This is a genomic window from Kitasatospora sp. NPDC127121 (assembly GCF_042677305.1).
GTDB lineage: Bacteria > Actinomycetota > Actinomycetes > Streptomycetales > Streptomycetaceae > Kitasatospora.
Genome location: NZ_JBHXTQ010000029.1, coordinates 1 through 57671 on the forward strand (window position 1 = coordinate 1; position 57671 = coordinate 57671).

General features: G+C 73.3%; 46 protein-coding genes, 5 tRNA genes, 1 pseudogene and 1 riboswitch. Of the genes and pseudogenes, 29 read left to right on the forward strand and 23 right to left on the reverse strand.

All coding sequences use genetic code 11. The annotated features are described in order from the left end of the window. Positions 1-42 precede the first annotated feature (42 nt). Positions 43-2448, reverse strand: coding sequence for a germacradienol/geosmin synthase (locus ACFVHI_RS16710; RefSeq protein WP_380339878.1), 2406 nt, complete (start codon positions 2446-2448; stop codon positions 43-45). A 344-nt stretch (positions 2449-2792) separates the two neighbouring features. Here ACFVHI_RS16710 and ACFVHI_RS16715 point away from each other — a divergent pair, with 344 nt between their 5' ends. After that, positions 2793-3428 carry an HhH-GPD-type base excision DNA repair protein gene (locus ACFVHI_RS16715; protein ID WP_063348640.1) on the forward strand — a complete coding sequence of 212 codons (636 nt, stop codon included), beginning with the start codon at positions 2793-2795 and terminating at the stop codon, positions 3426-3428. Positions 3429-3565: 137 nt separating this feature from the next. Here the strand turns inward: ACFVHI_RS16715 and ACFVHI_RS16720 are convergent, their stop codons facing one another. Then, positions 3566-5086: an MFS transporter gene (locus ACFVHI_RS16720; RefSeq protein WP_380339881.1), complete on the reverse strand. Its 1521-nt coding sequence runs from the start codon at positions 5084-5086 to the stop codon at positions 3566-3568. Between ACFVHI_RS16720 and ACFVHI_RS16725 the strand changes: the two genes are divergently transcribed. Next, entirely contained in the window at positions 5019-5207 is a 189-nt protein-coding gene (locus ACFVHI_RS16725) for a hypothetical protein (protein ID WP_380339984.1), read from the forward strand. The two genes, ACFVHI_RS16720 and ACFVHI_RS16725, sit on opposite strands and share 68 nt — an antisense overlap. A 38-nt stretch (positions 5208-5245) precedes the next feature. Then, positions 5246-6211 carry a YafY family protein gene (locus tag ACFVHI_RS16730; RefSeq protein ID WP_363370701.1) on the forward strand — a complete coding sequence of 322 codons (966 nt, stop codon included), beginning with the start codon at positions 5246-5248 and terminating at the stop codon, positions 6209-6211. Positions 6212-6298: 87 nt separating this feature from the next. On the opposite strand, the gene ACFVHI_RS16735 is transcribed toward ACFVHI_RS16730, so the two are convergent. Together ACFVHI_RS16735 and ACFVHI_RS16740 are read right to left on the reverse strand one after the other, a co-directional pair. After that, positions 6299-7180, reverse strand: a complete 882-nt coding sequence (locus tag ACFVHI_RS16735; RefSeq protein ID WP_380339884.1) for a hypothetical protein — start codon at positions 7178-7180, stop codon at positions 6299-6301. Between the two features lie 5 nt (positions 7181-7185). Next, complete coding sequence (locus tag ACFVHI_RS16740; RefSeq protein WP_380339886.1) at positions 7186-7704, reverse strand: YbhB/YbcL family Raf kinase inhibitor-like protein; 519 nt, start codon at positions 7702-7704, stop codon at positions 7186-7188. A gap of 255 nt (positions 7705-7959) precedes the next feature. Here ACFVHI_RS16740 and ACFVHI_RS16745 point away from each other — a divergent pair, with 255 nt between their 5' ends. After that, positions 7960-9126 (forward strand): hypothetical protein, encoded by a 1167-nt coding sequence (locus ACFVHI_RS16745; RefSeq protein WP_380339889.1) that lies wholly within the window; start codon positions 7960-7962, stop codon positions 9124-9126. A 26-nt stretch (positions 9127-9152) separates the two neighbouring features. Here the strand turns inward: ACFVHI_RS16745 and ACFVHI_RS16750 are convergent, their stop codons facing one another. After that, complete coding sequence (locus tag ACFVHI_RS16750) at positions 9153-10718, reverse strand: helicase HerA-like domain-containing protein (protein WP_380339892.1); 1566 nt, start codon at positions 10716-10718, stop codon at positions 9153-9155. Between the two features lie 202 nt (positions 10719-10920). On the opposite strand from ACFVHI_RS16750, the gene ACFVHI_RS16755 reads away from it, so the two are divergent. Both ACFVHI_RS16755 and ACFVHI_RS16760 read left to right on the forward strand, forming a co-directional pair. After that, complete coding sequence (locus ACFVHI_RS16755) at positions 10921-11217, forward strand: type II toxin-antitoxin system VapB family antitoxin (protein ID WP_063348635.1); 297 nt, start codon at positions 10921-10923, stop codon at positions 11215-11217. 253 nt (positions 11218-11470) lie between these two features. After that, on the forward strand, positions 11471-12151 hold the full coding sequence (locus ACFVHI_RS16760) for a LytR C-terminal domain-containing protein (RefSeq protein ID WP_208869181.1): 681 nt from the start codon (positions 11471-11473) through the stop codon (positions 12149-12151). A gap of 74 nt (positions 12152-12225) precedes the next feature. Here the strand turns inward: ACFVHI_RS16760 and upp are convergent, their stop codons facing one another. Beyond that, a complete protein-coding gene (gene upp / locus ACFVHI_RS16765) occupies positions 12226-12861 on the reverse strand; it encodes a uracil phosphoribosyltransferase (protein WP_063348633.1) in 636 nt (211 codons plus the stop codon). Positions 12862-13025: 164 nt separating this feature from the next. Between upp and ACFVHI_RS16770 the strand changes: the two genes are divergently transcribed. The 8 genes from ACFVHI_RS16770 to ACFVHI_RS16805 all read left to right on the forward strand — a co-directional run bounded on the left by ACFVHI_RS16770 (position 13026) and on the right by ACFVHI_RS16805 (position 18022). After that, positions 13026-13262 (forward strand): hypothetical protein, encoded by a 237-nt coding sequence (locus tag ACFVHI_RS16770; protein WP_063348632.1) that lies wholly within the window; start codon positions 13026-13028, stop codon positions 13260-13262. Between the two features lie 291 nt (positions 13263-13553). Continuing rightward, positions 13554-14090 (forward strand): tRNA adenosine deaminase-associated protein, encoded by a 537-nt coding sequence (locus ACFVHI_RS16775; RefSeq protein WP_380339896.1) that lies wholly within the window; start codon positions 13554-13556, stop codon positions 14088-14090. Between the two features lie 63 nt (positions 14091-14153). Next, complete coding sequence (gene tadA, locus ACFVHI_RS16780; protein WP_063348631.1) at positions 14154-14681, forward strand: tRNA adenosine(34) deaminase TadA; 528 nt, start codon at positions 14154-14156, stop codon at positions 14679-14681. Between the two features lie 92 nt (positions 14682-14773). Continuing rightward, positions 14774-14860: transfer RNA gene (locus ACFVHI_RS16785), tRNA-Ser, on the forward strand. A 452-nt stretch (positions 14861-15312) separates the two neighbouring features. Beyond that, positions 15313-15477 (forward strand): hypothetical protein, encoded by a 165-nt coding sequence (locus ACFVHI_RS16790; protein WP_167745863.1) that lies wholly within the window; start codon positions 15313-15315, stop codon positions 15475-15477. A gap of 92 nt (positions 15478-15569) precedes the next feature. Beyond that, positions 15570-15863 (forward strand): Dabb family protein, encoded by a 294-nt coding sequence (locus ACFVHI_RS16795; protein WP_063348630.1) that lies wholly within the window; start codon positions 15570-15572, stop codon positions 15861-15863. A 338-nt stretch (positions 15864-16201) separates the two neighbouring features. Continuing rightward, positions 16202-16984 (forward strand): RNA polymerase sigma factor SigF, encoded by a 783-nt coding sequence (locus tag ACFVHI_RS16800; RefSeq protein WP_244293642.1) that lies wholly within the window; start codon positions 16202-16204, stop codon positions 16982-16984. A 144-nt stretch (positions 16985-17128) separates the two neighbouring features. Beyond that, the gene (locus ACFVHI_RS16805; RefSeq protein WP_363370626.1) at positions 17129-18022 is read left to right on the forward strand and encodes an RNA polymerase sigma factor SigF; all 894 of its coding nucleotides are present in this window, start codon (positions 17129-17131) and stop codon (positions 18020-18022) included. A gap of 45 nt (positions 18023-18067) precedes the next feature. Here the strand turns inward: ACFVHI_RS16805 and ACFVHI_RS16810 are convergent, their stop codons facing one another. After that, positions 18068-18262 (reverse strand): hypothetical protein, encoded by a 195-nt coding sequence (locus ACFVHI_RS16810; RefSeq protein WP_380339900.1) that lies wholly within the window; start codon positions 18260-18262, stop codon positions 18068-18070. Positions 18263-18843: 581 nt separating this feature from the next. Between ACFVHI_RS16810 and ACFVHI_RS16815 the strand changes: the two genes are divergently transcribed. The 8 genes and pseudogenes from ACFVHI_RS16815 to ACFVHI_RS16850 all read left to right on the forward strand — a co-directional run bounded on the left by ACFVHI_RS16815 (position 18844) and on the right by ACFVHI_RS16850 (position 29183). Then, positions 18844-21192, forward strand: a complete 2349-nt coding sequence (locus tag ACFVHI_RS16815; protein WP_380339903.1) for a hypothetical protein — start codon at positions 18844-18846, stop codon at positions 21190-21192. A 114-nt stretch (positions 21193-21306) separates the two neighbouring features. Continuing rightward, positions 21307-22821 (forward strand): GT4 family glycosyltransferase PelF, encoded by a 1515-nt coding sequence (pelF, locus tag ACFVHI_RS16820; RefSeq protein WP_079135759.1) that lies wholly within the window; start codon positions 21307-21309, stop codon positions 22819-22821. A 73-nt stretch (positions 22822-22894) separates the two neighbouring features. Continuing rightward, entirely contained in the window at positions 22895-24412 is a 1518-nt protein-coding gene (locus ACFVHI_RS16825) for a hypothetical protein (RefSeq protein WP_063348625.1), read from the forward strand. A gap of 204 nt (positions 24413-24616) precedes the next feature. Beyond that, positions 24617-25609, forward strand: a complete 993-nt coding sequence (locus tag ACFVHI_RS16830) for a GDP-mannose 4,6-dehydratase (RefSeq protein ID WP_063348624.1) — start codon at positions 24617-24619, stop codon at positions 25607-25609. A 74-nt stretch (positions 25610-25683) separates the two neighbouring features. After that, a pseudogene (locus tag ACFVHI_RS16835) lies at positions 25684-26385 on the forward strand (NDP-sugar synthase); the annotation flags it as partial. Positions 26386-26510: 125 nt separating this feature from the next. Then, the gene (locus ACFVHI_RS16840) at positions 26511-27428 is read left to right on the forward strand and encodes an NAD-dependent epimerase/dehydratase family protein (RefSeq protein ID WP_380339908.1); all 918 of its coding nucleotides are present in this window, start codon (positions 26511-26513) and stop codon (positions 27426-27428) included. Then, positions 27425-28120 carry a spherulation-specific family 4 protein gene (locus tag ACFVHI_RS16845; protein WP_063348622.1) on the forward strand — a complete coding sequence of 232 codons (696 nt, stop codon included), beginning with the start codon at positions 27425-27427 and terminating at the stop codon, positions 28118-28120. The genes ACFVHI_RS16840 and ACFVHI_RS16845 overlap by 4 nt, the downstream gene beginning before the upstream one ends. Before the next feature lie 22 nt (positions 28121-28142). After that, positions 28143-29183: an endo alpha-1,4 polygalactosaminidase gene (locus ACFVHI_RS16850; RefSeq protein ID WP_380339910.1), complete on the forward strand. Its 1041-nt coding sequence runs from the start codon at positions 28143-28145 to the stop codon at positions 29181-29183. A gap of 75 nt (positions 29184-29258) precedes the next feature. Here ACFVHI_RS16850 and ACFVHI_RS16855 read toward each other — a convergent pair whose 3' ends face one another. Next, a complete protein-coding gene (locus ACFVHI_RS16855) occupies positions 29259-29468 on the reverse strand; it encodes a hypothetical protein (RefSeq protein ID WP_063348621.1) in 210 nt (69 codons plus the stop codon). Positions 29469-29622: 154 nt separating this feature from the next. On the opposite strand from ACFVHI_RS16855, the gene ACFVHI_RS16860 reads away from it, so the two are divergent. Then, entirely contained in the window at positions 29623-30588 is a 966-nt protein-coding gene (locus ACFVHI_RS16860) for an aldo/keto reductase (protein WP_380339914.1), read from the forward strand. 522 nt (positions 30589-31110) lie between these two features. Here ACFVHI_RS16860 and ACFVHI_RS16865 read toward each other — a convergent pair. From ACFVHI_RS16865 to ACFVHI_RS16890, 6 genes are all read right to left on the reverse strand, one after another. After that, positions 31111-32133: a C40 family peptidase gene (locus tag ACFVHI_RS16865; RefSeq protein WP_380339916.1), complete on the reverse strand. Its 1023-nt coding sequence runs from the start codon at positions 32131-32133 to the stop codon at positions 31111-31113. Beyond that, positions 32130-33341 (reverse strand): SPFH domain-containing protein, encoded by a 1212-nt coding sequence (locus ACFVHI_RS16870; protein ID WP_380339918.1) that lies wholly within the window; start codon positions 33339-33341, stop codon positions 32130-32132. Before ACFVHI_RS16870 ends, ACFVHI_RS16865 begins: the two co-directional genes overlap by 4 nt. 257 nt (positions 33342-33598) lie before the next feature. Further along, entirely contained in the window at positions 33599-36670 is a 3072-nt protein-coding gene (locus ACFVHI_RS16875; protein ID WP_380339920.1) for an Ig-like domain-containing protein, read from the reverse strand. Positions 36671-36948: 278 nt separating this feature from the next. Continuing rightward, positions 36949-37024: transfer RNA gene (locus ACFVHI_RS16880), tRNA-Arg, on the reverse strand. Positions 37025-37055: 31 nt separating this feature from the next. After that, a tRNA-Arg gene (locus ACFVHI_RS16885) sits at positions 37056-37131 on the reverse strand. A gap of 223 nt (positions 37132-37354) precedes the next feature. Next, positions 37355-37445: transfer RNA gene (locus ACFVHI_RS16890), tRNA-Ser, on the reverse strand. Positions 37446-37623: 178 nt separating this feature from the next. Between ACFVHI_RS16890 and ACFVHI_RS16895 the strand changes: the two genes are divergently transcribed. Continuing rightward, positions 37624-41112, forward strand: a complete 3489-nt coding sequence (locus tag ACFVHI_RS16895) for a PAS domain-containing protein (protein WP_380339922.1) — start codon at positions 37624-37626, stop codon at positions 41110-41112. A gap of 136 nt (positions 41113-41248) precedes the next feature. Here the strand turns inward: ACFVHI_RS16895 and ACFVHI_RS16900 are convergent, their stop codons facing one another. Then, the gene (locus ACFVHI_RS16900; protein ID WP_380339924.1) at positions 41249-42910 is read right to left on the reverse strand and encodes a long-chain fatty acid--CoA ligase; all 1662 of its coding nucleotides are present in this window, start codon (positions 42908-42910) and stop codon (positions 41249-41251) included. A gap of 147 nt (positions 42911-43057) precedes the next feature. Continuing rightward, positions 43058-43915 (reverse strand): glycoside hydrolase domain-containing protein, encoded by an 858-nt coding sequence (locus ACFVHI_RS16905; protein ID WP_063348575.1) that lies wholly within the window; start codon positions 43913-43915, stop codon positions 43058-43060. A 152-nt stretch (positions 43916-44067) separates the two neighbouring features. Between ACFVHI_RS16905 and ACFVHI_RS16910 the strand changes: the two genes are divergently transcribed. Next, positions 44068-45132 carry a DMT family transporter gene (locus ACFVHI_RS16910; protein ID WP_208869089.1) on the forward strand — a complete coding sequence of 355 codons (1065 nt, stop codon included), beginning with the start codon at positions 44068-44070 and terminating at the stop codon, positions 45130-45132. Between the two features lie 57 nt (positions 45133-45189). Here the strand turns inward: ACFVHI_RS16910 and ACFVHI_RS16915 are convergent, their stop codons facing one another. The 6 genes from ACFVHI_RS16915 to ACFVHI_RS16940 all read right to left on the reverse strand — a co-directional run bounded on the left by ACFVHI_RS16915 (position 45190) and on the right by ACFVHI_RS16940 (position 51634). Beyond that, the gene (locus ACFVHI_RS16915) at positions 45190-45975 is read right to left on the reverse strand and encodes a pyridoxal 5'-phosphate synthase (protein ID WP_244293416.1); all 786 of its coding nucleotides are present in this window, start codon (positions 45973-45975) and stop codon (positions 45190-45192) included. Between the two features lie 507 nt (positions 45976-46482). Continuing rightward, the gene (locus tag ACFVHI_RS16920; RefSeq protein WP_363370655.1) at positions 46483-46812 is read right to left on the reverse strand and encodes a hypothetical protein; all 330 of its coding nucleotides are present in this window, start codon (positions 46810-46812) and stop codon (positions 46483-46485) included. Positions 46813-47236: 424 nt separating this feature from the next. Next, complete coding sequence (locus tag ACFVHI_RS16925; protein WP_380339928.1) at positions 47237-48601, reverse strand: FAD-binding oxidoreductase; 1365 nt, start codon at positions 48599-48601, stop codon at positions 47237-47239. A gap of 112 nt (positions 48602-48713) precedes the next feature. Then, complete coding sequence (locus tag ACFVHI_RS16930; RefSeq protein ID WP_380339931.1) at positions 48714-49541, reverse strand: MerR family transcriptional regulator; 828 nt, start codon at positions 49539-49541, stop codon at positions 48714-48716. 118 nt (positions 49542-49659) lie between these two features. Then, positions 49660-49747: transfer RNA gene (locus ACFVHI_RS16935), tRNA-Ser, on the reverse strand. A 63-nt stretch (positions 49748-49810) separates the two neighbouring features. Then, positions 49811-51634: a S1C family serine protease gene (locus ACFVHI_RS16940; RefSeq protein ID WP_380339934.1), complete on the reverse strand. Its 1824-nt coding sequence runs from the start codon at positions 51632-51634 to the stop codon at positions 49811-49813. 303 nt (positions 51635-51937) lie between these two features. Continuing rightward, positions 51938-52085, forward strand: a riboswitch (TPP riboswitch). Positions 52086-52209: 124 nt separating this feature from the next. Here ACFVHI_RS16940 and ACFVHI_RS16945 point away from each other — a divergent pair. The 4 genes from ACFVHI_RS16945 (at position 52210) to ACFVHI_RS16960 (ending at position 56386) form a co-directional block, all read left to right on the forward strand. After that, the gene (locus ACFVHI_RS16945; RefSeq protein ID WP_063348570.1) at positions 52210-53544 is read left to right on the forward strand and encodes a cytosine permease; all 1335 of its coding nucleotides are present in this window, start codon (positions 52210-52212) and stop codon (positions 53542-53544) included. Positions 53545-53623: 79 nt separating this feature from the next. Further along, complete coding sequence (locus ACFVHI_RS16950; RefSeq protein ID WP_380339937.1) at positions 53624-54448, forward strand: glycerophosphodiester phosphodiesterase; 825 nt, start codon at positions 53624-53626, stop codon at positions 54446-54448. A gap of 305 nt (positions 54449-54753) precedes the next feature. After that, on the forward strand, positions 54754-55296 hold the full coding sequence (locus ACFVHI_RS16955; RefSeq protein WP_380339940.1) for an ATP-binding protein: 543 nt from the start codon (positions 54754-54756) through the stop codon (positions 55294-55296). Between the two features lie 106 nt (positions 55297-55402). Beyond that, complete coding sequence (locus ACFVHI_RS16960) at positions 55403-56386, forward strand: DUF5926 family protein (protein WP_063348567.1); 984 nt, start codon at positions 55403-55405, stop codon at positions 56384-56386. A gap of 206 nt (positions 56387-56592) precedes the next feature. On the opposite strand, the gene ACFVHI_RS16965 is transcribed toward ACFVHI_RS16960, so the two are convergent. Beyond that, positions 56593-57270 carry a bifunctional DNA primase/polymerase gene (locus ACFVHI_RS16965; RefSeq protein ID WP_380339943.1) on the reverse strand — a complete coding sequence of 226 codons (678 nt, stop codon included), beginning with the start codon at positions 57268-57270 and terminating at the stop codon, positions 56593-56595. Positions 57271-57671: the final 401 nt, after the last annotated feature.

The following is a 57671-nucleotide window of genomic DNA, read 5'->3' on the forward strand; positions in this document are numbered from 1 at the left end:
GTCGGTGGTGCGGGCGGCGCGGTGGTCCACAGCACCCTCCGGTCAGCCCAGGGCCGCCACCCCGGCGGCCGGAGCCGCGCCGGCCAGCGGCGGGCGCAGCGAGGCCGTGCCCAGGCCGGTCGGGCCGAGCGGCACCGCGGCGGGCACGGCGGCGGGCGCGGGCAGTTCCTCGACCGCCGTCCCCGCCCTGAGCTGCCGCTCCGCGCCGAAGTGCCGCAGCAGGTCCTCCTCGCGGTACCGGCGGCAGTCCCGGTGCCAGACCAGGATGCCCGCGAGCCAGTGCTCCAGCTCCTTCACGTACCCGTCCAGCAGCTCCCGCGCTTCCGGCTCCAGCGCGAAGTCGTCGTACAGGACGGGGAGTTCCTTCGCCGCGACGTGCTGGAACTGGTCCAGCCGGGAGTGCATCAGGTCGTCGACGATCCGGACCGCCGACGGGTAGTCGCAGTTGAAGAAGTTCTGCACCACCAGGACGGCGTTGTGCACCTCGCCCTCGTACTCGACCTCCTTCTGGTACGAGAACAGGTCGTTCATCATGCACGCGTAGTCCGCGGCCGAGTTCTCCAGCGAACGCATCGAACCGTGCTCGTGCACCCCGGGCGGCACGGCCTTCCCGTGAGCGAGCCGGCTCAGGCTCATGGTGAGGTCGGAGCCGAAGGTGGCGCGGCGCATCTCCAGGTAGTCCACCGGGTCCGGAATCCGGTTCTGCACCTGGTTGTTGAGCTCCCAGATCCAGCTCGCGGTCATGTCCTCGACGGTCTGGCGGAACTTCCGCCGGGCGTCCGCCGTCATCGGGCCGGCGGTGCGCTCCCAGATGTCGGCGAGGCCGCGTTCCAGGGCGTTGGCGGGCTCGGGTGCGGGGCTGCCGTCCACCGGCATGAACAGCGGGAGCCGCTCGTTGGCGAGCTTGGCGCCGGCCAGGTCGCGGGTGCGTCCGAAGACCACCGGGTAGTAGTCGTCGGCCCAGGTCCCCCAGGCCAACCAGGCTGAGGAGACGTCGAGTTGGTCTGCGGTGGCGTTCGGGTGGATGCCGGCCGCGCAGAGCGGGAGGTCGTAGTCCCGCATGGACGCGGCGTCCCAGATGCCGGATCCGGGGATGCCGGGCTGCTCCGCCAGCAGGCCCATCCGCTCGGCCCACTCGATCACCCGCTCCCGCGCGCCGCCCAGGTGCGGGTTCAGGGTGGCCTCGAACGGCAGCTTGAACTCGGGCAGTCGGGACGGCCCGACGGGCTGGTACGGCAGGTGGCCGTGCGACCGGGCCCGCCGGACGGCCGGTCCGACGCCGCCCGGGCCGACCGGACTGGCCGCAGGTCCACCGCCGCCCATCGCCCCGCTGCGCAGGATGTCCAGCGCCGAGGTGCCCACCCCGCCGATCGCGAACGGGTCCCACCAGTTGCCGGCGCCGGGCAACGCGCCGCCCGTTCCCGCCGCGACGCGGCCGCCCGAACCGGCCGCCGCACCACCGCCGTTCATGTACCGGCTGGAGCGCATGTGCCACTCGTGGCCGCCGGACTGCCAGTCCTGGAGGCCCTTGACGTACGCCAGCACCCGGGCGCGGCCCTCGGGGGCGAGCCCGGTCTCGGCGAACAGCACGGGCAGTTCGGTGAACACGGTGTTCTCGAACTGCTGGAGCCGCGAGGTGAGCAGGTCGTTGACCGCCTCGGCGGCCTCCTGGGTGGAGCACTCCAGGAACTTCTCCAGCACCAGGATGCCGTTGCTCAGCTCGCCCTCGTCCTCCACCTCCCGCTGGTAGGAGAAGATGTCGTTGCGCAGGTGCACGCCGTCCGAGAAGGCGTCCATCAGCACCCGCAGCGCGCGCGAGCCGGAGACCTCCTTCGGGACCTCGGCGCCGGCCGCGTACTCGACCAGTTGGGCGGACCAGGGCGCGCCGCCCACCTTGCGGCGCATCTCGATGTACTCGACCGGGTTGGAGATCCGGCCGGCGTTGATGTTGGCGAGCTCCCAGAGCGACTCGTTGAGCAGGTTGCGGGTGCTCTCGGCGAAGCGGATCCGCCAGTCCTCGCCCATCACCGGCACGGTGCGCCGCCACAGGTCGGCCAGGCCCGCCTCGACCGGGTTCTCCGGCTCCGGCATCGGGGTGGCCGGGTCGGCCGGCATGAACAGCGGCAGCCGGTCGAGGTGCGCCTTGCCGGCCTCGCGGTCGTTGCTGCGCTTGAACATGTCGAGGAAGTGGTCGTCGAAGAAGAAGACCCACACGTACCAGTCGGTGACCAGCGAGAGCGCCTCGGCGGAGGCGTCGGGGTGGGTGTAGGCGCAGAGCAGGCCGTAGTCGTGGGCGTCCAGGTCGGCCTGGTCCCAGATGCCGGAGCCCTCCAGCATGCCCATCTCCCGTGCCCAGACGGAGGAATGGGCCCGGGCCTCGTCCAGATGGGGGTTGAGGCGTGCCGGGTGCGGCAGGTAGAAGGACGGCAGTTCGAACGGCTGGGTCACGGCGGGCGAGCCTTTCTGGACGCGTCGATTGCACCAAGAATGGCCCGCCGACAGGCCGCCGCACCGGCGCAACGGAAACAGTCATACAAGATGACCAGCCGCCTCCAACCCGCCTGCGCCGCCCTCCTCTTCGCCGCCCGACGCGGGCAAAAAGTACTCCGCCGGCTCTCCCGACCTCCGGATCGGGTGTCTCAGGCGGTCGCTCCGCCAACGAACAAGCCAGCTACGCCAAGGCCCTGGAACACCAAGACTTCCCCTGCTACGGGCGTGTTGACCGCCTCCGCCCCCGCCCCGTCCACCAGACTGGGCGCCGACCCGACGTCAACTCCGAGGAGGGCAAGCCCATGAACGTCACCGTCCGGCTCGCACAGCAGCCCGAGGCCGACGAACTGCTCGGACGGAGTGCGCTGGCCGCGCTCGTCGGCATGTTGCTTGACCAACAGGTGCCGATGGAATGGGCGTTCACCGGTCCGCTGACCATCGCCCAGCGGCTCGGACGCAACGACCTGGACGCCCGGGAGATCGCCGTGTACAACCCGGAGGAGTTCGTCGCCCTCCTGTCCGCGAAGCCCGCCGTGCACCGCTACCCGGCCGCGATGGCCAAACGGGTCCAGCAGCTCTGCCAGTTCCTGGTGGCGCAGTACGACGCCGACGCCGCCGCGCTCTGGAAGGACACCCGCACCGGCAAGGAACTGCTCAGCCGCCTCAACGCCCTGCCCGGTTTCGGCAAACAGAAGTCGCAGATCTTCCTGGCCCTGCTCGGCAAGCAGTACGGCGTGCGGCCGGAGGGCTGGCGCGAGGCGGCCGGAGCGTACGGCGAGGAGGGCGCGCACCGCTCGGTCGCCGACATCACCGGGCCCGAATCCCTCGACCTGGTACGGGAGTTCAAGCAGGAGATGAAGCGCGCCGCGAAGGAGGCCAAGTCCGCGGCGAAGACCACGACCCGGACGACGGCGGTGAGCACGGCCGGGGCGCGCTGAAAGCCGGTCGCCCGGCCGGCCCCGCCGGGGGCCGTTGCCGAGCCGCCGAGGAGTCCACCGCCGTACGGTCCATGGCCTCCCAGGATGCGTCGAGGGCCCCGGTCGCGCCGCGCGACCGGGGCCCTCAGCAGTGCCCGTCAGGCCAGGACGGGCTCCCGCTCGTCCGTCGGATCCGCCGCACCCGCCGTCGCCGGCGCGTCCACCGCACCCACCGCATCCGCGCCGGCCGGCGCGACCGCCTTGCGCCGCGGCAGCGCGAACATCAGCAGGAACACCACCAGCAGCGCCCCCGCGACCCACCACATCGCGTGGACGAACGCCCCGCCGAACGCGGTGCCCATCGCCTCCGGCGCGACCACGTCGTCCATCGCCCCGAAGAAGGCCACCGACACCAGCGCGAGCCCCAGCGCGTTCCCCATCTGCTGGACGGTGTTGATCAGCCCCGACGCCGAACCGGCGTGCGCGCGCGGCACCTCCGCCAGGATCGCGTCGGTGATCGGCGCGACGATCAGGCCCATCCCCAGGCCCATCACCACCAGCGGCAGCGCCATCTGCCAGGGCGCGATCGCCGTCCCGTACCGGTCCGCCTCCCAGATGTACGTCAGCACGCCCGCCGCCATCACCAGCGCGCCGGTCTGGAGCACCCGGCGTCCGAACCGGGGCACCAGCTTCTGCACGGACAGCCCGGCCGCGGCCGAGACGGCGAGCGAGAACGGGATGCCGGTGGAGCCGGCCTTGAGCGGGCTCCAGCCGAGGCCCAGCTGCATGTACAGCGTCCAGACCAGGAAGAAGATCCCGCAGACCACGCCGAAGGCCAGCTGCACGCCGATGCCGGCCGCGAAGCTCTTCACCCGGAACAGCGACAGCTCGACCAGCGGCGAGCCGTCCCGCCGCGTCTTGGCCTTCTCGTACGCCACGAACAGCGCGAACACCACCAGGCTGCCGGCCATCGACAGGTAGCCCCAGAGCGGCCAGCCGGCCTCCCGCCCGTGCGTCAGCGGGTAGATCAGCATCAGCAGGCCGACGCTCGCCAGCGCCACCCCGACCAGGTCCAGCTTGAGCGCCCGCTCGGCCTTCGACTCGTCGATGAAGCGGCGCCCGAGCAGCAGCCCGGCGATGCCGACCGGCAGGTTGATCAGGAAGATCGGGCGCCAGGCCAGGCCGAACAGGTCCCACTCGGTGAGCAGCGCGCCGATCAGCGGCCCGGAGACGGCGCCCAGACCGACCACCGCGCCGAACATGCCGAACACCTTGCCGCGCTCCTCCGCCGGGAAGGTCGCGTGGATGATCGACAGCACCTGCGGCACCATCATGGCCGCCGTGCCGCCCTGGAGCACCCGCATCCCGACCAGCATCTCGGGGCCGGAGGCCAGGCCGCACAGCGCGGACGCCACGGTGAACCCGCCGATGCCGATCAGGAACAGCCGCTTGCGGCCGTAGATGTCGCCCAGCCGGCCACCGGTGATCAGCCCGATCGCGAAGGCCAGCGCGTAGCCGCCGGTGACCCACTGGATGGCGCTGAAGGAGGCGCCGGTGTCCTCCTGGATGCTGGGGATGGCGATGTTGACGATGGTGACGTCCACCAGGTCCATGAAGGAGGCGACCATCACGATCGCCAGCGCGATCCACCTCCGTCGGTCCGCGTCCGCGGTCTTCATTCGGTACTCCTCATTCGTCCTGCTCGTCCTGCTCGTCCTGCTCGTCCTGCTCGTCCTGCTCGTCCTGCTCGCGCTGCTCGCACTGCTCGTCGGCACGTCCACGAGGGTACGGGGCATGTAGGTCAGATCCTGTCCCAGTTGTCCGGCATCCTGGACGGCATGACGGACACCCCCGCACGGCTGCTGAACCTGCTGTCCCTGCTGCAGACCCCGCGCGAGTGGCCCGGCAGCGAACTCGCCGAACGGCTCGGCGTCAGCCCCCGGACGATCCGGCGCGACATCGACCGGCTGCGCGACCTCGGCTACCCGGTGCAGGCCACCATGGGCGCGGTCGGCGGCTACCGGCTGGTCGCGGGGACGGCGATGCCGCCACTGCTGCTGGACGACGAGGAGGCCGTCGCCATCGCGGTCGGACTGCGGGCGGCCGCCGGGCACGCGGTGGTCGGCATAGAGGAGGCCTCGGTCCGCGCCCTCGCCAAGCTGCTCCAGGTGCTGCCGGGCCGCCTGCGGCACCGGGTGGGCGCGCTCAACACCGCCACCATGCCACTGCTCACCGGCGACGGCCCGACCGTCGACCCGGACGACCTCACCGTGCTCGCCGGTGCCGTCACCAACCGGGAGCGGCTGCGCTTCGCCTACCGGGCCGGCGACGGCGCCGAGACCAGACGCAACGTCGAACCCGAGCGGCTGGTCTCGGCCGGCCGCCGCTGGTACCTGGTCGGCTACGACCTGGACCGGGACGACTGGCGGCTCTTCCGCGTCGACCGCCTCAGCGAACCCCGCGCCACCGGCGCCCACTTCACCCCGCGCCCGCTCCCGGCCGAGGACGCCGCCGCGTACGTGGCGGGCAAGCTGCGCCGCCAGTCACCGGCCCGCGCCGTGGTCGCCACCGTGCACGCCCCGGCCGCGAACGTCCGGCGGCACTTCGACCGGGGCGACTCCGAGATCGAGCCGATCGACGAGCACCGCTGCCGGCTGCGCTCCCGCACGGACTCCCTGGAGTGGACGGCGGTGCGGCTGCTGACGCTGGACTGCGAGTTCGAGGTGCACGAGCCGCCGGAGCTGATCACCCACCTGCGCACCCTGGCCGCCCGCGCCGACCGGGCCACCCGCGCGGGCGGCTAGGGCGTGTTTCATAATTCCCGCCGGGCGCGCGACGCGAATTATGAAACACGCCCTAGGGCCCGCCCGGCAGGATCCGCCCGGCAGGCCCTAAGCCTCGATCCGGTACCAGCAGTCCCCCGCGCGGAACCACAGCGCGCCGTCCCGGCCGTGCGCCCGCACCCGGTCGAGCGCGCCGGGCACGCTCAGCTGCCGGCGCCGGGTCCGCTTCCACTCCTTGCCGATCAACTGGTACCAGGTCAACTCGCCGCCACTGGACAGGAAGACGCCCTGCCCGCCGCGGATCGCGAAGCCGACCGGCAGCCGGACCGGGCACGGCACGGTGGTCGACGGCCGGTCGACCGCGTCGATCCGGGTGAGGTGGCTGACCGACGGGCTCGGGTACCAGGCCAGCCAGGCGCTCCGGCCGTCGGTCGCGCCGGCCAGGCCCTCCAGCGGGTAGGACGGCAGCTTGTCCGGGCTCCACACCACCCGGCCCCGGGTGTCGGCGGCCCGCAGCCCGGCGGCCGCCATCGGGTGGTCGCCGTAGATGCCCTCGTCCCCGTAGGCCATCCAGATCCGGCCGTCCCGGTCGGTCACCAGCACCCGGACGTCGTCACCGAGGGCGAGCTCCCGTTCGAGCGCCCCGTCCGCGCCGTACACGGCCGCGTTGGGCAGCCACTCCTCCCCGTCCTGCTCGGCCCGGTACCCGGCCAGCAGCACCCGGCCGCCCGGCAGCAGCCCGAGGTGGTCGGGCGAGCAGGAGACACCGGACAGCGGCACCCGCCACTCCCCTTGCGGGGAAACCACGACCACCTCGCCGTCGAACGGCAGCCGGACCGGCGGCCAGGATCCGGCCGGCGCCAGGTACCGCTCCGGCACCACCAGGAGGGCCAGTTCCCCGGCCGGCCCGACCGTCCAGGCCACGGCCCTGCGACCGGCCGACCGGTCCTCCTCGGGCAGCCGCCAGACCTCGACCGGATCGTGGCCCACCGTGCTCAGACCCCGTACTCGGCGGTGAGCAGCGCCCGCCCCAGCGTGTGGAAGGTCAGGTGGAAGCCGATCTGGGCCGCCGGGGTGTCGGCGGAGACGTCCAGCTTCTCGACGTCCAGGGCGTGCACCGCGAAGACGTACCGGTGCGGGGCGCCGGGCGGCGGGGCGGCGCCGTCGTACTGGTGGCCGGGGAAGTCGTTGCGGCCGTGGAAGGAGGCCGCGCCGGGCAGGTCGTCGTCCGAGGAGCCGGCGCCGCGCGGCAGTTCGACCGTGTCGGCGGGCAGGTTGAGGGCGAGCCAGTGCCACCAGCCGGAGCCGGTGGGCGCGTCCGGGTCGTAGCAGGTGACGGCGATGCTCCGGGTGCCCTCGGGCAGCCCCGACCAGGCCAGCTGCGGCGACCGGTTGCCGCCGGCGTGGCTGAACTCCCCGGCCAGTGTGCCGCCGTCGGCGATGTCCTGGCTGGTCAGGGGGAAGGACGGCACCTGCGGCAGGAAGTCGTACGGCAGCGGCGGGCGAACGCTCATGGGGTGGTCACCTCTCAACGGGCCGTGGACGGCCTCGGGCTGAAGGACGCTGAAGAACACGGTCCGACGGGCACGGCCTGTCGGACACGGTCTGTCGGACACGGCTCACTGTAGTGGGGTGCCCGTCCGGTCCGGCCGCCCCGATCCGGTCGCCCCTCATGCGGGCCCGGTCCGCTCAAATCGCCAGGTATAGACCAATCCGGCCCCTGCGGCTAGCGTGGACAGCGCACCCGCCCCCAGCTCCGGAGCCGCACCGTGGAGTCGTCCGTCCTCGCCTTCGCCACCGACCTGCTCGACGAGGGCGCCGACACCTTCTTCGGCAACCTCACCGACCGCGCCGGGGTCGGCGGCGTCACCCTCGCCTCGGTCTACCACGAGGCCCGGGACGTCTTCCCGCACAACCCCCGCCGGGTGATCCGCTACCTGGAGCCCGGCGCGGCCTACTTCCGCCCCGATCCGGCCCGCTGGCGGGGCCGCCGGCTCGCGCCCGCCCCGTCCACCGCGATCGGCGACCGCGACCCCTTCGCCGAGGCCGCCGCCGAGACCCGCCGCCGGGGGCTGAAGCTGCACGCCTGGACGGTGTTCTGCCACAACGACCGGCTCGGCTTCGCCCACCCGGACTGCGCCCCGGCCAACGCCTTCGGCGACCGCCACCTCACCGAGCTCTGCCCGGCCCACCCGGAGGTCCGGGAGTACGCGCGGACCCTGGTCGCCGAGCTGGCCCGGTACGGCGTGGACGCGATCCGGGCCGAGTCCCTGCACTTCCACGGGCTGCGCCACGGCTACCACCACGAGCGCTACTTCGAGGAACTGGGCGCGGGCGCCGAGGCGCTGCTCGGCATCTGCTTCTGCCCGCACTGCCGCGCCGCCGCCACCCGCGCGGGCGTCCCGGCGGAGGAGGTCGCGGAGGCCGTCCGCACCGAGCTGCGCCGCCGGCTGGCCGACGAGGCGGCCGCCGCCGAGCCCGCCGACCTGAGCGCGCTCGCGGACGGCGCCCTGGCCGCCTACCTGGACGCCGCCACCACCACCGTCACCACGCTGGCCGCCGAACTGACCGAGGAGGCCCGGCTCCACGGCATGCGGCTGAGCTTCATGGACGGCGCCGGCCCGGGCAAGGGCTGGCTGTCCGGCATCGACCTGCCCGCGCTCGCCAAGGCGACCGACCAGATCGAGACGCTCGGCTACGCGAAGACCCCGGAGGCCGTCCGGGAGAAGATCGCCGCGTTCGCCCTGCACGGCGTCCGCCCGCAGGACATGGCGGTGATCCTGCGGCCGATGGCCTCGGACTGCGACGGCCCGGCGAACCTCGCCGCCAAGATCGCCACCCTGCGCGAACTGGGCGTCCCCGAGGTCGAGTTCTACAACTACGGCCTGATGCGGCTGTCCTCGCTCGACCGGATCGGCGCCGCCCTGGCCGGGTAAGGCTCCAGTCCTGCGGGGCCCGGCCGCTACCGCCGCCGCTTGGACGTCCCGAACAGGCTGCGCGAGATCTCCTGCCCGAGCTGCTTCCCGGCCGAACGCGCCAGGGACTTCACCGTCGGGTTGCTGAGCAGCGAATCGAGCAGCCCGCCCGCCCCCTTCGGCTCCTCCCGCCGCGGGGCGGGCTCCCGCTCCTTCGGCACCCTGGCCGGTGCGGCGGCCTCCGGCCTGGGCGCCCGCGCTGCCCGCGCCGCCAGCTTCTCGTACGCCGACTCCCGGTCGATCGCGTCCCGGTAGCGCGCCGTCAGCGGCGAGGCGTCGACGACGGCCCGCAGCGCGCCCGCCTCGATCGGCCCCATCAGGGACTGCGGCGCCCGCAGCCGGGTGGCCGCGACCGGCGTCGGCGCGCCCTTCTCGGAGAGCACCGTCACCACGGCCTCGCCGGTGCCGAGCGAGGTGAGCACCGCGCCGAGGTCGTAGGAGGAGCGCGGGAAGGTCGAGACGGTGGCCTTGAGCGCCTTGGCGTCGTCCGGGGTGAAGGCGCGCAGCGCGTGCTGCACCCGGTTGCCCAGCTGCGCGAGCACGTCGGAGGGGACGTCGCGCGGGGATTGGGTGACGAAGAAGATGCCCACGGCCTTCGAGCGGATCAGCCGGACGGTCTGGGTGATGGCCTCCAGGAAGGCCTTGGAGGCGCCCTTGAACAGCAGGTGCGCCTCGTCGAAGAAGAACACCAGCTTGGGCTTGTCCAGGTCGCCGACCTCGGGCAGTTCCTGGTAGAGGTCGGCGAGCAGCCACATCAGGAAGGTGGAGAACAGCCGCGGCCGGTCCTGGACGGCGGGCAGTTCCAGCACCGAGACGACGCCCCGGCCGTCCGGGGCGGTCCGCAGCAGTTCGGCGGTGTCGAACTCGGGCTCGCCGAAGAACGCCCCGGCGCCCTCGTTCTCCAGCAGGGTGAGCGCGCGCAGGATCACCCCGGCGGTGGCCGACGAGAGACCGCCGATGGTCCTCAGCTCCTCCTTGCCCTCGGGCGAGGCGAGGAAGGCGATGACGGCGGTGAGGTCCTTGAGGTCGTACAGCTCCAGGCCCTTGGTGTCGGCGTAGTGGAACACCAGGCTGAGCGAGGACTCCTGGGTCTCGTTCAGGTCGAGCACCTTGGCGAGCAGCAGCGGCCCGAAGCTGGTGACGGTGGCGCGGATCGGGATCCCGGCGCCCTGGCCGCCGAGCGAGTAGAACTCGACCGGGCAGCCCTGCGGGCTCCACTGCTGTCCGACCTCGACCGCGCGGGCGGCGGTGCGCTCGCTCGGCGCGCCGGGCGCGGCGACGCCGGAGACGTCCCCCTTGACGTCGGCGAGGAACACCGGCACGCCCTGGGCGGAGAGCTGTTCGGCGATCAGCTGGAGGGTCTTGGTCTTGCCGGTGCCGGTGGCGCCGGCGACCAGCCCGTGCCGGTTGAGCACCCCGAGCGGGATGCGCACCTGGGCGTCCGGGTAGGCGGTGCCGTCCAGCAGCACCGCGCCGAGGTCGAGGGCGGGCCCGGTGAAGGCGTACCCGTCGGCGATCTCCCGGACGGCCGACGGGGTGAGGGCGGAGGACATCGGGGCACTCTCCTGGGCGGTGCGGGGAGGCGGGGCGGGCCCGGAACCCGGTCCCGGGCGGGCCGTGTCCCGATCGGAACCCGGCGATGTTCGCGACATTTCCCATCAAACAGCCGCAATCGCCCTCCCGCAGCTCACACCCGAGCGCGTGGCGGCGTCGCGGCGGCTGCGCCATCCGCCGCCCAAACGGTAGGCTTTCCGTGTGATCTTCAAGCGCATCGGCAATGGGCGGCCGTACCCGGATCACGGCCGGACGAGCACCCGACAGTGGGCTGACGTCGCCCCACGCCCGGTGCGGCTCGACCAGCTGGTGACCACCAAGGGGCAACTCGACCTCGAAACCCTGCTCGCCGAGGACTCGACCTTCTACGGGGACCTCTTCGCGCACGTGGTGAAGTGGCGCGGCGACCTGTACCTGGAGGACGGACTGCACCGGGCGGTGCGGGCCGCACTGCAGCAGCGCCAGGTGCTGCACGCCCGGGTCCTCGAAATGGAATGACGGACCCTCTGCACGGGCTCCTGGACCGCCCCCTCGCCACCCGGCGGAGGGCGGTCCGCGCGTACCCGGGTACCTCCTTTCGGGTACCGGCGTACTCCAGATGATGATCATTTAGTACCTTCGCAGCCGGACGGCACTACGCTGCTGACTACGGCCGCGACCAGGGGATCCGCCCGCACCACGGGATCCACTCGCACCAGCCGATCCGTCATCCCGACCCCGCCCTGGCACGAGGGGGAGACAAACCGTGAGCATGTTGACTCCCCAAGGCCTCAAGGGGAAGCAGTACCGCGTCACCGGCAACGCCTATCCACGACTCGGCCGGCCCCCGAGGAAGAGCCGCAAGGTGATCTCCGGGCTCGCGAGCCTGCTCGCCCTGGCCCTGATCGGCCTCGGTGGCGTCCAGCTCTACGACATCTTCAGCGGGAAGAACAAGAACTCCTCCGCCCAGGCCTGCGTGACCCCGTCGGGCAAGCCGCTGGCCGCCCCCTCCCCGGGCGCCACGCCCGGTGCGCCCACCGGCTCCGGCGCGCCCGCCGCCCCGGGCGACCCGCACGCGATCCCGCAGCCGGCCGGCGTCACGGTGAACGTCTACAACGCCACCACCAAGGGCGGCCTGGCCGGCCGGACCGCCGAGGAGCTCAAGAAGCGCGGCTTCACCATCGGCAAGGTCGGCAACGCCCCGGCCGAACTGGACAAGAAGGTGCCCGGCACCGCCCAGGTGATCGCCGGCCCGGCCGGCGCCGGCGCCGCCACCCTGCTCGGCTCGCAGATCGCCGGGGCCACCACCACCGCCGACGCCCGCACCGACGGCACCGTGGACTTCGTGGTCGGCGACAGCTACAACGCCCTGCTGGACGAGACCCAGGCGGCCGCCGCCCTCGCCCTCGCGACCAAGCCGTCCCCCACCCCGACCGCCACCGGCAGCTGCTGAGGCCGGTCGTCCCGCGCAACAGGAGAGCCCCCCGGCACCGCGCCGGGGGGCTCTCGTCCGTTCGGGGGATCCGCTCAGCCGGCGGTGCCGTACAGGCGGTCGCCCGCGTCGCCGAGGCCGGGCACGATGTAGCCGTTCTCGTTGAGCCGCTCGTCCAGGGCGGCGGTGACCACGGTGACCGGCAGGCCGGCCAGCTCGCGCTTCATCACCTCGACGCCCTCGGGCGCGGCCAGCAGCACCACGGCGGTGACGTCGGTGGCGCCGCGCTCGATCAGCATCTTGATCGCCACGACGAGGGTGCCGCCGGTGGCCAGCATCGGGTCGAGCACGTAGACCTGGCGGCCGGAGAGGTCGTCCGGCATCCGGGTGGCGTAGGTGGAGGCCTCCAGGGTCTCCTCGTTGCGCACCATGCCGAGGAAGCCGACCTCGGCGGTCGGCAGCAGTCGGGTCATCCCGTCCAGCATGCCGAGACCGGCGCGCAGGATCGGCACGACCAGCGGGCGGGGGTAGCTGAGGCGGGTGCCGAGCGTGACCGCCACGGGGGTGGTGATCTCCACCTCGTCGGTGCGGACGTCCCGGGTGGCCTCGTAGGCGAGGAGGGTCACCAGCTCGTCGGTCAGGCGACGGAAAGTCGGCGAGTCGGTGCGCTCGTCGCGCAGGGTGGAGAGCTTGTGGGCCACCAGGGGGTGGTCGACGACGTGGAGACGCATGTATCGAGGTTAGCCCGGGTCTGCACGCCTGTACGACTCGCCGCGTGCCGACCGCCCCGTCGCCGGGGTGCACCCGGCCGTATCGCGCCGTGACGCCCCGCGAATGTCCGGACGGAAGCGCCTCCTGTGGTATCAACCGGGCTGATCTGGGAATGTCACGTCTTATGACGAGCAACCCGAACGCCGGGGACGGCTCGGCGGACGAGCCCGCAGGCCGGTCGGGCAATCGCCCCGGCCCGCCACAGGACCCCCCGGAGACCGAGGCGGACCGCCGCAGGCGGCGGGCCGTCTTCCTGCGCGAGCTCACCGAGGCCCGCGAACTCCGGGAGCGGGTCCAGCCCCGGCGGACCAAGGAACGGCGGATGCGCGAAGCCATGCGGATGCGAACCTTCCGGATCTGACGAGGATCCGCAGCGGTTCCGGCGCGGCTCCCCCTGCGGCTCCGCCGACCGGCCGGTCCGGATCCGGCGGGCCCCGGGCGGTGGCGCCGGCGCCACACCGGCCGCCGGCCGGCCCTTCCGACACGACCTGCAAAGACGCGCTGCCGAACACCCCCCGCAAGGGCGGGCTTTCTGTCACGATTCCGATGGGACGGTCCGAACGAGCGGACCGCCTCTGGCGCGGGGGCGGCCAGATTTTCGCGTTGCCCGAGCGCGCCGACAGCCGAGACCGAGATCTTGGGAGTGTCCCTGGTGGCGTACTTCGCTGCAGTGCTTGCTCGCACCGAGGACGGGTGGGATGTGAGCGAGACGGAGCTCGACGACGTCGAAACCCTCGCCGACCTGACCGAACTGGCCCGCGACTCCACGCAGGACGACGACAGCGTCCTGATCTTCATCGAACAGGAGGACGCCTGGTTCGCCATCGTCCGGGTGGACGGCGAGGAGGACCCGCGGATCTTCGTGTCCGACGGCGCCGCCGCCGCCCGCAGCTCCTACGGCTCCGTCCTCACCGACGAGCTGGTCGACCAGGCCGGTGAGAGCGAGTTCGGCGACCTGGACCACCTGGTCGTCGAGCTGGAGGAGGACGAGGAGGCGCAGGAGCAGGACGAGGACGCCCGCAGCGGCGTCCCGGTCGGCCCGCTCGGCGACGCCCACCTGCTCACCGAGTTCGGCCTGGCCGCCGAGGAGCTGCTCGCCCTCAGCGGCGAGGGCGCCGTCCCGGGCGACGCCCTGGAGGAGATCGCCGAGGCCCTCGGCTGCGGCGAGGTCCTGGGGGCGGTCCGGTAGCGGACGGTGACCAGGCCGGTGACCAGGCCAGTGCCCACCGCCGGATACCCGACACTGGATGCCATGCAGTCCGCATCCGCCCCGCAGGCCGTCCCCCGCATCGCCCCCCTGCCCGCCCCCGTCCGCCCCGACCCGGTCCGCGACCGCTGGGCGGCGCCGATGCGCCTCGCCATCGCCGAGGCCGCCCTGGCGCCGGCCACCGGCGACGTCCCGGTCGGGGCGCTCGTCCTGGGCCCGGACGGCGAGGTGATCGGGCGCGGCCACAACGAGCGCGAGGCGGTCGGCGACCCGACCGCGCACGCCGAGGTGGTCGCGATCCGGCAGGCGGCCGAACGGATCGGGGAGTGGCGGCTCAGCGGCTGCACCCTGGTCGTCACCCTGGAGCCCTGCACGATGTGCGCCGGTGCCATCGTGCTGTCCCGGATCGACCGGGTGGTCTACGGCGCCCTCGACGAGAAGGCCGGCGCGGCCGGCTCGCTCTTCGACGTGATGCGCGACCGCCGGCTCAACCACCGCCCCGAGGTGGTCTGGGGCGTCCTCGCCGACGAGTGCGGCGAGCAGCTGCGCGAGTTCTTCGAGTCCCACCGCTGACGTCCGGCGCCGACTTCCGCCGCCGGGTCCCCCGCCGGCCGCCCGGCCCGATGGATTTCGTCACCGCGCACCCGTCCGGTAGAGTTCCCCTCGGTAGCGTGTCCGAGCGGCCAAAGGAGCACGCCTCGAAAGCGTGTGTGGGGGCAACTTCACCGTGGGTTCGAATCCCACCGCTACCGCTGGAAAGCCCGAAGGCCCGTCCGATCCGGACGGGCCTTCGGCGTTTCCACGCACCCTCGAACGCGAAAAGGGCTCCGTACTCCGGGCTGATGACCACCAACGCCCGGAGAGTACGGAGCCTGGAAAGGGGGAGCGGCTCGGGGGGACGACCGCTCCCCCGGCGGAGTCCCACAACCGGCGCCGCGTCGGGGGGAAGCCGCGGCGCCCGGTCCCACAGCGGGGAGCTCCGGATCCACGCACCGGGGATTCCTGCCAGATCCTCGGCACGTCTTCCATCCTGCCGCCCGGGCCGCTTCCGGGCATCCGGAGAAAGGCCCCACTCACGGGGACCTTCGTCCCGCCGGGCGAACGCGTCGCACACTTGATAGCCCGTCCGATGGATAAGCTGCTTCCGCAGGGCCGCTCGGGGACCCGGATGGCGGCGGCCCACAGCAGGAGAGGACGACACCCGATGGCGCAGGCGAAGAAGATCGGCATGGCCCTCCTGCTCATCTTCGTCCTCTACTCGATCATCAGCTCGCCGGCCCGCTCCGCCCAGCTCGTCCAACTGGGCTTCGAGGGCATCTCGAACGCGGCCAAGGCGGTCGGTACCTTCATGACCGGACTGATCAAGTGAGCGCTCCGCTCGCGTAGGGCCCGTCGTCCCGCCCCGGCGCACCGGCTACGGTGTGCGGGACCCTCTGTCCCCGTCCGCGAGGAGCGGCAATCGTGATCCGGCATCTGGTCCTGTTCAAGCTCAACGAAGGCGTCCGCAAGGACGACGAGCGCGCGCTCGCCGGCGCCAAGGCGTTCGCCGAGCTGGGTTCGCTGATCCCCGAGCTGCGCGAGTGGGAGTGCGGCTGGAACACCACCGAGCGGGACATCGCCCACGACTACGCGATCAACAGCCTGGTCGAGGACCGCGACGCCCTGCACGCGTACCTGACCCACCCGGCCCATCAGGCCGCGGCCGGTCAGTGGCGCGAATTCGCCACCTGGGTGATCGCCGACATCGAGGTCTGACACCCGAGGCTCCCGGGTCCGTCCCTCGGACGGCCCGCCGCGCCCCGTCCGGCCACCGGACGGGGCGCCTTGCTCCGCCCCGGAACGATCCGTGCGGCGCCTGGGCGGGAAGCCCGGTGAAGCCCCGATGCCGCACCAACACACCTCCGCCGGGTGCTTGCCCGACCTGCGCCCGCCTTGTGATGCTATGACCGGTTTTGCCGGACATGGCGAGGTGGTGAAGCAGCCGCGACACCCGATCCGCAGGGCCCTTCGTTATCGACTGAGGGAGGGGTGACGTGTCCGACGAGGTACTGGCGTCGATCATCAGCCCGGCCGGCGAGCTCCGCCCGGACGGTCTGCGCGGCCCCGGCGGCCGCCCCGCGGTGGACGTCCGGACGCTGACCCGGGTGCTGTTCGAACGGCTCGCGGAGCTGCCCCCGGGCACCCCCGAGCGGGAGCGGGTCCGGGCCGCCCTGATCGAGGTGAACATCCCCCTGGTCCGCTACGCGGCCACCCGCTTCCGCAGCCGCAGCGAACCGATGGAGGACGTCGTCCAGGTCGGCACCATCGGCCTGATCAACGCGATCGACCGGTTCGACCCCACCCGCGGCGTCCAGTTCCCCACCTACGCACTGCCCACCATCCTCGGCGAGATCAAGCGCTACTTCCGGGACAACGTCCGCACCATGCACGTCCCGCGCCGGCTCCAGGAGCTGTGGGTCCAGGTCAGCGGCGCGATGGAGGAGCTGACGGTGCTGCACGGCCGGGCCCCCAAGGTGCCGGAGATCGCCGCCAGCCTGCGGATCCCCGAGGAGGACGTCCGGGCCTGCCTGGACGCCGGGCGGGCCTACAACGCGGCCTCGCTGGAGGCGGCGCAGGAGCACGAGGGCGGACTCGCCCTGCTGGACCGGCTCGGCTACGAGGACTCCGCGCTGGCCGAGGTCGAGCACCGGGACATGGTCCGCCACCTGCTGGTCCAGCTGCCCGAGCGGGAGCGGCGGATCGTGATGCTGCGGTTCTTCGCCAACCTGACCCAGTCGCAGATCAGCACCGAGCTGGGGATGTCCCAGATGCACGTCTCGCGGCTGCTCTCCCGCATCCTGACGAGGCTTCGGACCGGCAACTCCTGGGAAGACTGAGATTGCAGCGCGTTACCCTCGCGTGACATCTTGCGACGTTCGGGTTTGCCGTGCACCGTGTTCCGGTATGGAGGGGGAGGGCCCCCGCCGGGAACCTCCGTGCGACGGCCCCCGTTCAACTGTCAGTCACAAGGGGGTGGGCGCATGTCCGGAGAGCTGGGCACTGCGGAGATCCACGCTGGTCAGGCCAACGGTACGGCTGTCGCCGAGGACCGGATCCCGCTCCAGCGGGTCCCGGCCGCCGCGCCGCCCGGGCCCGAGACGCCGCCCGGCTCCGGGCTGGACACCCGGACGCTGTCGCGCTCGCTGTTCCTGCGGCTGGCCGCCCTGGAACCGGGCAGCGCGGAGCACACGTACGTCCGCGACACCCTGATCGAGCTCAACCTGCCGCTGGTCCGGTACGCCTCGGCGCGCTTCCGCAGCCGCAACGAGCCGATGGAGGACATCGTCCAGGTCGGCACCATCGGCCTGATCAAGGCGATCGACCGGTTCGACCCCGAGCGCGGGGTGGAGTTCCCCACCTTCGCGATGCCCACCGTGGTGGGCGAGATCAAACGCTTCTTCCGGGACACCAGCTGGTCGGTCCGGGTGCCCCGGCGGCTCCAGGAGCTGCGGCTGGCGCTCACCAAGGCCGGTGACGACCTGTCCCAGCGGCTGGACCGCTCCCCCACCGTCGCCGAACTGGCCACCTGCCTGGGGGTCAGCGAGGAGGACGTGGTCGAGGGCCTCGCGGTGGGCAACGCGTACACCGCCAGCTCGCTCGACTCCAGCCCCAGCGAGGAGGACGGCGACGGACCGCTGGCCGAGCGGCTCGGCTACGAGGACCTCGCGCTGGAAGGCGTCGAGTACCGGGAGTCGCTGAAGCCGCTGCTGGCCAAGCTGCCGCCGCGCGAGCGCCGGATCATCATGCTGCGGTTCTTCGGCAACCTCACCCAGTCGCAGATCGGCGACGAGATCGGCATCTCCCAGATGCACGTCTCCCGGCTGCTCACCAGGACGCTGACCCAGCTCCGTGAGGGCCTGATCAGCGAGGGCTGATCCTGCCTCGGGAGGCCACCCGTCGCCGTCCCGGCAGGCTGCGCGTCAGCCTGCCGGGACGGCGTCGTCCATCGCCCGGCCGACCACTGCGGCGGCGCGTTCGACGACGAGTTCGGCGGCGCGTTCGGCGGCGCGCAGGTAGTCGGCGAGGACGGTTCCGCGGTCGGCGCCGACGGCGTGCGCGCGGGGGCCGAAGTCGTCGGCAACGACATGGTTCAGGCCATCACCGCACAGGGCCACAGCACACCGCGGCGCCCGCCCGCCCGGCCGTCCAATAGCCGTCGGGATCACGGGCGTTGGCCTTACCGCGGCAGCCCGGGACTGCGCCCGACCAGCGCCGTTCGACCGGCTCCTGCGCCGCTTTCCGCCCGGCCCCGATTGCACCGGACTCGGTCCGCCGATCGACCGCGCGTGCACCTCCATTGCATATTCGGACTGTCACATGGCACAGCGGTGCCCGATATTGCATGAACCTGCCCAAGGCGTCGGCAAGATGTGCAAGAGTGTCATGCGCGACGACGACAGTGTAGGTGTCCGGTGGTCCGCCCAAGCCGCACGGGCGGTAACCAGGTGTAGCTCTCAGCTTCCGCTTTTTCATTCTCAATTCATTATTTGCATGGCCGGTCCGGTTCCGGTCACAATCGGCGCCTTCATGGCTTCGCCATGAACGTTGGTAACAGGTTCGCTGCACTCTCGCCCAATTGGTCCCTCGCAGAGGCCCCCCTCGACCAGGATGGGCGCCGGGCAGCCTGCTGCCCGCGAACAGCTACAGGGCAGGCGAGCGCTGAGCAGCGAGGCGCCTACCCAAGGGGAGGATCACCATGGGTCGAGCGACCCGAAGAGTTGCCGCGTGCGCGGCGGCAGTTCTGCTGGCCAGCGGCCTGCAGACCACCCTGGCCCACGGCGACACGCCGCCCAGGATCGACCTCACCATCCTGGTCATCGACGACGGAGGCCCGTCGGTCGCGGCGATCACCGCCGAACTCAAGAACCAGGGCACCCCGTACAAGGTCGTCAACCTCAACGACACCAACCGTCCCATCATCAACTCCGCTTTCCTCAGCGACACGGTGAACGGCCAGCCCCGCGGGAAGTACCAGGGCATCGTCCTTCCCAACGAAAACCCCTTCCCCAACAGTGCGGCCGAGATGACGGCCATCGCGGGCTACGAAGCTGCATTCGGAATCCGGCAGATCGACGCGTACACGTTCGCCAGTCCTGCGGTGGGGCTGAACTACGCGGTGAATCCCGGTTACTACGGCACGCTGGACGGATTCCAGGGCGCCACCACCACGGCCGGCACTTCGGGCCCGTTCGGGTACCTCAAGGGCAGCGTGCCGTTCGAGGACAACGATCCGACCGTCAGCGAGAGTTACGGCTACCTGGCCACGCCACTGGCCAACCTGCCGGCCGGCGCCTCGTTCGTCCCGCTGGTCGACGCCGCGATCCCGAGCACCACCTCGCGCGGTTCGCTGGTCGGCGAGTACACGCACGACGGCCGCAAGGAACTGGTCGTCACGTTCGTCTACAACCAGTACCAGCAGCAGTACCGCCTGCTCGCCCGCGGCATGGTCGACTGGATCACCCAGGGCGTCCACCTCGGCTACGACCGCAACTACTTCGCGGCCCACGTGGACGACGTCTTCCTGGCCGACGACCGCTGGGACACCGTGCTCAAGTGCACCCCCGGCGACGTCACCTGCCCGCCCGGCACCCCGGACACGGCCAACCCGATCCGGATGACGCCGGACGACGCCCAGCACCTCAAGCAGTGGCAGACCGCCAACAACTTCACCCTGGACATGGTGTTCAACGGTGGCGGCAGCGAGGACTGGAAGGCCGACCACCAGACCACGGTGGACCCCACGGTCAACCAGATGATCGCCGACCAGAACAGCTACCGCTGGGTCAACCACACCTACAGCCACCCGTACCTGGGCTGCGTCCAGGACGTCACCGTGGTGCCGTGGCGCTGCACCAAGGACTCCGCGGGCAAGACCGTCTGGACCGACCAGAACACCATCTCGGGCCAGATCAAGGACAACTTCGACTGGGCCGCCAAGAACGGCCTGAAGGTCGACCCGCAGGCCCTGGTCACCGGCGAGCACTCCGGTCTGCTGACCGCCCCGCAGGAGACCAGCGACAACCCGAACCTGGCGCCGGCGCTGGCCGCCAACGGCATCAAGTTCACCGGCAGCGACGCCTCCCGCGAGCCCGCCCAGCGGGCCGTCGGCTCGTCCACGCTGACCGTGCCGCGCTACCCGATGAACGTCTTCTACAACGCCGGCACGGCGAAGGAGGAGGCCGACGAGTACAACTGGATCTACACCAGCAAGGCCAACGGCGGCAGCGGCGTCTGTGAGAACAACGCCAACTCCACCTGCCTGACGCAGCCGCTGGACGCGAACACCGGCTTCCAGTCGTACATCGTGCCGCTGGAGGCCCGGATCGACCTCGGGCACGTACTGAGCAACGACCCGCGGCCGCACTTCATCCACCAGTCGAACCTGTCCGAGGACCGGATCCTCTACCCGGTGCTGGAGAAGATCCTCGGCACCTACCGGTCGCTGCACGCCGACAACACCCCGATCGTGAACCTCGGCGAGCGCGAGATCGGCCAGGAGTTCCAGCGCCGCGCCGCCTGGAACTCGGCCGTCTCGGCCGGCCAGGTCACCGGCTACCGGGTCGGCAACACCGTCACGGTCAACGCTCCGGCCGGTGTTCAGGTCCAGGCCACCATGCCGACCGGAACTTCTCAGAAGCTGGTCATCGGATCGACCGCCTTCGGTTCGTCCTACGCCGGTACGATCTCCGGTTGGGTGTCCCCGGGCACCCTGCAGAGCAGCGTCTCCCTGCAGCTCCCCTCGGCCGGCACCCCGGCCGCCCCGGCCGCCGTCGCCCCCGGCGTCGCGGCCAAGTCCGTCCCGGCCCCGGCCCCGGCGGACAAGAAGGTCGTCCCGCAGGGCGTCGCCACTCCCGTCCCGGTGGGCCCGAGCGACACCGGTCGTACCAGCGCCCCGACCCTGGTCCCCGGTAGCGGAACCCCGGTGCCCGGCAAGGACGTCGCCACCAACGGCAACGGCGGCACCGCCGCCGCCAAGAGCGGTAAGGCCACCGGGGGGGCGGCCTCGCTCGGCACCAGTACCACCGGACGCTCCGGCAACCGGTAGCCCGCAGCACCCGATGGCAGGGCCGGGCCGGTCGCCCGGTCCGGCCCTGCCTCGGGTCCCGTTCCGGCCACCCAGACCGGACACCGAAGCAAGGAACAGGAGGGGGGACAGGAGATGCGCGTCACCCTGCTCACCGAGGGGACGTATCCGCACCAGCACGGCGGTGTGAGTGTCTGGTGCGACCAGCTCGTTCAAGGCATGCCGGACGTCGACTTCGACGTCATCGCCGTCACTGGTACCGGCCAGGAGCCGCTGGCCTGGGAGCTGCCCGCCAACGTGCGGTCGGTCACGACCGCACCGCTGTGGGGCCCGGCCTCCGAGGCCGGACCGCCCCGCGGCAAGGAGATGCGGCGCTTCCTCAACGCGTACGAGCGCTTCCTCCACTCCATCCTCGATCCGGTCTACACCACCCACTTCGGCACCGAGCTGTACGGCTTCGCCGACCTCGCCCGGCGCGGGCTGCTCAGCCCGGCGCTGCGCAGCGAGCGCGCCCTGCGCACCCTCCAGCACGTCTGGACCCGGGACTACCTGCCCACGGCCGTCTCCCGGCCCACCATGCACGACGCCCTGAACGCCACCGACCTGCTGGAGCACGCCCTGCGGCCGCTCTCGGTCGAACCGCCCACCGGCGGCGTCGCGCACGCCGCCAGCGGCGGGCTGGCCACCCTGCCCGGGCTGATCGCCGCCCAGCAGTACGGCGTACCGTTTCTGCTCACCGAGCACGGCATCTACCTGCGCGAGCGCTACCTCGGCTACCGCACCGGCCCGTACCGCTGGCCGGTCAAGGCGCTGCTGCTCGGCTTCTACCGGATGCTCGCCGAGGAGAGCTACCGGCAGGCCGCGCTGGTCACCCCCGGCAACCGGTACAACCGGCGCTGGGAGGAGCGCGGCGGCACGCCGTCCGCCCACATCCGCACCGTCTACAACGGCGTGGACCCGGCGGCCTTCCCGCCCGCCGGGCCCGAACCCGAGACGCCGACCCTCAGCTGGGCCGGCCGGGTCGACCCGATCAAGGACCTGGAGACGCTGATCCGGGCCTTCGCCATCGTCCACCGTGAGATCCCCGAGGCGCGACTGCGGCTCTTCGGCGGAACCCCCAAGGGCGGCGAGGCCTACCGGGACGGCTGCATAGCCCTGGCCGCCGAACTCGGCATCGCCGACTCGGTGGCCTTCGAGGGCCGCGTCGCCGACATCACCGACGCGTACGCGGCGGGCAACGTGGTCATGCTCTCCAGCATCAGCGAGGGCTTCCCGTTCACCCTGATCGAGGCGATGTCCTGCGGCCGCGCGACCGTCTCGACCGACGTCGGCGGCGTCCGCGAAGCCGTCGGCGACACCGGACTCGTCGTCCCGCCCCGCGAACCCGAACCCATGGCGGCCGCCTCGATCGAGCTGCTGCGCGACGCCGAGCGGCGCGCCCGCCTGGGCGAACAGGCCCGACTGCGGGTCATCGAACAGTTCACGCTCCGCCAGAACATCGACGGCTTCCGGGGCATCTACACCGAACTCCTCGGCACCGCCCGCTGGATGCCGGACGGCGTGGTGGCCGTCACCGACCAGACCCCCACCACCGACTGGGACCAGCAGCTCGCCGCCGCCCAGCCCCAGCACAGCGAGGTGGGCGCGTGAACGAGCGGAGCGAGAGAACCATCGACAGGTGCGTGTACCGCGAAGCGGCCACCGAGCGCAGCGAGGTGGGAGCATGAGTGGCCCCCTGCGGCTCGTGGAGGACGAGGGCGGCTCCGAGCGGACGATGCAGCTGCGCACCCTGCCGCTCAAGCGCCGCCGCCCCACCCCGTCGGCCCAGCCCGAGCCCGAGGAGCAGCTCGACCTCTCCGCGGACCCACTGGACGAGCTCGCCGAGCGGCTGCACGACATCTGCGCCGATGCCGTCCACCCGTACGAGATCGCCGCGTTCCTGGAGTCCGACGGCCTCTCCGACGAGCAGGCCGCCCTGCTGTACGGCCGCCCCGACTCGTTCACCCTCGCCGAGGAGCTGTTCGAGAAGGTCGAGCGCCGCTACCCCGGCCCGAGCTCCGAGTTCGCCAACCCGTGGCGGGCCGACCCCTGGCGCTGCGTCGTGCGCGGCCTGGTGTTCGCCCTGCCCGGGCTCGGCTACCTGCTCGGCGCCAACCTGTTCGCGGCCACCCGGATGCGGTTCGGTCTGCCCTCCGGCATGCTCGCGCTGTCCGTCGCGACGCTGGTCAGCTGGGGCTTCAACCAGGCGCTGGCACACCGCTCGTACCGCTGGCTCGGCCGGCTGCGGCGCCGCGAGGCCGCGATCTGCCTGGCCCTCGGGGCGCCGCTGGGCGCGCTGGTCGCGTCCGCCGCGGCGTACGTGGTCGGCGGGCCGCTGGGCGCGCTCTTCTTCGCCGCCGGGCAGTCGCTGTACCTGGGCGCGGCCACCGTCCTGCTGGTGCTGGGGCGGGAGAAGTTCCTGCTGCTGGCGCTGGTTCCGGCCTCGGTGGGCGCGGGCGTGGTGCTGGCCGCGGACGTCCCGCAGGTCGTGCGGACGGTCGTGCTGCTCGTCTCGCTGGTGCTGGCGGTCGGCCTGGCCGCCCGGGAGCTGCTGTTCTGCATCCGGGGCGGCGAGAAGGAGTCCGTCGAGCTGAAACTGCCGATCCGCCAGGAGGTCCCGCACCTGCTGTTCGGCCTGGCCTGCGGCACCCTCACGCTGATCGCCGGTCTCGGCGAGACCATCCACCAGGCGGTGCAGACCGGTGCCGCGCACGGCGCGAAGGCCACCCCGACCGGACCGGCCATGATCGCGCTGACGCTCAGTCTCGGCCTCGCCGAGTGGCTGCTCTTCCGCTACCGGGCGATGGCCGTGGCCGCACTGCGCACCAGTCACACCAGCGGGCAGTTCACCCGCCGCACCGGCGGGATCCTGCTCGGCTGCCTGTTCATCTACCTCACCACCGTGGCCGCGCTGGACGCCGCCACGACCGTGCTGTGGCCCGGCGCCCCCGCGCTCGGCGTGCCGCAGCTCGGCGCGATGCTGCTCCTCGGCGGCTCGCTCTGGCTGGCGCTGCTGCTGAACGCCTTCGGGTTCAGCTGGAGCACCGCCCTCATCTGTCTGGCCGCCGCGGGTGCCGAGAGCGCCGGGCTGCTGACCGGTGCGGATCCGATCGTCCTGCAGCTGATCGGCTGCGGGGCGGCCGCCTTGCTCCTCACCGCCATCGCCGGGCCTGCGCTCGGCCGCACCACCCAGCACCGCTGAACACCGAACACCGAAATCACGCACGCCCAATTCGCGTGCACCGCTGGACCCGCTTCACCGAACACGCTCCACAACGCGCTTCACCCGAACACGCTTCACCCGAACGCGCTTCACCTCAACACGCTTCACGGCACAGCTGAACCACCACCGGCCGGTCGCCACCGGGAGTCCGGCCGTTCCCAAAATCGAGAGAGCGAATCACGCATGAGCAGCGTCGCGGTCACCGGAGCCGAGGGCTTCATCGGCTCCCACCTCGTCGAGTCCCTGGTCGCCGACGGGCACCAGGTCCGGGCGATGGTCCAGTACAACTCCTTCTCGTCCTTCGGCTGGCTGGAGACCCTGTCCAAGGAGGTGCTGGACTCGGTCGAGATCGTCCTCGGCGACGTCCGGGACCCGGGCTCGGTCAACGGCCTGGTCAAGGGCACCGAGGCGGTCTACCACCTGGCCGCCCTGATAGCGATCCCGTACTCCTACCTGGCCCCGCACTCGTACGTCGACACCAACGTCACCGGCACCCTGAACGTGCTGGAGGCGGTGCGCCACCAGGAGATCCCGCGCCTGGTGCACACCTCCACCAGCGAGACGTACGGCACCGCGCAGACCGTGCCGATCACCGAGGACCACCCGATCAACACCCAGTCCCCGTACGCCGCCTCCAAGGCCGGCGGGGACCGGCTGGCCGACAGCTACCACGCCAGCTTCGAGACCCCGGTCGTCACCCTGCGCCCGTTCAACACCTTCGGCCCGCGCCAGTCGATGCGTGCCGTCATCCCGACCGTGATCGCCCAGGTCGCCGCCGGCGAGACCGAGATCACCCTCGGCGACCTGCGCCCGACCCGCGACTTCATGTTCGTCAAGGACACCGCGCACGCGTTCCGCACGGTCGGCACCGCTCCCGCCGAGACCGTGGTCGGCAGGACCTTCAACGCCGGCACCGGTGGCGAGATCTCGGTCGGCGACCTGGTCTCCCTGGTCGGCAAGCTGATGGGCGTCGACCTCCTGGTGAAGGAGGACGAGCAGCGCATCCGCCCGGCCAACTCCGAGGTCATGCGCCTGGTCGCGGACGCCACCCGGCTGCGCGAGGCCACCGGCTGGGCCCCCCAGTTCACCCTGGAGCAGGGCCTGGAGCAGACCATCGAGTTCTTCCGCGACCCGGCCAACCTGGCCCGCTACAAGACCGACATCTACAACGTCTGACCGCCGTACCGATCAATGCCCGTCCTGGTAACCAAGGTTCGTGTCCTGCACATCCTTTCCGTGGGGGAAACACCATGCATGCAGTGATCCTGGCCGGCGGTAAGGGCGTCCGCCTCCGCCCGTACACCACCGCCCTTCCCAAGCCGCTCGTCCCGATCGGCGACCAGCACGCGATCCTGGAGATCGTGATGCGCCAGCTCGCCGCCGCGGGCTTCAAGACCGTCACCCTGGCCATCGGCCATCTCGGCCACATCATCCGCGCGTACGTCGGCAACGGCTCCCAGTGGGGGCTGCGGGTCGGCTACGCCGTCGAGGACAGCCCGCTCGGCACCATGGGCCCGCTGCTCACCATGCAGGACCGCCTGCCGGAGCACTTCCTGGTGATGAACGGCGACATCCTCACCGACCTGGACTTCGCCGGGGTGCTCAAGCACCACGAGGCGTCCGGGGCGCCGCTCACCATCGCCACCTACGCCCGTCAGGTGAAGATCGACTTCGGCGTGCTGACCGCCGAGTCCGGCAGCATCACCGGCTTCCAGGAGAAGCCGAGCATCGACTACCGCGTCTCGATGGGCGTGTACGGCGTGTCCCGTTCGGCACTCGCCAAGTACACCCCCGGCCTGCCGCTGGGCTTCGACGAGCTGGTGCTGGACCTGCTCGCCGCCAAGACCCCGCCCGCCGCGTACGACTTCGGCGGCTACTGGCTGGACATCGGCCGCCCGGACGACTACGACCGGGCGAACGCCGAGTTCTCCTCCATCCGACCGGTACTGATGCCCTTCGAGTCGGCCGGCGCCGGCCAGGGCGTGGCGGAGCTGCCGATCCCGGCCGCCCGCACCGCCCCGGACGACACGGCCGAGGCTCCCGCCACCGCGGGCGCCCAGAGTGACGGACGGGCCGCGTGAGAATCCTGCTCCTCGGCGGCGACGGCTTCCTCGGCCGTCACGCCACCGCCGTCCTGCAGTCACTGCCCGGTGCCACCGTGCTGACCGCGGGCCGGCGGCCCGCCCACGACCTCCGGCTGGACCTGGCCACCGCCCAGGCCGGCCCGCTCGGCGAGGAACTGGCCGCGCTGGCACCCGACGTGGTGGTCAACTTCGCCGGCGCGGTGGCCGGCAGCGCGGTCAAGCTCGCCGAGGTGAACGCGCGCGGCCCGGCCGTGCTCTGCGAGGCGCTGCAGCTCGGCGCCCCGAAGACCCGGCTGGTGCACATCGGTTCGGCCGGCGAGTACGGCGTCTGTCCGGCGGGCAGCTCGCTGTCCGAGGACTCCGACGCCCGCCCGGTCGGCGTGTACGGCGCGACCAAGCTGGCCGGCTCCCTCGCGGTGGCCGGCTCGGCGCTGGACGCCGTGGTCCTGCGGGTGTTCAACCCTGTCGGCCCGGGGGCACCGGCGGGCTCGCTGCCCGGCCGGCTGGCCGCCGAGCTGCTCCGGGTGGCGCCCGAGGGCGCCGACGGCGTGATCACGGTCGGCGACCTCTCCGCCTACCGCGACTTCGTCGACGCCCGGGACATCGCCCGCGCGGTCGGCCTGGCCGCCGCCGCGGACCGTCCGCTCCCCCGGGTGCTCAACCTCGCCTCCGGGCAGGCCCGGCAGGTCCGGGCGATCGCGGACGGGCTGGTCGCCGCGGCCGGCTTCGCCGGCCGGATCGACGAGAGCGGGGCGGGCTCCGAGCGCTCGGCCGCGGTCTCCTGGCAGCAGGCCGACGTGTCGGCCGCCGCCCGGGAGCTCGGCTGGCACCCGGAGACGGACCTCGCCGACACCCTGCGCGACCTGTGGCTCAGCACCGCCGAGCCCGCCTACCCACCGGTCGTCGCATGACCGGCGGGATCATCCCCGACGGCCGCCTGCTGGTGCCGCTGTACGTCCACCCCGCGGTGGACCCGGCGGCCTGGCAGGCGGTCGCCGCCGCCGACCCGGGCCGGATCGCCGCCGTCGTGCTCAACCTCGCCGACGGGCCGGGCGAGAACCCGGACAACGTCTTCGCCGAGGCCGCCGACCAACTCCGCGCGGCCGGAGTGCCGTTGGTCGGCTACACCGACACCGACTACGGCCGCCGACCGCACGCGGCGGTGGTCGCCGACATCCTGACCTACCGTCAACGCCACGACATCACCGGCGTCTACCTCGACCAGGTGGCCACCCACCCGGGCGCCCTCGCGCACTACCGGCGGCTGGCCACGGCCGCGCGCGCGGCCGGCTGCGGCACCGTGGTCTTCGGCCACGGCGAGCACCCCGACCCGGGGTACGCCGAAGTCGGCCTGGCCGACCTGCTGGTCACCTTCGAGGGCGACTGGGACACGTACCGCGCGATGACGCTCCCGCTGTGGACCGGCCGCCACGCGGCCTCCCGCTTCTGCCACCTGGTGTACGACGTCCCGGCCGAACACGCCGAGGACGCCACCGCGCTGATCGCCGCCCGCCGGGCCGGCGTCGGCTGCGCCGTACCGGGCGCCGGGGAGAACCCCTGGCGCACCCTGCCCTACGGCCTGACCGCTGCTGAACTGACCTGACCTGATCCGGAGTTCGACTACCGTGAACCGCCGTACCCGGCTCCTGCCGGTCGCCATCACCATCGCCGCCGCCCTGCTGGCGACCTCGTGCAGCAGCTCAGGCTCGGACGACGACAACTCCTCGGCCGACGGCTCCCCGAGCAGCCCTCCCGCGGCCACCGCCCCGACCACCCCGGACGGCAGCACCGCCCCGGGCACCCCGTCGGACGCCGCCAGCACGCCCCCGGCCCCCGGCACGCCCAGCACCCCCGGCTCACCCACCGCGCCCGGCGCCACCACGCCCCCGGGCGCCACCACCACCCCGGGCACCCCCAGCGCCCCCGGCGGAACTCCCGGCGGCACCACCCCCCCGCCGCCGGCCGGCGCCCGCTGGCAGCCCACCCCGGGCCTCGCCTGGCAGTGGCAGCTCGGCGGCACCGTCGACCAGTCCGTGGACGTCCCGGTCTACGACATCGACGGCTTCGAGAACGACGCCTCGGTGGTGGCCGCGCTGCACGCCAAGGGCCGCAAGGTGATCTGCTACATCAACGCCGGCTCCTGGGAGAACTTCCGCCCCGACTCCGCCGCCTTCGCCAAGTCCTTGCAGGGCTCCGACACCGGCTGGAAGGGCGAGAAGTGGTTCGACATCCGCAAGCTCGACCAGCTCAAGCCGCTGATGGCGGCCCGCTTCGACATGTGCAAGAGCAAGGGCTTCGACGCCATCGAGCCGGACACCATCGAGGCCTACAACCAGAACAGCGGTTTCCCGCTCACCCCTGACGACCAGGTCAAGTACAACCGCATGCTGGCCCAGCTCGCCCACGAACGCGGCCTGGCCATCGGCCTGAAGAACGACCTCGACCAGATCCCGGCGCTGCTGCCGGACTTCGACTTCGCGGTCAACGAGGAGTGCTCGCAGTTCGACGAGTGCGACCGGGTCGCGCCGTTCGTCAAGGCGGGCAAGGCGGTGTTCCACGTCGAGTACAAGCTCGGCACGGACCAGTTCTGTGCCAAGGCCAAGTCGCTCGGCTTCAGTTCGATGCAGAAGAAGCTCGACCTGGACGCCTGGCGCAAGCCCTGCTGAGCGCCGGCGCACCGGTCCTCGGTGCACCGGTTTCCGTCGCGCGGGTGACCCTCGTCCGGGTCACCCGCGCGATGATCACTTGACCGCCAGCCAGATGACGCCGCCCAACACGGCCAGCACGATGACGGCGACCAGCGCGATCACGCCGGTACGGCCACCACCACCGCTGCTGCTGCGGCCGTAGGTGGAGACGGTGCCCGGCGCCTGCGGGGCCGCCGGGGTCTCGTCGACGAACGCCCGGAACATCTGGGTGCTGCCGGCGGGGTCGTAGTCGTTGTCAGCCATGGCACGGACTCTAACGAATCCGCCCACCTCACGGACACCCCGGACCCCTCCTGCGCGACCCCCACCACCCGGTCGTGCAACGGTGGTACGACATCCTCGTGAAGTCCGCCCGACACGCGGAATGCCGCCCGGTGCGATCCGGTTGAATCCGACCATGACCGGAAACCACAGCGACGCCCCGGGCCGGGTCCGCCTCGGCGCCTCCGACCTGTCCGTCTTCCCGCTCTCCCTCGGCGGCAACGTCTTCGGCTGGACGGCCGACGAGCAGCAGTCCTTCGCCGTCCTGGACGCCTACGCGGCGGCCGGCGGCAACTTCGTCGACACCGCCGACGTCTACTCGGCCTGGGCCCCGGGCAACACCGGCGGCGAGTCCGAGACCGTCCTCGGCAACTGGCTGCGCAGCCGCGGCAACCGCGACGACGTCGTGATCGCCACCAAGGTCGGCATGCACCCCGAGGCCGGCGGTCTGGGCGCGGCCAACATCAAGGCCGCGGCCGAGGGTTCGCTGCGCCGCCTGGGCGTCGAGCGGATCGACCTGTACTACACCCACCGGGACGACGACACCCCGGTCGAGGAGTTCGTCACCGCGCTGGACGAGCTGGTCCGCGAGGGCAAGGTCGCCGCGGTCGGCGCCTCCAACATCGGCGCCGAGCGGCTGTCCGAGGCGCTGGCCTTCGCCGACCGCGAGGGCCTGGCCAAGTACGTCGCCGTCCAGCCGCACTACAACCTGGTCTCGCGCGGCACCTTCGAGGGCCCGCTGGCCGACGTGGTCGCCGAGCACGGCCTCGCCACCGTCCCGTACTACGCGCTCGCCTCCGGCTTCCTCACCGGCAAGTACCGCCCCGGCGGCCCCGGCGTCGACAGCGCCCGCTCCGAGGGCGCCGCCCGCTACCTGGACGACCCGCGCGGCCCGAAGGTGCTGGCGGCCCTGGACACCGTCGCCGGGGAGCACGGCGTCGCACTCGCCACGGTCGCCCTCGCCTGGCTGGCCGGGCGGCCGACGGTCGCCGCCCCCATCGCCAGCGCCCGCACCGTCGAGCAGCTCCCGCCCCTGCTGGCAGCCACCACGCTCCGCCTCACCCCCGAACAGACCGCCCTCCTCGACACCGCCTCCGCCTGACCCCGCCCCACCCCGCAGGCTGCGAACCCGCCCCCACCCGGGCCCGTTCGCAGCCTGCACCCGTGCCCGGCGAACCCCACCCGGCTGAGAACACCGGCCGCAGTGATCAGCCTTGGCCCACGAACGACCGGGCACGGAACAGGACTTCAACGCCGAAGCCGCCACGGGGGCAGCCTCGCCGGAAATCCCGCCCGGGACGGGCTCTTCGACGACGAGGACCGGAAGAAGTACGCGCGCCCGGCCCTCGATTCCGCAAACAATCCGGGCCCGGGCGGTAACACCGGCAGAGTGACCGTCGGCCCCGCCGATCCGAGGGCCCGCGCCGGCACCCTCGACGAAATCCAGGAGACTTTCCGGGCGGTCGGCGAATCCGCCCCGGAAAAGACGGCCAACGCGCACGGCGCACCGGCCGATTGGCAGATCGGGCCCGAACTGCGCACCCGTTCCCTCCGCGGGGACGACCAGGTCGCGCTTCGGGCCCCCGACAGCACGCCGCTGTCGGGGGCCCGGTGCGCCCCGGCGCTACGGCCGCCCGAAGTGGGTCGGGTAGTAGCCCGAGTTGAGGGTGGACACCCGGACCGTCTTGCCGGGCCTGGGCGCCTCGACGAACTTGCCGCCGCCCAGGTAGATCCCCACGTGGTGGATCCCGGAGGCCCGGCCGCTGTCCGACCAGAACACCAGGTCACCGCGGCGCAGTTGCCCCGCGCTGATCGGCGTGGTGGCCGCGTACTGGTCGTCGGCCACCCGCGGCAGGCTGATCCCGCTGCGCCGGTAGGCCTGCTGGACGAGCCCCGAGCAGTCGTAGCCGGACGGGCCGTTGCCGCCCCAGACGTACGGCTTGCCCAGCTGGGCGAGCGCGTAGTCGATGGCCGACTCCACGCTGCCGGAAGCCGGCGCCTGGTCCGCCGACGGCGTGGCCGCGGGCCGGGCGGGAGCGGGATCCGCACCGCCGCCGGACTGGCCGGTGCGGTTCGCGTAGACGTCGTAGTGGCTGGTCCACCGCCACTCTCCGGCGCTGTTCTTGAACCAGTACTTCGACCCGTCCCAGCCCTGGCGCAGTCCGGAGGAGGAAGCGGAGGAGGCCGAACCGTTGGACACGGCGGCCGCCTTGCCGCTGGCACCGCCGGAGCCGCCCGAGCCGCCGGACTGGCCGGCGCGGTTCGCGTAGACGTCGTAGTGGCTGGTCCACCGCCACTCTCCGGCGCCGTTCTTGAACCAGTACTTCGACCCGTCCCAGCCCTGCTTCCCGGCCGCCGCGTGCGCGGACCCGGCACCGGCCGTCAGACCGACCACGCCGGCGCCCGCCAGCACGGTGGTGGCCAGGCAGGTACTCCGCACGGCGCGGTGTATTCGGCTGCCGCCGGTCGCCGTCGCGGGGCGGGCGGTGTGCGGCCGGGCCGCGCAGTTCGGGCAGCCGCAGCCCGCGATCGCGGGGATGCTGCCGGTGCTCTCCTCGAAGCCGATCAGGCCCCGGTCGAGGGCGGCGTCGAAATCGGCGTCGAGGTCGAGGCCGGGATCGGCGTACGCGCCGGTGGCTATCCTCATGCGGGTCGTCCTTCCTTCCGCCCGGCCCGTGCGGCCGGGGGCGGTACCGAGGCGGCCACTCCGGCCGGGGCGACGAAGGCGACCAGCAGCTGCTCCATCAGCGCGCTGCGGGCGGCCTCGTCCAGTTCGTGGGCGGTGGCGCGCTCCAGTCGCCGGACGGCGAGCGCCGCCGCCTCGACCGCGTCGTCCACCAGCACCGTCCGCAGGCCCGCGTCCAGGTCGGCCAGCCGGCGGCGGCGCATCGACTCGGCGACCTCGGGCGCGTAGTCCAGCGCCAGCGGCTGCGCCGAGTAGACCTCCAGGCCCGCCGGGGCGACCTCGGCGGCCAGTGCTCTGGTCAGCTCGTCGGCGAACCACTGCCCGTCCCGCAGCGCGGGCCCGGGCGCCGCGTTGCTGTCGCACGGCAGGATGGACGCGGTGCGGGTGAGCACCGCCTGGACCTGCTCGCGCAGGTAGCTCTCGTGGTCCTCGATCGCCAGCAGCGCCCGCGCGGTGTCCTTGACCCGCCAGACGATCAGCAGCCGGACGACGATCGGCGTGCCGGTCCGGTCGACCGCCTTGACCGGCTCGCTGCGCCAGTGCCGCAGCCGCACGTCCACCCGGCGCCGGCGCAGCAGCGGGTTGACCCAGACCAGGCCGGTGCGGCGGACGGTGCCCCGGTAGCGGCCCCAGCGGGTCAGCACCCGGGTCTCGCCGCCCGCGTTGGCCAGCAGCCCGGCCAGCGCGAACACCACGAGCAGGCCGACCGCGCTGACCGCGGCGACCGACTTGGCGTCCACCTCGGCCTGGCCGCTCGCCTGCGCGGCGGCGCTGCGCAGGTCGGGCAGCGCGTCCCAGTACGGGATGACGCCGTCGCGCAGCAGCATCAGCAGCACGCCTGCCACGCCGACCAGCACCACCAGCAGGGCGATCCAGCCGGGCAGGGCGGTGGCGCCGTGCTCGCGGACCGCCTGGTCGGCGCGCGGGGGGCGGCGGGAGGTGGCGGCCGTGGGGGCGCCGACCTGGGTGGTTTCCGTGATCTCGACGGTCGCCGGGGCGGCCGCCTCCAGCGGATCGCGCAGGTCGGCGGAGGCGCCGGTGGCCGGGCCGGGGACGACGACCAGCGGAGTGGTCGCGGGGCCGCCGTCGACCGGGCCGAGCGGCTTGGCCGTCTTGACGGCCGTGGCCTTGGCCAGCGGGCTGGCGCCGGAGGCGGAACGTTCCGGCAAGGCCGGTGGGAGTACCTGGGGCAGGTGGTCGGGTCGCTGCGAAGAATCGCGGGTGACGTCCATGCACGGATCCTCGGGGTCGGTGTGTCGCGCAACGGGCGGCCCGGATCTGACGGGCAGTGCCAAGATCAGGCTAAGTTCATACGTCATCAAATGCGACATTTATGATGAGGTGTGTCGACATTTGCTGACGAATCGTCCGAAGCCGACCTGACGCGCAGGCACATGAACGGGTAGTCGGGATGGTTCAGCGCAGGTCAGCGCCGCCGGACACCGTCACCACGGGCGAACACCCGGCGGGTGATCAGCCCGATCCCGGCGAGCACCAGCAGGCCACCGGCGACCCCACCGCGCCAGCCGCTCGCGGTGGACCGCGCGGCCGCCGCCTGCGAGGCCTCCGCGGCCGCCCCCACGGGCGACGCGCTCGGCGGCGCCGGCAGCGGCCCGGCATCCTCCCCGGCGGACCCGAGCGGTTCGGCCGCCACCGGCGTCGATGACGGTGGCGGTGACGGAGGCTGTGTCAGTGACGGTGTCAGTGACGGTGACGGTGACGACGCCATGACGCCGACGGCCGCCCGGGACGGGCTGGCGCCCAGGGACGGAACGGTACGGAGCGTCGGAGGGACGGAATCGGCGGAGGTGGTGGTGGGGGTGGGGGCGATCCGGACGGTCGGGACGGTGGGGGTGGCTGAAGCAACGGACGGCCCGGCCACCGCCGCCGGCGGCCGGGCGACCGCCGGAACGGCGATCGGCAGCAGCCCCGCCGGCGCCGGCGCGAGCACGGATGCAACGGGCGTCGCCCCCACAACCGGGCTCGGCGACGAGGTGACCGGGCTCGAAGGCGTGGACGTGGGTTTGGACGTGGACATGGACGTGGGCGACGTCGCGGGACGGGACGGTACAGAGGAGGCCACCGGCGCGGAAGCACCGGCCGAGGGCAACACCGGCACCGCCACGCTCGGGCTCGGCCCGACCGGCATCGGCACCGATGCCGACGCCGACGGGCTCGGCACGGTCGGCACCGAGACTGCGGGGCTGGGCCGCACGGGAACCGACGCCCCCGAACTCGGCACCGCAGGAGTCGACGCCACCGCACTCGGCACCGCAGGAGTCGACGCCGATGCCGAAGCCGATGCCGAAGCCGACGGGCTCGGCGCCGCCGCGACGCGCACCGGCACCGCATCCGCCGCCGCCCCGTTCCCCGCCAGGTCGGTCGCCGTGACGACCAGCCACTGCTGCCCGTCCGTCAGGTCCCGGTTGGCGGTGCAGGTCCAGCTGCCGTCGAGCGCCGCCGTCACCCCGCACAGCACCGTCCGCTCGCCCGCACCCGCACCCGAAGCCGAGGCCGAAGCCGGCCCCGAGGCCGCCGAGCCGCCCGCCCGCGCCGTGACCAGCACCTTCGAGCCCGGCTCGGCCCGCCCGGTGAACGTCGGCCGGCTGACCCGCAGGGTCTCCCCGGCGGCCGGCGAGCCGAGCACCGGCTTGTCCGGCGGGACGGTGTCGACGACCAGCGCGACCGCCTGCCCGGCCGTCCGGTTCCCGGCCGCGTCGACCGCGACGGGGGTGAGCAGGTGGCGCCCGTCCACCAGGTTCTCGACCGGCAGGCAGGACCACTGGCCGTCCGCCCGGACGGCGCTGCGGCAGAGTTCGGCGGCCTGGTCGGTGACCGCGACGGTGCTGCCCGCCTCGCCGGTGCCGGTGAGCTGGATCCCCGGGTCGTTGGTGTACTCCGGGAGGGTGAGGACGGGCGGTGCGGGCGGCGCCGTCTTCACGGTGACCCGGACGGCGTCGCCGCGCAGCACCACGCCACCGCTGGTGATCTCGACCGGGGTGAGGGCGTGCGGGCCCGCGGTGAGCGCTCCATCGGGCCGGCAGGACCAGCCGCCGCCGCGCTCGACCCGGGCCCGGCAGGCCGTGGCGTCGCCGTCCCGGATCTCCACCGAGGCACCGGCGACCGCTCCGTCGCCGTGGATCCGTGGACGGGCCTCGGCGAGGACGGCGCCGTCGACGGGTTCGGCGATCTCGGGCCGGGCGGCGCCGACGGTCAGTTTGATCCGCTGGTCGGCGACCTGCCCGGAGTCGGCGAAGCCGCCGGAGGGGACGAGTTGGCTGGCGTCGCGGGCGATCCGCAACCGGGCCCAGGTGTCGCCGGAGGCGGCGCCGGTCGGGACGGTCCATTCCAGGGTCGCGGTGTCGGCGCCGGCCGGGATCTCGGCCTGCACCCGCGCGGCGGGGTCGAAGCGCCCGCTGTGGTCGAAGTCGATCCAGCCGGCCAGGGTCGCGGGCTGGTCGCCGACCGCCACTGGGACGCTGAGCCGGTAGTAGCGGCCGATCGCGGCCTCGGTGGGGAAGCTGATCGACGGGTCGGCGCCCTGGTACTCGGCGCGGCCGGGCTGGAGCTTGGGCGGCGGCGGGCTGGTGAAGACGCTGCGCCGGCCGGCCCCATGGTCGAGCTGGACCAGCGGCTCGCCGGTCGACCGGTCGGCCGTGCCCGGGTCGTCGGCGGACCGGGGTCGGGTGCGGTGCGCCGGGTTGGCGGCGTCCGCGCCGAGGAACAGGTCGGAGAGCACGTGCGAGGCGTTGCCGTAGTTCTGCGGGGCGGTGCCGAGGTCCTCGTCGACGGTGACGGTGTACGCCTGGCGCAGGACGGGCGGGGTGGTGGTGCTGCCGGCCCGGGCGGTGGAGCGCTGCTCGACCCGGAAGACCGCGGTGCGCAGGGTGCCGGCGAGTTCCAGGGTGCCCTCGGAGGCGGAGCCGGCCGCGCCGTCGGAGCTGCCGTCGGCGCCGACGGGTGCGAGGGCGTTGGCGTCGACCGTCCAGCCGGGCCAGTCGGTGCGGTTGACCAGGGTGGGGGCGGAGGGTGAGCCGCCGGTGAGGGTCAGCCGGGCCGCGGTGCTGGTGGTGCCGGACTTCCCGGTGGCGAGCGCGACCAGTCCGCTGAGGTGCAGCCGGGGATTGCGGACCGGTCGGGAGAAGGCGAGCCGGAGCGTTCCGACGGTGCGCCAGGATCCGTCCGCCTGCGGGCGGTTCTCGGTGACGCTGAAGGTCTGCGCGGGGTTTCCGGGGTGCATTCCGTCCGTGTACGGCCCGGCCGCACGCCCCCCGCCGGGGCGGTCGGCCAGTTCGCCGGCCGCGGCGGCCACCTCGGTGCCCGGGGTGGCGGCGAATTCGAGTTGGACGGAGAGGCCGGAGGGCAGGACCGCCCGGCGTTCCCCCGACCAGGCGTCAGGGGACTGCTGGGCCACCGAGAGTGGGGCGTTCCAGCCGGTCAGCAGCCCGGCCACGAGGACGGTCAGGGCGGCGGCCGTGCGGGGAAACTGTCGGCCCATCCGGCTCTCCTTCACGGTCGGCTGCCGGGGTGCCGGGCAGTCTGGGCACAAGATCTGACAAAAAGGAATCACGATCCTGAGCCGGTCATACTGCGACACCTGCGCTTATGGCCGGGTCCCACCCGTTTGGCGGCCATCCGAGCGGCAGGACGGGATATACCCGAAACAGATGCATTTCATCCATTAGGCCCGCAATCCAGAACGGACGCGGCACCCGGCGCCCTCGTCCGGGCCCGGAAACGGGAGAAGCCCCCGGCCGGTAGCCGGGGGCTTCTCGCTGGTGCGCTCAGCAGGATTCGAACCTGCAACCTCTTGATCCGTAGTCAAGTGCTCTATCCGTTGAGCTATGAGCGCAAGGAACGGGCGAACCCGATCTTGCGGAGATTGGTGCGCTCAGCAGGATTCGAACCTGCAACCTCTTGATCCGTAGTCAAGTGCTCTATCCGTTGAGCTATGAGCGCTCGCCCTGATGAACAGTGCCAGCGGGGCGTTGCGGGGACAACATTACATGACCTGCGACGCGGGACGAAATCGATTGCTCCCTGCCCCCGGGCCGACCCCCTGGAGGCCGCTCGGACCCCCGGCGGCCCCGGCCTGCGGAGCAGGTCGGCGGGGCGGGTCCGGAACCGCCCCGGAGATGCCGAAAGCCCCGCCGACAAGATCGTCGACGGGGCTTTCCGGCTGCGGAGGCTGAGGGATTTGAACCCTCGATCAGGAATAACCCCGAAACCGCATTAGCAGTGCGGCGCCATAGACCGGACTAGGCGAAGCCTCCTCCACAGGGACCACGTCCGCGTGAGCGGACCCGTTCCGTGTGCCTGAGATGATGCCACAACCGTGGGGTTCGGCACCAACCACCGCCCACGTTACTAGGCGGGTCGACCCCGCCGCAAAGAAGAATGAGATACTGCCGTCTCCGGAGGAGCTGCCCTGAGCCGAGGAGACCTGTCGACGTGAGCAGCAGGCCGATCCGAGGCGCTGCTCGCCTCGCCGCCATACTCGACGCCCTGCCCGACGCGTTGTTGCTGGTGAACAGCAACGGCACCGTCGTGGACGCCAACAGCGCGGCAGTCCACGCGCTCCAGACGCCCGGCACCTCGCTGGTCGGCATGGGCGTGCTGGACCTCCTGCCCGAGTTCGACCCCAGTCGGATCCCCGGCTCGATGCGCCCGGCCGCCCGCGACGGCGACGAGCCCGACCGCCCGGTCCGGATGACCGCCCGGCGCACCGACGGCACCAGCTTCCCGGTCGAGGTCTCCGGCAACGACTTCCCCGACGACGGCACCGGCGAGGGCCGCGGCTACGGGCTCACCTCGTACGACCCGTACCGCGAGCGGTCCCGCCCGTCCTCCGCGAGCGACCTGCTCCTGCTGCTGGTCCGCGACCTCTCCAGCCGGCTCGGCGTCGAGGCCGAGCTGCGCCGCCAGCACAAGCAGACCGAGATGATCCTGCGCGCCGCCGCCGAGGGCGTGCTCGGCGTCGACCTCGAAGGCCGCTGCGTGCTGGTCAACCCGGCCGCCGCGCACATCCTGGAGTACCGGGCGAGCGAGCTGGGCGGGCGCGAACTGCACCCGCTGATCCAGCACTCCCGGGCCGACGGCACCCCGCTGGCGCTGGAGGAGTCCGCGCTGCTGGACACCCTGACCTCCGGGCGCAAGCACCGGGTGCGCGGCACCGTGCTGTGGCGCAAGGACGGCCGCCCGGTCACCGTCGACCTCACCACCGCGCCGGTGCGGGACGGCGACCAGCTGGTCGGCGCGGTGATGACCTTCACCGACCGCAGCCGCGAACTCGCCCTGGTCGCCCGCAACGAACACCTCACCGCCGTCCTGGAGAGCGAACTCGGCGGCGCGCTGTCCGCGCTGAACGAGCGGCTGGACGCGCTCGCCGCCGACCCGGCCGGGCAGCTGTGGCCGGAGGCCAACTGGACGCTGCGCCGGCTCGCCGACGAGTGCCGCCGGTTCAGCCGGCTGATCGACGGCGTGCTCGCGCACCAGCGCTCCGAGGCCGGCGAGACCGGCGAGACCGCCCCGGCGGACGGCCCGGACGCGAAGGACGGCAAGGACAACAAGGACGGCAAGGACCGCCGCAAGCCGACCGAGCGGCGGGTGCCCGTCGCCCTGGACAAGGTGGTCCGCCGGGCCGTCGAGGCGGCCGGCGAGCTGGTCGGCCCGGGCCGGGTGCGGTTCTCGGTGCACGCCGCCGCCGTCGAGGTGATCGCCGACGAACGCCGGCTCGCCCAGGCGCTGGCCCACCTGGTCGCCGACGTCAGCGGCATCGGCCTCGCCCTGGACGCCCCGACCGCCCCCTCCCCCGGCCTGGCCGCCCCCGGCGCACCCACCGCGCTGCCCTCCGGCGGCGAGCCGCCGACCGTCGTCCTGGCCGCCGCCCAGCGCGGCGAGGTCGCCCGGGTCGAGATCCGCGGGCCCGGCCTCGGCGGCAGCCCCGTCCACCTGCCGATAGCCCGCGCGGTGGTCGAGCGCCACGGTGGCGTGCTCCAGCCGCACGAGCTGCCCGGCAAGGCCGGCACCACGTACGTCGTCGAGCTGCCGTTGGACCCGGCCGCCGCGAAGGCCGCCGCCGAGCGCGCGGCCGCCGAGGGCCGCTCCGACCGGCCCAAGGAGGGCGACAGCGCCGTCCTGCCCGACCTGCCGGGCATCCCGCAGCTGCCCAGCACCGGCGAGGACGCCGAGCCGGTCGCCGACGGCGGCGAGCAGCCCGAGCGCGAGACCCCGGCCGCGGCGGCGGAGCAGCCCGCCGAGGAACCCGCCGCCGAGCGGCGCGGCCGCCGTGGCCGCCCCGCCGCCGAGGAACCCGCGCCCCCGGTCCGGACCGCCCCCGACGCCCCCGCCGACCAGTGGCCGAACGCCCCCGCCCGGATCGAGCGGGCCGTCCCCGAACAGTGGAACGGCACCGGCAACGACCCCGCGTACGGCCGCCAGGGCCTGGCCGGTCCGGACGGCGCGCAGCGCGACCCCTGGGGCAAGGACGACGGCCGCTCCGGCCCGGCCTACGCCGTCCCCGTCGAGGGCGAGCGCCCGCAGCAGCACCGGACCGGCGGGCGTGAACCGCTCGCGCTCGGCCCCGGCACCGGTGCCGCCCCCGCCGACGGCACCCCGGCGGGCGGCACGCCCACCGCGGAAGGCGCCCCGGCCGCCGACGGCGCCGAGACCAAGCCCCGTCGGCGCCGCGCCCTGCCCCCCACCGAGGACTCCTCCGGCGGCTTCGCCCTCCCCGGCGCCCCCGACACCCCGGTGTACCCCGGCCTGGAGCACGCCCTGCCGGCCGGCCCGGCACCCGCGCAGCCCGAGCCCGCCGCCGCGCCGACCGGCCGCCGTCGCCGGCTGGCCGTGCCGCCCGGCCCCGGCCAGGAGGCCCCGGCCACGCCGTCCGACCAGACCCCGCAGGAGGACCGGCCCGCGCCCGGCGGCCCCGCCGCGCTGCCGCCCGCCCGCCCGGCGCTGCCCGCCGCCGAGGACCCGTCCGGCCCCCGCCCGGTCGGCACCGGCCTCGCCGAGCTCGCGCCGCCGCGCCCGCTGGGCGGTTCGCCGACGTCCGCCGCCGGACCGCAGCCGCCCGTCCCGGCCGAGGCCAGGACCGCCCCGCGCCCGATGGCCGAGCTGCCCGCCGCCGCCGGCGACCGGACCGACGAGCAGCCGCCGACCATGGCCAGCCCGAACGGCTCGAACGGCTCGAACGGGGAGGGCGGCAGCGCCCGTCGGCTGCTGGTCTGGCCCGAGCCCGATCCGGCCACCCGGCAGGCGCTCCAGGAACGCGGCTACCGCCCGGTGATCGTCCGCTCCCGCGAGGAGGTGGACGCCCAGGTCGCCGGCTTCCCCGCGGCGCTCTTCGTCGACCCGCTGACCAGCCCGATCACCCGCACCGCGCTGCAGTCGCTGCGCACCGCCGCGCTCAACAGCCGCGTCCCCGTGCTGGTCACCGCCGGTCTCGGCCAGGCCACCCGGGACGCCGCGTACGGCGCCGACCCGGCCGTGCTGCTGCGCGCCCTCGCGCCGCGCGACGGCGAGCACCACGCCCCGCGCGTCCTGCTGGTCGAGGGCGACCCGGACATCGCCGCCGCCATGATCAGCAGCCTGGAGCGGCGCGGCATGCACGTCGAGCACGCGGTGGACGAGAACGACGCCGTCGCCCGGGCCAGCAGCGTGCAGCCCAACCTGGTGGTGATGGACCTGCTCCAGATCCGCCGCCGCCGGGTCGGCCTGCTGGACTGGCTGCGCGCCAACGACCGGCTGCACCGCACCCCGCTGGTGGTCTACACCTCGGTGGACCTCGACCCGCGCGAACTGCCCCGGCTGCGCACCGGCGAGACGGTGCTGTTCCTCGCCGAGCGCTCGACCAGCGCCGACGTCCAGTCCCGGATCGTCGACCTGCTCGGGCGGATCGGCGCGATGGGCGAGGCGGGCGTCGCCGCGGCGGGCTGACCGCGCCCTGACGCCGAAGGTCCGGCGAGATCCGCCAGGCACGCGCCTAGGGCCGGCGAGATCCACCCGGCACGCGCCGAGGGCCGGCCACCCCGCTGGAACGGGGGTGGCCGGCCCTCGGCGGTCGGGCGGGCGGCTACTCCTTGCCGAGCACCGTCACGTCCAGTTCGTCCGCCGCGTAGCTGGCGCGGATCACCTTCTTGTCGAACTTGCCGACCGAGGTCTTCGGCACCGACTCGACGATCGACCAGCGCTCCGGCAGCTGCCAGGAGGCGATCCGCCCGGCCAGGAAGGCCCGCAGCTCGCTCAGCCCGGCCGTGGCACCCGGGCGCAGCACGACCGTGGCCAGCGGGCGCTCGCCCCACTTCTCGTCCGGGACGGCGACCACGGCGGCCTCGGCCACCTCGGGGTGGGCCATCAACTGGTTCTCCAGTTCGACCGAGGAGATCCACTCGCCGCCGGACTTGATCACGTCCTTGGCCCGGTCGGTGAGGGTCAGGTAGCCGTCGGCGGTGATGGTGCCGACGTCGCCGGTGCGCAGCCAGCCGTCCTCGGAGAACTTGTCGTCCGGCCGGACCGGGTCCTGCCCGGCACCGCCGTAGTAGGCCCCGGCGATCCACGGGCCGCGCACCTCCAGCTCGCCCGCCGCGACGCCGTCGTGCGGCATCCGCTCACCGGACGGGCCGACCAGCCGGGCCTCGACGGAGGCCGGGAAGATGCCCTGGGTGACGCGGTAGGGCCACTCCTCCTCCGGGGTGAGGCCGCCGGGCGGCTGGGCGAAGGAGCCGAGCGGCGAGGTCTCGGTCATGCCCCAGGCGTGCAGCACGCGGATGCCGTGGCGCTCCTCGAAGCCCTTCATCAGCGAGGGCGGGCAGGCGCTGCCGCCGATGACCACCATGCGCAGGCTGGAGGTGTCGTAGTCGCCCGCGTCGAGCTCGTCCAGCAGGCCGCTCCAGATGGTCGGGACGGCGGCGCCGACGGTGGGCCGGACGGCGGCGATCATCTCGGCCATCGGCTTGGGCTGGAGGAAACGATCCGGCATGAGCAGGTTGGCGCCGGACATGAAGGCGGCGTGCGGGATGCCCCAGGCGTTCACGTGGAACATCGGGACCACCGGCAGCGCGGTGTCGCGCGGGGTGAAGGCGAAGTTGTCGCCGGTGTTGACCTGGAGGCAGTGCAGGTACACCGAGCGGTGGCTGTAGAGCACGCCCTTCGGGTCCCCGGTGGTGCCGGAGGTGTAGCAGAGCACGGCGGCCTCGCGCTCGTCGAGGTCGCTGCGCCACGGGTAGGCGGTGGGCCGGCCGGCGATCAGCTCCTCGTAGTCGTGCACGGTGCCCGGGAAGCCGGCCAGCAGCGAGCGGTCGGCGGGGCCGTTCACCACGATGTGCCGGAGCGTCGGGGCGAGGTCCGGCAGGACGGCGGCGAGCAGCGGGAGCACGCTGCCGTCCACGATCACCGCGTGGTCGGCGGCGTGGTTGACGATGAACGACAGCTGGTGGGCGGGCAGCCGCAGGTTGAGCGTGTGCAGCACGGACCCCATGGCGGGGACGGCGAGGTACGCCTCCAGGTGGACCGAGTTGTTCCACATCAGGGTCGCGACCCGGTCGTCCCCGGTCACCCCCAGTTCGTCGCGGAGCGCGTGGGCGAGCTGCGCGGCCCGCGCCCCCACCTCGGCGTACGTCCGCACGACCGGCCCGGTGCCGTCCCAGGTGGTGACGGTGGACCGGCCGTGGATGGTGGACCCGTGCTCCAGAATCCGGGCGACGGTGAGCGGGACGTCCTGCATCGTGCTGAACACGGGTCCTCCTTGACCTGGCGGCACTGGCGGCTGCGCCTGCGGCACCTACCGGGCGGTAATGCGCGCGGACGTGCCCGATTGTGCCGCCCCGCCCCACCCGCTGTCAGTATCCCGGCCCCGTTGCCCGGATCACGGATCGGCGACGCGTCAGCCGGCGGTCGGGCCGTCGACGTGGTTGCGGTCGATCGTGAGGGCGGCGCCGCCGTAGGTCTCCTCGACGTTGCCGCGGTACTGGTGGACGCGCTGGTGGTCGCCCCAGAGGCCGGAGCCGAGGGCGCCGGAATCGGCGGTGTCGGCCCGGTCGTCCCAGCGGGCGTACCAGAGGGCGTCGGGCAGCGGGAAGCTGCCGGCCCGGGCGGCGGCGGCCAGGTCGGCGATGCCGGAGTCGAGGCTGGAGTAGAAGCCGGAGCGGTAGCCGGCGGCGTGCAGGGCCTGGGTCCAGCCGACGGCGAAGTCGACCACGGCCTGGCCGCAGGCGGGGTCGTGCATCGGGTAGGCCTCGATGTCGAGGTAGACCGGGCCGCCCTTGCCGAATCCGAGCGAGCCCATCGCGTGGACGGCTTCGGTGGCCTCGTCCCGGCCCTGCTCGACCGCGTGGGCGGGGTCGATCCGGCGCGGCTTGCGGGCGAGTTCGCTGCACGGCGCCTGGAGCCCGACGTGGGCCGGCAGGAAGCGCCAGCCCAGTGCGCGGGCCTGGCGCACCCACTCGGCGGTGAGCCGGGGCTGGCCGCAGCCGCGCTGGGCGCCGCTGACGTAGATGCCGAGCGCGCCGTACGGGGAGACCCCGTGCCAGGCCCGCAGGGTGTCGAGGGGCGGCGCGGTGCAGGCGTCGAAGGCGGGGCCGGTGAAGTCGTCGTGGATCCTGGGCGGGCCGAACCGGTCGGGCAGGGTGAGGGCCCGGATGCGGGGAAGGGCGGCGGCCCCGGCGCTCACGCCCGTCCCGTCGGTGGCCAGCAGGAGCACGAGGGAGGCGGCGAGCAGGGCCGCGGGGCGGAGATAGCGCACCCGCCCTTGCTACTGACGGACCATCGGACGAATGCGGCAACCACGCCGGGCGCACCGGGCGAGCCCACCCTTTCGGCCGCACCCGTCCACATCCGTCCCGATAGTTGTAACGAGCTTGCCCGTTCATCACTCCTTACGGCAAACTCGCCCATATGCCCAGCTCCCATCCCAGCGAAACCACCGCCCCGATGCCGGCTGCCGCCGTCGCCGAGGCGCTTGCCATGCCGCCCGCCCCCCAGGGCGAGCCCGCCGGCGAGCGGGGCAGCTGGCGACGAGGCGGGACACCCGGCTCCACGGCACCGCCCGACGCGCCCCCCGGCCGGCCCACCGGCCGACTCCCGAAGGTCCTGCGGCGCCCGGAGAGGATCCCGGCGCCGCTTCTCTGTCTGACCGCGATGTTCCTGGTGCAGACCGGGATCGCCCTGTCCAAGCCGCTGTTCGGCCCGCTCGGGGTCAGCGGCACCACCTTCCTGCGGCTGGGCTTCGCGGCGGTCATCCTGCTCGCCGTCACCCGGCCCCGGCTGCGCGACAAGCGCCCGCGCGACCTCGCCGCGGCGGCCCTGCTGGGCGTGGCCTCGGCCGGGATGACCTTCCTGTTCGCCGGGGCGATCGACCGGCTGCCGATGGGCACCGCCGCGACCATCGAGTTCCTCGGCCCGCTCGCGGTCGCCCTGGTCTTCGCCCGGCGCGCCAGCCACCTGCTCTGGGCGCTGCTCGCCGCCGGCGGCGTCGTCCTGCTGACCCTGCTCGGCGAGGGCGGCGACGGGGGCGGGCTCGACCCGGTCGGCCTGCTCTACGCCTTCGGGGCCGCCGCCTGCTACGCCGCGTACATCCTGTTCACCGACAAGGTCGGCGCCGCCTTCCAGGGCTTCCAGGGCCTGGCGGTGTCGATGACGGTCGGCGCGCTCGCCCTGGCGCCGTTCGGGCTCGGCCAGGCCTGGGACGGGCTGACCGCGCCCGGCGCCTCGCCGCTGGGACTGCTGGCCGCGGTGGCCGGGGTGTCGCTGCTGCTGCCGGTGATCCCGTACGCGCTGGAGATGACCGCGCTGCGGCGGATGCCGCAGCGGGTGTTCAGCGTGCTGGTCAGCCTGGAGCCGGCGGTCAGCGCGCTGGTCGGCCTGGTGGTGCTCGGCCAGCTGCTGGGCGTGCCGCAGCTGGCCGGGATCGGCTGTGTGGTGGCGGCCAGCGTGGGAGCCACGCTGACCGGGCGGCGGTAGGGCCGCACGGCGGCGGGGCCCGGCCAGGCCGGGCCGGGCCCTTGGGCCGTCAGACCGTTACGGCCACAGCAGGGTGCGCGACCACTCCGGGGTCCGGACCGGGCCGGTGCGGGTGTAGCGCAGCCGGACGTGCCGGCGCTGCGCGTCGCCCTGCCAGTACTCCACCTCGTGCGCCCACAGGGTGTAGACCGCGTGCCCGGCCGCGACCGCGTCCGGAGTGGCCTCCAGCCGGCGGCGGGCGACGGCGACGGCCTCGTCGTACTCGGCGAGCGAGGCCATCGGCTCGCTCTGCCGCCCGACCAGCGCGCCGACCCGGGCATCCGGGGAACGGGTGGCGAACTCGGCGGCGGCGACCAGGTCGGCGGCCCGCTCGACGGTGCCGCGAACCCGCACCTGGCGGCCCAGCTGGGGCCAGTAGACGGTCAGCGCGGCGGCCGGGTGGTCGGCCAGCTGGCGGCCCTTGGGGCTGTCGGCGGCGGCGGAGAAGACCCAGCCGGTGCCGGACGCGTCGACGTCGCGCAGCACCAGCACCCGGGCGTCCGGCAGGCCGTCCGCGTCGACCGTGGAGAGGGTGACCACCTGCGGGTCCGGCACGCCGGCGGCCAGCGCGGTGGCGAGCCAGTCCACGAACAGCGGGCCGGGCTCGGCGGGCGCGGCCTCGGCGTCGAAGGTCGGCAGCGGGCGGGCCATCGGCGGGCGGCCGAGCAGCAGCTCGGGCACGGACTTCGGCTCGGGCCGGTGCTCGGCCGGCTCCCGGCGGGCGTCCGGCCCGGGTCGCGGATCCGGCTCCGGTGCAGGCCAGGCCTCGCCCGGGCCGGTCAGGCCCTCCTCCTCCGCCGCCATCGCGCGCCCTCTCTTCCGGTTGCCGCGGTCGCCGCCCCGGCCGGGCCGTGGTTCCCGGGCCCGGGCACGTGGTGCGCTGTCGGAGCGCAACCGTACCGCCGAGCACCGACGGCTCCGGGCGCGGGCCCTCGCTGGACGCGTTCGGGGCGTCCGGGCGGGCCTCGGCGGGCGGTCCCGAGCGGAGTCGGCGGTGCCGGGCAGCCGGCGATGTCGGCGGTGCCGGACAGCTGGCGGTGCCGGACAGCTGGCGGTGCCGGGCAGCCGGCGACGAGCGGGCCCGTGCGGTTCGCGCCCGGCTCCGGACGCACTCGTGGGCGGTGCCGATGGCGGCACCGCCCACGAGGCCGGCTTCACGGCGACCCTTTCCGCTGGCCGGTCATGCGCTGTTCTGATCCGCGCCCGGGCGGGAATTCCGCCCGGAGACTGGTTCGAGCCCCTCCGCGAGCGCTCAGCTCACCCGCGGCCGCCCACCTCCGGCGCCCCCGCCGTCGGTGGTGCCCGATCGGATCAGTGGAAGATCGGGGCGAACACGACGTTGATGTTCTTGTTGGACTGCCCGGCCAGGATGGTGCCCGCGTTGTCCTTCACCGCGAGGGTGTTGTTCTGGTTCGAGGCGCCGGCGCCGGTGGCGGTCTGCTGGGTGGAGATGTAGTTGCCGTCGACCCCGCCGAAGACGTTGCCCGTGCCGACGTTGGACACCACGCCGGCGTTGGAACCGGCGGCGGCGCCCGCACCGTTGTCGGCGGCCGCAGCGCCGGCCCCGGCCAGCAGCAGGCCGGCCGCGAGCGGGGCGGCGAGCAGGAGTCCGGCCACCCGGCGGGTGTGGATGCGAGCCATGAGAGCCTCCAAGAAGCTGTAAATCGTGCAATTGTCGAGCAAGGGGTGCGGGAGTTCGCCGGCCAGACGAACACCTGCTGGCTGCGACGCCGAGAGACAGACTTCCGCAACAAATCGACAAAGCACTAGTCGGCGGGGCAGTTTTCGCCCGTTAGCGTGATATCCACCCGGGCTGCGCATAACGGACCGAAAATCGGACAGTGCGCCGACACACCTCTCTGAGCTGGCACTTTGCCCGAACGGCGACCTCTCGGAGGACCCTCCAGGTAGGGCGCTTCGCCATCACGCGAACCACCAGGCGCACCACCCCGGCGCAGGAAAATCAGGAAACGCGCCCCCAAAAAGTTCGACTACCCTCCCATGTCGACTTTTCCGGCCATTCTCAGGCCATCGGAAAGTCGTACTGGAATAGGGGGAAATACCATCAGACCATCTTGCCCGGGTTCATGATTCCCAACGGATCGAAGACCGCCTTCAGCTGTCGCTGGAGGTCCAGCGCGACCGGCCCCAGCTCGCGTGCCAGCCAGTCCCGCTTGAGCAGCCCCACCCCGTGCTCCCCGGTGATCGTGCCGCCCAGCTCCAGCCCCAGCGCCATGATCTCGTCGAAGGAGCGCTGCGCCCGCGCAGCCTGCTCCTCGTCCGAGCCGTCGAAGATCACGATCGGGTGGGTGTTGCCGTCCCCGGCGTGGCTGACCACCCCGATGGTCAGCGCGTGTCGCTCGGCGATCGCCGCCACACCGTTCAGCATCTCGGCCAGCCGGGAGCGCGGCACCGCCACGTCGTCGATCATCGTGGTGCCCAACCGGTCCAGCGCGGGCAGCGCCAGTCGCCGGGCCTCCAGCAGCAGCTGCGACTCCGCCTCGTCCTCGGCCGGCACCACCTCGGTCGCCCCGGCCTCCCGGCAGAGCTCCGCCACCCGCGCCAGCCCGGCCTCCCGGTCCGGCCCGTCGAAGGCCACCAGCAGCAGCGCCCGGGTCGTCTCCGGCAGCCCCATCCGCCCCAGGTCGTTGACCGCCCGCACGCTGACCGCATCCATCAGCTCCATCAGCGACGGGGTCAGGCCGCGCGCCATCACCTCGCAGACGGCCGCGCCCGCCGCGTCCGCGCTCGGGAACTCCGCCGCCAGCGCCAGCTGCGGCGCCGGCGCGGGCCGCAGCGCGAGCACCGCCCGGACCACCACGCCCAGCGTGCCCTCCGAGCCGACCAGCAGCCGGGTCAGGTCGTACCCGGCCACGCCCTTGGCCGTCCGGCGCCCGGTGGACAGCAGCCGCCCGTCCGCCAGCACCACGTCCAGGCCGAGCACGTACTCGCTGGTGACGCCGTACTTCACGCAGCAGAGCCCGCCCGCGCCGGTGCCGATGTTGCCGCCGATCGTGCAGGACTCCCAGCTGGACGGGTCCGGCGGGTACGAAAGCCCCAACTCCTCTGCTGCTCGGGACAGTTCGGCGTTCACCACGCCGGGTTCGACCACCGCGATCCGGTTCACCGGGTCGAGCTCCAGGATCCGGTTCAACTTCACCATCGACAGCACGATGCAGCCGTCCACGGCGTTCGCCGCCCCCGACAGCCCGGTCCGCGCCCCCTGCGGCACCACCGGCACCCGCAGCGCGGTGGCGGTGCGCAGCACGTGCTGCACCTGCTCGACCGTCTCCGGGAACACCACCACGGCGGGCGCACCGGCGGCGCAGAAGCCGGCCATGTCATAGCGGTAGGCGGCGGTCACGTCCGGATCCACCACCACCGCCCCGGCCGGAAGGCCCTGCGCCAGTCGGTCCGTCAGGTCACCCATCGCCGCCTCCACTCGCCGCCCGCCGCCTCCACCGCACTCTGCCCGCCCGCCGGAGGCCCGGCAAGTGGGCCCCGGCGGGATCTGCGGGGCGTGGACCTCGGCCGGGCAGGGCCTACCGGCGGACCACCGGCTCCTGGAACTCCGTGACCCACCGCGCCGGGTCGTCCGGGCACTCCAGGTAGAGCTCCCGGGCGTAGCCGGCCGAGCGGTAGCCGTTCGCGTCGATGAAGCGGGCCAGCTCCTGGAAGCTCCCCATCGCCTCGTCCATCGAGCCGCGGTGCACAACCGTCGCCGCCTCCTCGATCGGCGGCAGGTCGAGCACCGCGAAGCCGTACCAGCCCGGCTCCACCGCCGGCCCGACCGGGACGGCCACCCGGATCAGCACCGTGCCCTCGCCCTCCGGCACGTCCTCGTACCGGGCGACGGACGGGCCCGCCTCGGCGATCCCGGCCTCGGCCAGCCGCCGGCACAGCTCCGCGAACAGCGGGCCGATCACCGGTCCGATGTCCTCCGGCTCGTAACTCGCGGCCACCGCGGTCAGTTCGGCCACCCGGACGGACGGCACCCGCTTCAGCACGACGTCGTGTGCGGACATGGTCCCCTCGCTCTCGATCGTCCGGAGCCTCGCCTCCACCCTGGTCAGCCGCTGCTCGTCCGCGGCGATCGCCTCGGCGAGTTGGGCCCGGCGCAGCCGCAGCATCCCGCGCAGTTCGGCCGCGTCCACCTGCTCGTCCAGGACGGCCCGCACCTGCTGCAGCGTGAAGCCGAGCTCCTTGAGCGCGATCACCCGGTTGAGCCGGGCGAGTTGGGACGCCTCGTAGGACCGGTACCCGCTGACCGGGTCCACCCTGGCGGGCCGCAGCAGCCCGATCGCGTCGTAGTGGCGCAGCATCCGCACCGACACCCGGCCGTGGCTGGCGAAGTCTCCGATGTTCAACATGGTGCCCCCACTCCACCCCCTGCCACCGTGTCAGGGTCAACCCCCGCCGGCCGCAAACGCGAAAGGCGGGTGCCGAGTGATCTCGGCACCCGCCCTGAGCAGGTGGTTCTCCAACCAGCGGAGAGCGTGGGATTCGAACCCACGGTACGGGGTCACCGCACGACAGTTTTCAAGACTGTTCCCTTAGGCCGCTCGGGCAGCTCTCCAGGCGGAGGTCAGCCTAACGGGTCCGGCGGGGTTCGGTGCACACCGTTTCGTGCGGGTGGGGGTCAGCTGTCGCCGTCCCGCTGGCCGAGGGTGACCTTGGTGTTGAACTGCTGGCCGTTGCGGGTGTACTCGACGTCGACGGTCTCGCCGGGCTTGTGCGTCCAGATCCGGCTGACCAGGGCGGGGCCGTTGTCGATCGGGACTCCGCCGAGCTTGGTGATGACGTCGCCCGGCTTGAGACCGGCCTTGTCGGCGGCGCCGCCGGGGGTGACGGCCGGCTGGCCCTGGATGTCGCGGGTCTGGATCTGCGCGCCGTCGCCCTTGTAGTCGTCGTTGCGCAGCACGTCGAGCTTGGCGTAGACCGGCTTGCCGGTCTTGATCAGGGTGTCGGCGACCCACTTGGCCTGGTTGATCGGGATGGCGAAGCCGAGGCCGATGCTGCCGGCCCGGCCGTTGGCGGAGGCGTTGGACTGGATCGCCGAGTTGATGCCGATCACCGAGCCGCTGGAGTCGAGCAGCGGGCCGCCGGAGTTGCCGGGGTTGATCGAGGCGTCGGTCTGCAGGGCGTTCATGTAGGAGGACTGGCCGCCGGTCTCGTCGCCGGAGGCGACCGGGCGGTCCTTGGCGCTGACGATGCCGCTGGTGACGGTGGACTCCAGGCCGTACGGCGCACCGATCGCGACGGTGGCGTCACCGACGTTGACCTTGTCGGAGTCGGCCAGCGGAAGCGGGGCCAGCTTGCTCTTCGGCGGGTTGTCGATCTTGATCACGGCGACGTCGTAGCCCTCGGCGTGGCCCAGCACGGACGCGTTGTAGGACGTGCCGTCGGCGAACTTGACGGTCAGTTTGCCGCCGTTGAGGGTCGGCGCGACCACGTGGTTGTTGGTGAGGATGTGGCCCTCGGTGTCGAAGACGAAGCCGGTGCCGGTGCCCGACTCGCCGTTGCCCTGCGCCTTGATGGTGACGACGCTGGGCAGCGCCTTCTGCGCGATGCCGGCGATCGAGCCGGGGGCGGGCTCGTTCTTCTGGGTGTTGCTGGCCTGGACGGTGGTGCTGCGGTGGTCGTCGGCGCTGTTGGTGCGGTCGTTGCGGTCCGCGACGGTCACGCCGAGCGCCCCGCCGGCCACGCCGGCGACCAGCGCGACGGCGGCGATCAGGGCGACCAGGCCGCCGCGCTTCTTGCGCGGGCCGCCGGGGCCGCCGGGGTAGTCGGCCGGGTAGCCGAGCGGTCCGGCCGGGCCGCCCGGGTAGCCCGCGCCGCCGCCGGCGTCGTGGGCGGCGCCCCAGCCGCCGAGCGGCTGGCCGGCGCCGAACGGGTGGTGGCCGGGCGCGGGGTGCGCGGCGGGCGCGCCGGGGGCGGCCGGGGTGCCGTACGGGTCGTGCGGGCCGGCGGCGGGGACGCCGTGGGCCGGGGTGGCGTACGGGTTGGCACCCGGCGGCAGGGCCGGGCTCTCGGCGACGGGTGCGACAGGTGCGACGGGTGCCGCCGGCGCGGCCGGGACCGGCGGGGCGGGCGGCAGGACCGGCGGCGGCGCGTCGATGTAGCCGGTGGCGGCGTCGACCGGGGCGGCCGGCGCGTCGGCGACCGGCGCGGCCGGGGCCTGCGGGGCCGTCTCCGGCGCGGGGACCTTGGTGAAGGCCACGGTGGGCTGGTACCCGCCCTCGGCCGGAACACCATCGGTCGGCGCGCCTTCGGTCGGCGCGGCCTCAGCCGGTGCGGCCTCGGCGGCCGGCGCGGCCGCGGGCTCGGGGACCCGGCCGAAGGCCAGTGTCGGCTGGTGCCCGCCCGAGGCGTGGCCGTCGGAAGCGGGAACAGCCGCCGCCTGGCCGCCCGAGGGCTGCTCCCCCTGCGGCCCGGTGGGCCCAACCTCGCGCTCGGTGCTCACGAACGACCTCCATAGCTGACAGAACCAAGGACCATAGTTTTTCGTACTGCCGATTCGATTGCCGTAAGGACCCCTCTGAATAACTCATAAGAATCCTTAGCCGCCGCCGACAGCCGGGCCGCCGACCAGGCTGTCCTGCGCCGACGACCGAGCCGGCGACCGAGCCGACGAGCAACTCGACGGCCGAACCGGCGACCAGGCCGACGACCGGAGGCTCCCCCACCTCCGCCGGACGTCCCGCGATGCGGGCCGCACACCCCGTGGCCTTGGCGTTCACCCCCGGGCCGGTTAGCCTGTCGCTCACAACTGACACGCGGGAGCTTGGACCGACCAGGCTGAGAGTGCGCTGGTCGACCGTACGCCACGGGATCGTGGGCGGACCGTCGAGGGGGCGCAGACCGCCGGAACCTGTCCGGGTAATGCCGGCGTAGGGAGTATCGGCCATGTCGCCTGCTTCGCCATCCTCTTCTTCGGGCGCGCCCGCGTCCAAGGGTTTCCCCGAACCGTCCCCGACCGCTCACGACGGTGACAGCGGTGACAGCGGTCTCCCGGGCCCCACCGACACGGCGACCGCCGTGCTGGACCGCCCGGAGCGTGCCGAGGCGCCGCTCGTACTGGACACCGAGCCGCCGCGCACGCTGCGCTTCCGGGACCACTTCGCGCTCTGGATGAACCTGGGCGTCAGCCTGATCGGCTTCTCCACCGCCGCGACCGTGCTCGGAGCCAAGGGCAGCGAGCTGTCGCTGGCCGCCGCGGTGACCGCGATCGTGGCCGGCACCGTGGTCGGCACCGCGATGCTCGGCGTGGCCGCGCTGATCGGGGCCCGTACCGGTGCGCCCGCGATGGCGAACCTGCGCGGGCTGTTCGGCACCCGGCTGTCGTACGTCCCGACGGTGCTGAACATCGTCCAGTGCGTCGGCTGGGGCGTGTTCGAGCTGCTGACGATCGCGGCGGGCGCGCAGACCGTCGCCCACACCGACGGCTACCGCTGGCTGTTCGTGCTCCTGGCGGGCGCGCTGACCACCGCGCTGACCATCTGGCCGCTGGGCTCGATCGCGGTGCTGCGCCGCTTCGTGGCCGGTGCGGTCGCCGTCGCGATGGTGTACTTCACCGTCCAGTTGGGCCGCCAGGGGGTGCCCGACCCGGGCGCCGGCAACTGGCACGGCTTCCTGGGCGCCACCGACGCGATGATCGCGGTGTCGATCTCCTTCGTCCCGTTGGCCGCCGACTACACCCGGCACTCGCGCACCGCGCGCTCGGCGTTCTGGGGCAGCTTCTCCGGCTACACGATCGCCCAGGTCTGGTGCTACGTGCTCGGCCTGATGGCCCTGCTGCAGTCCGACGGCGACCCGAACAGGATCTTCGACTCCTTCCTCGGCGTCTGGGCCGGCTGGCTGTTCCTGCTGGTGCTGGTGCTGCGCGAGACGGACCAGTCCTTCGCCAACGTGTACTCGACCGCGATGTCGGTGCAGAACCTGCTGCCGAAGGTGGACCGCCGGGTGCTGACCGGCGGGATCGGCCTGCTGATCACCGTGCTGGCGCTGCAGATCGACAAGTTCACCGACACCTACACCAACTTCCTCGGCCTGATCGGCTCGGTCTTCGTGCCGCTGCTGGCGGTGCTGGCGGTGGACTACTTCTTCGGCGCCGGCCGGTACGGCTGGAACCTCTCCGCCGACGCGCCCTCGCGCCGCCTGATGCTGCTGCCATGGGTGCTGGGCTTCGCGGTCTACCAGTTCATCGCGCCGACCGCGGTGGCCGGCTGGTGGACGGACTTCTGGACCTCCGCCCAGGACGCCCTGCACTTCACCCCGCAGGAGTGGACGTCGGCCTCGCTGTTCGCCTTCCTGGTGCCGGCCCTGGTCACCTGGGCGCTCACCCCGCTGACCCGCAGGGCGGCGCGGAGCTGACCGACCGGCACCGAAGACGGCCCCGCGGATTGGGGCCGTCTTCGCCTGCGCGTCACTTCCGCCGCCTATCGTGGGGCCCGTGACCAGCACAGACCCGTCCTCGACGGCGGCGCGCACCACGCCGCCCGTCCAGGTGATCGCCCACCGCGGTTCCTCGCACGCCCTGCCCGAGCACACCCTGGCGGCGTACCGGCGCGCGCTCGACGAGGGCGCGGACGCGGTCGAGTGCGACGTCCGGCTGACCGCCGACGGCGAGCTGGTCTGCGTGCACGACCGCCGGATCGGCCGGGTCTCCAACGGCCAGGGCACCGTCTCGGCGATGACGCTGGCCGAGCTGGAGGCGTACGACTTCGGCGCCTGGAAGACCGGCCGCCCCAGCACCGACCCCGAGCTGCGCGGCGTGCTGCGGCTGGAGCGGCTGCTGGAGCTGGTGGTGGACTGCGGCCGCCCGGTGGACCTGGCGATCGAGACCAAGCACCCGGTGCGCTACCGCGGCCGGGTGGAGGCCGAGCTGCTGCGGACGCTCGAACGCTTCAAGATCGGCGCGAACCGGGAGGGCGAGCGCCCCTCGGCCCGGATCATGAGCTTCTCCTCGGTGGGGCTGGACCGGGTGGCGGCCTCGGCGCCGGAGTACCGGCGGGTGTTCCTGTTCGAACGGACCCTGCCGCTGCTCGGCCGGCTGCGCCCGGGCTCCCCGCTGCCGGGCGGGGCGCGGATCGCCGGGCCGGGCATCGACCTGGTGCGGGCCCGCCCGCAGCTGGTGACGCGGCTGCGCGAGCTGGGGCACGAGGTGCACGTGTGGACCGTGGACGAACCGGCCGACGTGGAACTGTGCCTGGAGCTCGGGGTGTCCGCGATCATCACCAACCGGCCCGCCGAGGTCCTGGCGCAGCTCGGGCGGTGATCCGCCGTCGGGCGGCGGGCCGCCCGCAAATCCACCCGCAAAGCCCGGACACAACCTGATCGTTCTGGTCGGCAGTCAAACCTTCCGGGCCCGTTATTGCCGGAATTCATGCACCGGGGCGACGCAGGGTGAGCACGGAATGACCTCAGGTCCACCCTCGGTCGCAATCGCTTGAAATGTCCTCGCGGGATCGTCCGGCGGTCGTTTCCGACGCATTACCAAGGGGCATCTCTCCCTCGGCATACGCTGAAGGAGGTCCGGGGGTGGCGTTGATGGTGGCGCGTGAAGTGCCGACTTCATCGACCATGGCAGTGCCGCACGGCCCGGCGAGTGTCGGGGTCGCACGGCGCCGACTGCGTCGAGATCTCGGCGACCGGCAGATACCGGAGCCGGTCATTGATGATGCCGTATTGATCCTTTCCGAACTGCTGAGCAACGCCTGTCGGTACGCCCGTCCGCTCGGCCCGCTGCGGGCCCTGGGGCGCGGCGCGCGGGCCGAGGTGGTGGACCAGCTGCTGGTCGGTGTCCCCTCCGGAACGCACCCCGCACCGGGCGGCCGGGAGCGCGAGGAGCACGGGAGCGGAACGGACGGCGGCGTGCTGGTCCGCTGGCAGCTGCACGCCGACGGCGTGCTCACCCTGGAGGTCACCGACGGCGGCGCGACCACCCGGCCGCTGCCCGCCGGCCCCTCGCTGACCTCGCGCGGCGGTCGCGGCCTGAACATCGTCGGCCAGCTGGCCAGCGACTGGGGCGTGCGCGACGCGCCCGGCGAGGTGACGGTCTGGGCGGCGCTGCCCGCCCGGGCCCGGCACGCCCGGCGCACCGGTGGTGACGCCCGCAGCGCCTGAACCGACGCGCGCCCCCCACCCGTCCGCCCGGCGCGTGCCCGCGCGCCGGGGGAACGTCAGTAGGCTGCCCGGAGCAAAGGACCACCGTTCCCGGGAGAGCCGCACCATGGGCAAGAAGGCCGCCAAGAAGGCGCCGCAGCGTCAGTCCACCACCGCCGTCACGGGCGAGGTCCCCGTGGTGGGGGCCCGCGAGAACTGCCCCTGCGGTTCGGGCCGCCGGTACAAGGCCTGTCACGGCCGGGAGGCCTCGCACGCGGTGCAGGAGCTGGTGCACCGCCCGTTCGAGGGCCTGGCGGGCGAGGCCGACTGGGTCGCGCTGCGCGAGCTGGTGCCCGCCGCCACGGTGCCGCTGACGCTGGCCGCCGGGGTGGCCGAGGGCGCCACCGGCGACGTCCCGTCGGTGACCCTGGCCACCGTGCTGCCGCTGGCCTGGCCGGCCCTGCGCCGCCAGGACGGCTCCATCCTGCTCGGCCTGCAGACCCAGTCCTCCTCCGGCGACCTCAGCCGCGACCTCGCGGACGCCCTGGAGCTGGCGCTGGCCACCGAGCCGGGCAACCCGGTGCCGTCCCGCCGGACCGAGGCGGGCGGACGCCGGCTCCAGGACCTGCTGGACGTCAACGCCGCGTTCACGCCCGCCGTGCACACCGGCTTCGAGTTCTGGCTGGAGGACGCCGAGACCGCGACCGGCGAGGTCGCCGCCTCCCTGGAGCGCGCCAACGCCTCGGCCATCCCGACCGAGAAGCTGGCGAGCGCCGACGCCGCCTACTGGTGCGGCACCCCCGACAAGAACCACCTGCGCTGGGTGATGACCGTGCCCGAGGAGCGGCTGCTGGACGCGCTGGCCCGGTTGAGCGCCGCCGACCAGTCCTCGCTCGGCCCGGACACCCGCCTGGTCGGCTCGTTCCGCGCGCACGGCCTGACCGTCCCGGTCTGGGACCTCCCGCTCGCCATGACCGCCGCCGACTGCGAGAAGCCGGCCGCCGAGTTCGCCGAGCGGCTGGCCTCGGTGCTCGCCGACGAGACCCCGTTGACCGCCGAGGAGCGGCGCGCCCGCGCGAACCTGGTGAACCGTCAGGTCACCTTGAACTAAAGCGCCCGGGATCCGGGTGATACGCGTCACATTGTCGCCATGAAGCCGCAATTTCCGGGCGGGCAGGGCCTCTTGGAAATTGGCGCGGGCGCGGATCCTTGTTACTGTCTAAAGAGTCCGGCCGCTGGTGCATCCCCCGTCGCCAGCGGCCGGATCTTTTGTTTTCCGCAGGGCCCCGACGAGCGGCCCGGGAACGGACCGGCGGATCAGTACGCCGAGCGACCGCTGTCCAACCGGACCGTCGCCTCCACCAACTCGCCCAGCAGCGGCCCGACCTGCGGCAGCCACACCCCGCCGTCGGCGTCCGGGCACGGGGCCAGCACCCAGCGCACCCGGCCGGCCGCCCCGCCGGGCGGCAGCGGCAGGAAGCCGTCCACCCCGTGGTAGCGCAACGAGCCTGGCACCCAAGGGAGTTGAGCGAGCATCTCGCCGAGCGCGTCCAGCGAGTACGGGGCCACCAGCAGCGCGTACCGGCCCGGCATCGCCAGCACCGGACCGAGCGGCAGCCGCAGCGCGCCCAGGTAGACCAGCGCCCGGGCGCCGGCCGCCGCCGGCAGGCTGACCGCCGAGACCACCGAACCGGTGGCGGCCAGCACCGGAGCGTCCGGGCTCTGCCGCTCCCACCACCAGCGCACCATCCGGGCGTCCGTGGTGGCGGCCAGCAGCGACGGGTCGTGCGGGTGCGCGCCCGGCACGACGCAGTCCTGGTCGCCGCAGGAGCACTGGCCGCCGCGCAGAACGGCCCCCGGCACCACGGGCCAGCGGTGGTCGACGGCGGCCGTCAGGGCCGCGGCGAGCCGGGCAGGGCGCTGACGTGCGACGTCGTCCTGGACGGGGTGGTGGGGAGTGGCGGGCGGACACGGATCTTTCGGGTTCTCACGCATGGCGCTCGTTCCTTTCCCTGACCGCTCGGTTCGCTCCGGCCCGTCGGCACCGCCGGGACTCGTCACGCGGACCCGCGGTGGCACGGCCCCGGCGGCGCGAAGGGGGGCGGGCGGCATGGCGGGCGGCGCGGCGACGACGTGGATCACGGTGTGGAGCACGACATGAGAAGGGCCGCGCACTGAAACAGCCCCTGGAACGAGAATCCCGTATGCGACCGGATGGACGCCGCCCGGGCGCGCTTGGTTCCACCGTACGAGTGAGAGACTTCCGGCCAGCCCGGGTCCCGGGCGGCGCGGGCATACGATCCGGACGGCCGCCGGGTCCGTCCCCTCCGTTCTGCCCGCTCCCGGTCCCCTCCATGCCTCCCGACCGGACCGGCGCGCGGCCAGGCCGTACGCGC

Excerpts from the sequence above, each read along its gene's own strand:
- ACFVHI_RS16715 (WP_063348640.1), top strand. The coding sequence starts at position 2,793 with ATGAACGTCACCGTCCGGCTCGCACAGCAGCCCGAGGCCGACGAACTG.
- ACFVHI_RS16725 (WP_380339984.1), top strand. The coding sequence starts at position 5,019 with ATGAAGGAGGCGACCATCACGATCGCCAGCGCGATCCACCTCCGTCGG.
- ACFVHI_RS16720 (WP_380339881.1), bottom strand. The coding sequence starts at position 5,086 with ATGAAGACCGCGGACGCGGACCGACGGAGGTGGATCGCGCTGGCGATC.
- ACFVHI_RS16730 (WP_363370701.1), top strand. The coding sequence starts at position 5,246 with ATGACGGACACCCCCGCACGGCTGCTGAACCTGCTGTCCCTGCTGCAG.
- ACFVHI_RS16740 (WP_380339886.1), bottom strand. The coding sequence starts at position 7,704 with ATGAGCGTTCGCCCGCCGCTGCCGTACGACTTCCTGCCGCAGGTGCCG.
- ACFVHI_RS16750 (WP_380339892.1), bottom strand. The coding sequence starts at position 10,718 with ATGTCCTCCGCCCTCACCCCGTCGGCCGTCCGGGAGATCGCCGACGGG.
- ACFVHI_RS16760 (WP_208869181.1), top strand. The coding sequence starts at position 11,471 with ATGTTGACTCCCCAAGGCCTCAAGGGGAAGCAGTACCGCGTCACCGGC.
- upp (WP_063348633.1), bottom strand. The coding sequence starts at position 12,861 with ATGCGTCTCCACGTCGTCGACCACCCCCTGGTGGCCCACAAGCTCTCC.
- ACFVHI_RS16770 (WP_063348632.1), top strand. The coding sequence starts at position 13,026 with ATGACGAGCAACCCGAACGCCGGGGACGGCTCGGCGGACGAGCCCGCA.
- tadA (WP_063348631.1), top strand. The coding sequence starts at position 14,154 with ATGCAGTCCGCATCCGCCCCGCAGGCCGTCCCCCGCATCGCCCCCCTG.
- ACFVHI_RS16790 (WP_167745863.1), top strand. The coding sequence starts at position 15,313 with ATGGCGCAGGCGAAGAAGATCGGCATGGCCCTCCTGCTCATCTTCGTC.
- ACFVHI_RS16805 (WP_363370626.1), top strand. The coding sequence starts at position 17,129 with ATGTCCGGAGAGCTGGGCACTGCGGAGATCCACGCTGGTCAGGCCAAC.
- ACFVHI_RS16815 (WP_380339903.1), top strand. The coding sequence starts at position 18,844 with ATGGGTCGAGCGACCCGAAGAGTTGCCGCGTGCGCGGCGGCAGTTCTG.
- pelF (WP_079135759.1), top strand. The coding sequence starts at position 21,307 with ATGCGCGTCACCCTGCTCACCGAGGGGACGTATCCGCACCAGCACGGC.
- ACFVHI_RS16825 (WP_063348625.1), top strand. The coding sequence starts at position 22,895 with ATGAGTGGCCCCCTGCGGCTCGTGGAGGACGAGGGCGGCTCCGAGCGG.
- ACFVHI_RS16830 (WP_063348624.1), top strand. The coding sequence starts at position 24,617 with ATGAGCAGCGTCGCGGTCACCGGAGCCGAGGGCTTCATCGGCTCCCAC.
- ACFVHI_RS16845 (WP_063348622.1), top strand. The coding sequence starts at position 27,425 with ATGACCGGCGGGATCATCCCCGACGGCCGCCTGCTGGTGCCGCTGTAC.
- ACFVHI_RS16855 (WP_063348621.1), bottom strand. The coding sequence starts at position 29,468 with ATGGCTGACAACGACTACGACCCCGCCGGCAGCACCCAGATGTTCCGG.
- ACFVHI_RS16860 (WP_380339914.1), top strand. The coding sequence starts at position 29,623 with ATGACCGGAAACCACAGCGACGCCCCGGGCCGGGTCCGCCTCGGCGCC.
- ACFVHI_RS16865 (WP_380339916.1), bottom strand. The coding sequence starts at position 32,133 with ATGAGGATAGCCACCGGCGCGTACGCCGATCCCGGCCTCGACCTCGAC.
- ACFVHI_RS16875 (WP_380339920.1), bottom strand. The coding sequence starts at position 36,670 with ATGGGCCGACAGTTTCCCCGCACGGCCGCCGCCCTGACCGTCCTCGTG.
- ACFVHI_RS16910 (WP_208869089.1), top strand. The coding sequence starts at position 44,068 with ATGCCCAGCTCCCATCCCAGCGAAACCACCGCCCCGATGCCGGCTGCC.
- ACFVHI_RS16915 (WP_244293416.1), bottom strand. The coding sequence starts at position 45,975 with ATGGCGGCGGAGGAGGAGGGCCTGACCGGCCCGGGCGAGGCCTGGCCT.
- ACFVHI_RS16920 (WP_363370655.1), bottom strand. The coding sequence starts at position 46,812 with ATGGCTCGCATCCACACCCGCCGGGTGGCCGGACTCCTGCTCGCCGCC.
- ACFVHI_RS16925 (WP_380339928.1), bottom strand. The coding sequence starts at position 48,601 with ATGGGTGACCTGACGGACCGACTGGCGCAGGGCCTTCCGGCCGGGGCG.
- ACFVHI_RS16930 (WP_380339931.1), bottom strand. The coding sequence starts at position 49,541 with ATGTTGAACATCGGAGACTTCGCCAGCCACGGCCGGGTGTCGGTGCGG.
- ACFVHI_RS16955 (WP_380339940.1), top strand. The coding sequence starts at position 54,754 with ATGGCAGTGCCGCACGGCCCGGCGAGTGTCGGGGTCGCACGGCGCCGA.
- ACFVHI_RS16960 (WP_063348567.1), top strand. The coding sequence starts at position 55,403 with ATGGGCAAGAAGGCCGCCAAGAAGGCGCCGCAGCGTCAGTCCACCACC.
- ACFVHI_RS16965 (WP_380339943.1), bottom strand. The coding sequence starts at position 57,270 with ATGCGTGAGAACCCGAAAGATCCGTGTCCGCCCGCCACTCCCCACCAC.